General features: G+C 67.0%; 27 protein-coding genes and 2 pseudogenes. 19 read left to right on the plus strand and 10 right to left on the minus strand.

Going from position 1 to position 44,136, the window contains the following annotated elements:
• The 4 genes and pseudogenes from WYO_RS28540 to WYO_RS28555 form a co-directional block, all read left to right on the plus strand.
• Positions 1 to 475, plus strand: a pseudogene (locus WYO_RS28540) (peptide ABC transporter substrate-binding protein); the annotation flags it as partial.
• 16 nt (positions 476 to 491) lie between these two features.
• Entirely contained in the window at positions 492 to 1,451 is a 960-nt protein-coding gene (locus tag WYO_RS28545; protein WP_007569395.1) for an ABC transporter permease, read from the plus strand.
• Positions 1,417 to 2,349, plus strand: a complete 933-nt coding sequence (locus WYO_RS28550) for an ABC transporter permease (protein WP_007569397.1) — start codon at positions 1,417 to 1,419, stop codon at positions 2,347 to 2,349. The genes WYO_RS28545 and WYO_RS28550 overlap by 35 nt, the downstream gene beginning before the upstream one ends.
• 210 nt (positions 2,350 to 2,559) lie before the next feature.
• Complete coding sequence (locus tag WYO_RS28555) at positions 2,560 to 4,410, plus strand: ABC transporter ATP-binding protein (protein WP_007569400.1); 1,851 nt, start codon at positions 2,560 to 2,562, stop codon at positions 4,408 to 4,410.
• 15 nt (positions 4,411 to 4,425) lie between these two features.
• On the opposite strand, the gene WYO_RS28560 is transcribed toward WYO_RS28555, so the two are convergent.
• Together WYO_RS28560 and WYO_RS31880 are read right to left on the minus strand one after the other, a co-directional pair.
• Positions 4,426 to 5,145, minus strand: a complete 720-nt coding sequence (locus WYO_RS28560; RefSeq protein WP_007569401.1) for a hypothetical protein — start codon at positions 5,143 to 5,145, stop codon at positions 4,426 to 4,428.
• Positions 5,146 to 5,312: 167 nt separating this feature from the next.
• The gene (locus tag WYO_RS31880) at positions 5,313 to 5,477 is read right to left on the minus strand and encodes a hypothetical protein (RefSeq protein ID WP_007569403.1); all 165 of its coding nucleotides are present in this window, start codon (positions 5,475 to 5,477) and stop codon (positions 5,313 to 5,315) included.
• Between the two features lie 1,114 nt (positions 5,478 to 6,591).
• Between WYO_RS31880 and WYO_RS28565 the strand changes: the two genes are divergently transcribed.
• From WYO_RS28565 to WYO_RS28590, 6 genes are all read left to right on the plus strand, one after another.
• Positions 6,592 to 7,485, plus strand: coding sequence for a LysR family transcriptional regulator (locus WYO_RS28565; RefSeq protein WP_007569405.1), 894 nt, complete (start codon positions 6,592 to 6,594; stop codon positions 7,483 to 7,485).
• Between the two features lie 160 nt (positions 7,486 to 7,645).
• Positions 7,646 to 8,461: a putative hydro-lyase gene (locus WYO_RS28570; protein WP_007569407.1), complete on the plus strand. Its 816-nt coding sequence runs from the start codon at positions 7,646 to 7,648 to the stop codon at positions 8,459 to 8,461.
• Positions 8,462 to 8,660: 199 nt separating this feature from the next.
• On the plus strand, positions 8,661 to 9,893 hold the full coding sequence (locus WYO_RS28575) for an MFS transporter (protein WP_244424353.1): 1,233 nt from the start codon (positions 8,661 to 8,663) through the stop codon (positions 9,891 to 9,893).
• A gap of 27 nt (positions 9,894 to 9,920) precedes the next feature.
• A complete protein-coding gene (locus WYO_RS28580; RefSeq protein ID WP_007569411.1) occupies positions 9,921 to 10,682 on the plus strand; it encodes a 5-oxoprolinase subunit PxpA in 762 nt (253 codons plus the stop codon).
• Positions 10,679 to 11,422, plus strand: a complete 744-nt coding sequence (locus tag WYO_RS28585) for an allophanate hydrolase subunit 1 (protein WP_007569413.1) — start codon at positions 10,679 to 10,681, stop codon at positions 11,420 to 11,422. Before WYO_RS28580 ends, WYO_RS28585 begins: the two co-directional genes overlap by 4 nt.
• A complete protein-coding gene (locus WYO_RS28590) occupies positions 11,419 to 12,456 on the plus strand; it encodes a biotin-dependent carboxyltransferase family protein (protein WP_007569415.1) in 1,038 nt (345 codons plus the stop codon). Before WYO_RS28585 ends, WYO_RS28590 begins: the two co-directional genes overlap by 4 nt.
• Positions 12,457 to 12,629: 173 nt before the next feature.
• Here WYO_RS28590 and WYO_RS28595 read toward each other — a convergent pair whose 3' ends face one another.
• Genes WYO_RS28595 through WYO_RS28615 form a run of 5 tightly spaced genes read right to left on the minus strand, consistent with a single transcriptional unit; the run spans position 12,630 to position 18,448 of the window.
• Positions 12,630 to 14,087 (minus strand): MmgE/PrpD family protein, encoded by a 1,458-nt coding sequence (locus WYO_RS28595; protein ID WP_007569417.1) that lies wholly within the window; start codon positions 14,085 to 14,087, stop codon positions 12,630 to 12,632.
• 14 nt (positions 14,088 to 14,101) lie between these two features.
• Complete coding sequence (locus WYO_RS28600; RefSeq protein ID WP_007569418.1) at positions 14,102 to 15,031, minus strand: amidohydrolase family protein; 930 nt, start codon at positions 15,029 to 15,031, stop codon at positions 14,102 to 14,104.
• Positions 15,032 to 15,054: 23 nt separating this feature from the next.
• Complete coding sequence (locus tag WYO_RS28605) at positions 15,055 to 16,290, minus strand: CoA transferase (protein ID WP_244424355.1); 1,236 nt, start codon at positions 16,288 to 16,290, stop codon at positions 15,055 to 15,057.
• A gap of 2 nt (positions 16,291 to 16,292) precedes the next feature.
• Positions 16,293 to 17,156, minus strand: a complete 864-nt coding sequence (locus tag WYO_RS28610; protein ID WP_007569423.1) for a CoA ester lyase — start codon at positions 17,154 to 17,156, stop codon at positions 16,293 to 16,295.
• 11 nt (positions 17,157 to 17,167) lie between these two features.
• Entirely contained in the window at positions 17,168 to 18,448 is a 1,281-nt protein-coding gene (locus WYO_RS28615) for a 2-hydroxycarboxylate transporter family protein (RefSeq protein ID WP_007569425.1), read from the minus strand.
• A gap of 215 nt (positions 18,449 to 18,663) precedes the next feature.
• Here WYO_RS28615 and WYO_RS28620 point away from each other — a divergent pair, with 215 nt between their 5' ends.
• Entirely contained in the window at positions 18,664 to 19,608 is a 945-nt protein-coding gene (locus tag WYO_RS28620; protein ID WP_007569427.1) for a LysR family transcriptional regulator, read from the plus strand.
• Between the two features lie 319 nt (positions 19,609 to 19,927).
• Here the strand turns inward: WYO_RS28620 and WYO_RS28625 are convergent, their stop codons facing one another.
• The gene (locus WYO_RS28625; protein ID WP_007569430.1) at positions 19,928 to 23,269 is read right to left on the minus strand and encodes a PAS domain S-box protein; all 3,342 of its coding nucleotides are present in this window, start codon (positions 23,267 to 23,269) and stop codon (positions 19,928 to 19,930) included.
• 1,076 nt (positions 23,270 to 24,345) lie between these two features.
• On the opposite strand from WYO_RS28625, the gene katG reads away from it, so the two are divergent.
• The 3 genes and pseudogenes from katG (at position 24,346) to selB (ending at position 30,563) form a co-directional block, all read left to right on the plus strand.
• Positions 24,346 to 26,667 (plus strand): catalase/peroxidase HPI, encoded by a 2,322-nt coding sequence (gene katG, locus WYO_RS28630; RefSeq protein ID WP_007569432.1) that lies wholly within the window; start codon positions 24,346 to 24,348, stop codon positions 26,665 to 26,667.
• Positions 26,668 to 27,208: 541 nt separating this feature from the next.
• Positions 27,209 to 28,585: pseudogene (locus WYO_RS28640) on the plus strand (ABC transporter substrate-binding protein).
• Between the two features lie 70 nt (positions 28,586 to 28,655).
• Complete coding sequence (gene selB, locus WYO_RS28645; RefSeq protein ID WP_007569437.1) at positions 28,656 to 30,563, plus strand: selenocysteine-specific translation elongation factor; 1,908 nt, start codon at positions 28,656 to 28,658, stop codon at positions 30,561 to 30,563.
• A gap of 306 nt (positions 30,564 to 30,869) precedes the next feature.
• Here selB and WYO_RS28650 read toward each other — a convergent pair whose 3' ends face one another.
• Positions 30,870 to 31,244 (minus strand): response regulator, encoded by a 375-nt coding sequence (locus tag WYO_RS28650; protein ID WP_007569439.1) that lies wholly within the window; start codon positions 31,242 to 31,244, stop codon positions 30,870 to 30,872.
• A 182-nt stretch (positions 31,245 to 31,426) separates the two neighbouring features.
• On the opposite strand from WYO_RS28650, the gene WYO_RS28655 reads away from it, so the two are divergent.
• Both WYO_RS28655 and WYO_RS32485 read left to right on the plus strand, forming a co-directional pair.
• A complete protein-coding gene (locus WYO_RS28655) occupies positions 31,427 to 32,404 on the plus strand; it encodes an HWE histidine kinase domain-containing protein (RefSeq protein WP_007569441.1) in 978 nt (325 codons plus the stop codon).
• Positions 32,405 to 32,648: 244 nt separating this feature from the next.
• A complete protein-coding gene (locus WYO_RS32485) occupies positions 32,649 to 36,482 on the plus strand; it encodes a PAS domain S-box protein (protein ID WP_007569443.1) in 3,834 nt (1,277 codons plus the stop codon).
• Positions 36,483 to 36,743: 261 nt separating this feature from the next.
• Here the strand turns inward: WYO_RS32485 and WYO_RS28665 are convergent, their stop codons facing one another.
• Positions 36,744 to 38,159 carry a PAS domain S-box protein gene (locus WYO_RS28665; RefSeq protein ID WP_280109754.1) on the minus strand — a complete coding sequence of 472 codons (1,416 nt, stop codon included), beginning with the start codon at positions 38,157 to 38,159 and terminating at the stop codon, positions 36,744 to 36,746.
• Positions 38,160 to 38,400: 241 nt separating this feature from the next.
• On the opposite strand from WYO_RS28665, the gene WYO_RS28670 reads away from it, so the two are divergent.
• The 3 genes from WYO_RS28670 to WYO_RS28680 all read left to right on the plus strand — a co-directional run.
• Positions 38,401 to 41,211 (plus strand): MHYT domain-containing protein, encoded by a 2,811-nt coding sequence (locus WYO_RS28670; RefSeq protein ID WP_244424360.1) that lies wholly within the window; start codon positions 38,401 to 38,403, stop codon positions 41,209 to 41,211.
• 813 nt (positions 41,212 to 42,024) lie between these two features.
• Positions 42,025 to 43,143, plus strand: a complete 1,119-nt coding sequence (locus tag WYO_RS28675) for a branched-chain amino acid ABC transporter substrate-binding protein (protein WP_007569449.1) — start codon at positions 42,025 to 42,027, stop codon at positions 43,141 to 43,143.
• A 40-nt stretch (positions 43,144 to 43,183) separates the two neighbouring features.
• A partial coding sequence (locus WYO_RS28680) for an ABC transporter substrate-binding protein (RefSeq protein ID WP_007569451.1) occupies positions 43,184 to 44,136 on the plus strand: 953 nt, incomplete at its 3' end.

Consider the following 44,136-nt stretch of genomic DNA (forward strand, 5'->3'; position numbering starts at 1 on the left):
GACCCAGGCGATCATCAAGCAGGCCGCCGCCAAGGCCGGCATCGAGATCGAGCTGAAATCGATCACCGGCTCGGTGTTCTTCTCCTCCGATACCGCCAACCCGGACACGTTCCCGCATTTCTACGCGGACATGGAGATGTACGCGTTCAGCATGACCCAGGCCGATCCGTCGATCTGGCTGCTCCAGTACGTCTCCTGGGAGGCCGCCACCAAGGAGAACAAGTGGCAGGGCCGCAACATCGCCCGCTGGCGCAATGCCGAGTACGACGCGACCTACAACGCCGCCCAGTCCGAGCTCGACCCGGTCAAGCGCGCCGCCCTGCTGATCAAGGCCAACGACCTCGCGGTCTCGGAGAACATCCTGCCGCTGATCCACCGGGCCGAGGTCTCGGGTGTGTCCGCCAAGCTGGTGGCGCCGCGCAGCGGCTGGGACAACGACCTGTCCTTCCTGCCCGAATGGAGCCGGGAGGCCTGAGCGGGAGTCGCGCACCATGGGCGCCTACATCCTGCGCAGGCTGCTGATCGCGATCCCGAGCCTGCTCGGGATCAGCCTGATCCTGTTCGTCGTCCTGGCGCTCGCGCCGGGCGATCCGTTCGGCGAGCTCGCCGCCAACCCGAACGTGCCCCCGGAGGTGCGCGCGGCCCTGCGGCTGAAGTTCGGCCTCGATGACCCGATCTTCACCCGCTACCTGCGCTGGCTCTGGGCCATGCTGCACGGGGATTGGGGGTTCTCCTTCGCCAGCCGGGTCAACGTCGACACGCTGATCCTGCAGCGGCTGCCCACGACCCTGTTCGTGGTCGGCTCCTCGCAGATCCTGGCCCTGCTGGTGGCGGTCCCGGTCGGCCTCTACGCCGCCCGCCGGCCCTACTCGCTGGCCGACCAGGTCGCCAACACCCTGGCCTTCGTCGGCTTCTCGCTGCCGACCTTCTTCACCGGCCTGCTGTTCATCCTGCTGTTCTCGATCAAGCTCGGCTGGCTGCCCTTCGTCTACCAGGCCGACCTGCCCGGCACCGGCCTGGCCTGGGCCTGGGAGAACGTCCGCCAGGCAATCATGCCGGTGGCGGTTTTGGGCTTCTTCCAGGCCGCCTCCTACACCCGCTACGTGCGCGCCTCGGCGCTGGACGTCGCCCGCCTCGACTACGTCACCACCGCCCGGGCCAAGGGGCTCACCGAGGGCACGGTCACCCGCCGGCACATCGCCCGCAACGCCCTGATCCCGGTGGTGACGCTCGTCGCCCTCCAGATCCCGGCGGTGTTCGGCGGCGCCATCGTCACCGAGCAGATCTTCCGGATCCCCGGCATCGGCTCCCTGCTGATCGACGCGATGCTGGCCAACGACACCCCGGTGGTGATGGCCGTGACCTTCGTGTTCGCCGGCCTCGTCGTCCTGTTCAACCTCGTCGCGGACCTGCTCTATGGCTGGCTCGACCCTCGCATCGCCCTCCGTTGAGGCGCCCCCCCTCGCCCGCGCCCCGGCCTCGCCCGGGCGGGAGACCTGGCGGCGGTTCCGCCGGCATCGGCTGGCGCTGGCGAGCGTCGCCGTGCTGGCGGTGCTGGTCGGCGGCGTGCTGTTCGGCGGCCTGATCTGGCCGCTCGCCATCGACGACATCGACTTCTCGGCGCAGCTTCAGGGGCCGTCCTGGGCGCACCCGTTCGGCACCGACGATCTCGGCCAGGACCTGCTCGCCCGGATGATCTACGGCGGCCGGATCTCGCTGGCGGTGGGCTTCGCCGCCATGGCGGTGGCGAGCCTGATCGGGGTCGTGGTCGGGGCGCTCGCCGGCATGTCGCGCCGGATGCTCGATCCGGCGCTGATGTGGCTGACCGACCTGTTCCTGTCGCTGCCGCAGCTGCCCTTGCTGCTGCTGGTGATCTACCTGTTCCGGGACAGCCTGAAGGCCGTGTTCGGCGTCCAGGGCGGCGTCTTCCTCATGATCGTCGCGGTGATCGGCGGCCTGCGCTGGATGCCGGTCGCCCGACTGGTGCGGGCGCAGTTCCTGACGCTCCGCGAGAAGGAGTTCGTGGAGGCGGCGCGCTCGCAGGGCGCCACCACCGGGCACCTCGTGCGCCGCCACATCCTGCCGAACGCGCTCGGCCCGGTGATCGTGGCAGCCTCCATCGAGGTTTCGGCGGCGATCATCGCGGAATCGACCCTCTCGTTCCTCGGCCTCGGCTTCCCCCCGGACATCCCGACCTGGGGCCGGCTGCTGTTCGACGCCAAGGACCATCTCGACGTCGCCCCGCACTGGGCGCTGTTCCCCGGCGGCGCGATTTTTTTGACGGTCCTGTCGATCAACTTCATCGGCGACGGCCTGCGCGACGCCCTCGACCCGCGGCGGGTTTTTTGACGTGGGGCGGCCTGCCTCGGGATCTCCCATCCAATCCCCTCATCCTGAGGTGCGGCCGCGTAGCGGTCGCCTCGAAGGAGGCCTCCAGCCAGCCGCGCGATCCCTGGAGGGCTCCTTCGAGGTCTCCGCTACGCTTCGGCACCTCAGGATGAGGGTGCGGGTGGGAGGCACGGAGCCGCAAGAAACCAAACCGAGTCAGGAGCTAAGGCCGTGACGGATCCGATCCTGTCGGTGCGCGACCTCACCGCCGCCTTCCGCTCCGACGGGCGCTGGCGCGAGGTCGTGCACGGCGTCTCGTTCGATATCGGCCCCCGGGAGACCGTGGCGCTGGTGGGCGAATCCGGCTCGGGCAAGAGCGTCAGCGCCATGTCGATCATGCGCCTGCTGGCCCGGGACGCGAGCCGCATCGGCGGCAGCGTGCGCTTCGAGGGCCGCGAGCTGCTCGCCGCCCCCGAGGCCGAGATGCGCCGGGTCCGGGGCGATTCCATCGCCATGATCTTCCAGGAGCCGATGACCTCCCTGAACCCGGTCCTGACCGTCGGCTTCCAGATCGCCGAGGCGCTGATCCGGCACCGGGGCCTGTCGCGGGCCGCCGCCGAGGCCGAGGTGGTCCGGCTCCTCGACAAGGTCCGGATCCCGGGCGCCCGGTCGCGGATCCATCAATACCCGCACCTGTTCTCCGGCGGCATGCGCCAGCGGGTGATGATCGCCATGGCGCTGGCCTGCCGGCCCAAGCTCCTGATCGCCGACGAGCCGACCACGGCGCTCGACGTGACCATCCAGGCCCAGATCCTCGACCTGATCAAGAGCCTCCAGGACGAGGAGGGCATGTCGGTCCTGTTCATCACGCACGACATGGGCGTGGTCGCCGAGATCGCCGACCGCACGGTGGTGATGTATCGCGGCCGCGCCGTGGAGACCGGCCCCACCGCCCGGATCTTCTCCGCGCCGGAGGATCCCTACACCCGGGCCCTGCTCGCCGCCGTGCCGCGGCTCGGCGCCATGGCGGGCCGGGCCCGGCCGATGCGCTTTCCCGTGATCGACCGCGCCACCGGGGTCGCCGAGCCGACGCCCGAGACCCCCGACACCGTCCGGGCGGCCGAGCGCCCGGTCCTGGAGGTGCGCGACCTGACCACCCGGTTCGAGATCCGCTCCGGCCTGTTCGGCCGGGTGACCGGCCGGGTCCACGCGGTGGAGCGGGTCTCGTTCAGCCTCGCGGCCGGCGAGACCCTGGCGCTGGTCGGCGAATCCGGCTGCGGCAAGTCCACCACCGGCCGCTCGATCCTGCGCCTGGTCGAGCCCCTCTCCGGCTCGGTCCTGCTCGACGGCGAGGACATCGCCGGCCTCGACGCCAAGGCCCTGCGCACGCGCCGCCAGCGGATGCAGATGATTTTTCAGGACCCCTTCGCCAGCCTCGATCCGCGCATGAGCGTCGGCGCCGCGGTGGCCGAGCCCCTGCTGATCAACCGCCTCGCCACCGCTCGCGAGGCGCGGGAACGGGCCGAGGCGCTGCTGACCCGGGTGGGGCTGCCGGCCGAGGCCGCCGGACGGTTCCCGCACGAATTCTCCGGCGGCCAGCGCCAGCGGATCTGCATCGCCCGGGCGCTGGCTTTACGCCCCCGCCTGATCGTCGCCGACGAGGCGGTCTCGGCGCTCGACGTCTCGGTGAAGGCGCAGGTGGTCAACCTGATGCTCGACCTGCAGGCCGAGATGGGGCTCGCCTACCTGTTCATCTCCCACGACATGGCCGTGGTCGAGCGGGTGAGCCACCGGGTGGCGGTGATGTATCTCGGCGAGATCGTCGAGATCGGTCCGCGCGCGGCGGTGTTCGGCGACCCGCAGCATCCCTACACGAAGAAGCTGCTCGCCGCCGTCCCGGTCCCCGACCCGGCCCGCCGCCGAGACCGGCACGCCCTGCCGGACGACGAGATCCGCAGCCCGATCCGCGCGCCGGATTACGTCCCGCCCGAGCGCCTCTACCGGGAGGTCTCCCCGGGCCACGTGGTGCAGGATTGGGGGTCGGATTGGGAGGCCGCCGCCACGCGGGTCGCGGCGGCGTGAGCTCGGGCCGAGGCCTCAGCGTCGGCGCAGCGCCCGCTTCACCCGGCTGTCCGCGTGCGGGTCGGCGTAGTGCAGCAGCGCGGTGGCGCGGATCGCATCGGCGTCGCATGGCTCGTTCGTGTGCAGCGAGCGGTAGCCCCAGAAGAAATACAGGTTTCCGGGCTTGAGCGAGAGCCGGATCATGCGCCGGCTGCCCCGGCGATAGGCCACGTTCAGCAGCGCCTGCGCGAGCCGGTTGTCGACCAGCACCTTGTCGACGAGGTTGCCGAGATAGGTCCGGCGAAGGCCGCGGGTGCTGGGGAGGATGATCAGCCGTCCGGGACTGCCGCGCTCGGGCACCACGATCGGGATCAGCGCCGTCAGGACGTAGGAATCGTAGTGGAAGCGCATCGAATGCGCCCGGGCGCCGCGGCCTGAGAGGCAGCGCAGGATCTGGTAGAACCCGACCTCCGGCGCGGGCTTGCCCACCGCCCGCGCGTAGATGCCCCGGCACAGGGCCACGAAATCCGGATCCTCGGGCAGGTCGGCCAGGAACGTCCCGCCGAGACGCTCGGTCCCGGTGAATCCGACATACTCGCCGCCATTGGCCGCGATCGCATCGGCGACAAAGGCCCGCGCGCCGCGCAACTCATCCGGCGCGACGTAATCCTCGATCACGGCGTAGCCGTTCGCGTCGATCTGCGCCGCCAGCGCACCGACCAGGGTTCCGGACGGGTCTCGGCTGACGAAGTTCATGGAAGCGCCTCGATCGGACAAAACACTTCACAGTTTATTATGAGTGCAAGTTGTAGATTTACGGTGGTAAATACCACTTATGCGCGAAGGTCAAATGCAAAGAACAGGCAGGCTTGCGCTGTTCGAATGCATGCAGCGCTTGCTGACTGGGCGCATGTGCCGCGCGCCTAGCCCTCGGCCACGCAGACGGTTATCGCGGAGGCTCCGGCGTAGGGGCGGTCGGCCTTGGCGATCGCCTTGGCCGCCGTCTCGCAGACGTCCTTGGTGTTGAACTCCACCGACCCGATCGCGGAGCCGGATCCGGCCAGCATGATGATCAGACTGTAGACCAACGCATCCTCCCCGGTTCGAGGATGTCACCGACGGCCTTGAGCGCCGCCCGCGCATCCCCTACGGGCGGGGTTTCGGTCCCGCGACGAGCAGGACTAGGATGGGCTTCGGCAACCTGCTGATCGGGTTCGATTTTTGGCGGGTCAGATCGCGGAGGGAGCGGGACAATCGTCCGAATTTGCCAACACCAATAAAATCAATGACTTAGAAAAGGCCCCTGCCCTCGCGGGGTAGCAGTCAGGTGTAGCAGAGATCAACCCCGGCCGATGGGTCGACCTATGCGCGGCCTCTGTGAAACCGGTTGCACTGGTCTCTCGATTGGGCGGACCTATTGGGATTCGAACTGGCGTTCGCGACCCGTGTTCGTGGCCGGGAGGACGATGACTGCTGGCCGATAAACTGCCGTCCGCTCGCAACCGCGCGATGCTCAGACAGGGTGCCCTCAAACGGCTGCTTCCGATTCGGCCAGCACTTCGTTGGGCGATCGGAATGGCCGAACCTGGCCGAAAGCTGTCGGTCCGCTTCGGCGAAGAGGCACCGGAATAGCAGACGGGCTTCTACCGACCCAACCAAGACACTGCTTTCATCGGTATGATTGCTCGGAAGCGGACATCGCTGTCGCTAGGCAGTAGAGGCCCGGTAGGCCCCATCCCGACAGGTAACAGGTAGGTTGTATGAGCATCGCGCTCCTCCCGCAGCGATGAGAGCACTTGCCGCCGCGCTCGTTACCCTTCTGAGCACGATCCCGGCCCTTGCGGAGGCATTGCCCCATCACGACCTGGCCACCTACTGCCGATCCATCCTAGCCATCATGGTGCTGCGCAGCAATGGCGAACAGAAATACGAGAGATGCCTCGCTTACCAGCAGAGCTATCTCCGTAACCTAGAGCAAGAGTGGGGCTCACTCAGCGGGAGGGAGCAGCGCCTGTGCGTGACACAAGAAGCTCCTAATCGGGTATCTGCAGGCCATCGGCGTCGTTTGGGAAGACCAGAGCGATGACACGCTCGTGAAGCCCCGGGAAATCGTGGACAGCGTTCAGCTGAAGTAACCCGCCCTGGCGTCGCCCGGTCCGCCGCTTGCTTGACCTTCGGCGGAGCGGGCGGGACTGTAGCGGGATGGCCGATTTTCGAAGCCTGGAAGTCTTCTACTGGGTCGCCACGCTCTCGAGCTTTCGCCGGGCGAGTGAGCAGGTCAACACGACCCAGCCGGCTGTCTCCCAGCGGATCGCCGCCCTGGAGCACGAATACGGCACCCTGTTCGAGCGCCGCAGCCGCGACGTCGCGCTGACGGAGCGCGGGCGCGTCCTCCTCGGTTTCGCGGAGCGGTTCCTCGCGCTCCAGGCGGAGATGGGCGCGGCGCTGGCCGGCACCGGCCGGACCACGGGAACGCTGCGGCTCGGCGTCTCCGAGACCCTCGTTCACCTCTGGCTGTCGCGGTTCATCGAGCGGATGCGCGCGGAGCATCCGGGGATCAGCGTCGATATCACCGTCGATATCTCGCCGAACATGCAGGCCGCCCTGGTGGCCAACGAGCTCGACCTCGCCTTTCTCGTCGGCCCGATCACCCTGCCGAGCCTCACGAATCACCCGCTGCTCAGCGTGCCGGTCGCCTTCGTCGCCGCACCCGGTTTGGTGACGGAAGAGGAGCCGCTCAGCCTCGGCTGCCTTCTGCGCCACCCCCTCGTGACCTACCCCCGGAACACCAGCCCCTACGTGGAACTGAGGGATCTGGTGCTGCGAGCAAACCTGCTTCCGAGCCAGATCCACACCAGCGCGTCGCTCGCCACCATCGTGCGCATGGGGATCGAGCGGCTCGGCATCTGCGTGATCCCGCCCGCCGTCGTCCGGGATGAGCTCGCCTCCGGCACCCTGCGGATCCTGTCCGCCGAGCCGACCCTATCGGATCTCACCTTCACCGCCACCTACGCCAATCGCTTGGACAGCCACTTCGTGGCCGATGCGGCGCGGATCGCCCAAGCTGTCGCCCGGACTTGGGCCGAGGCCCGATAAGGCCGGGTTATCGGCGGCCATTCGCAATGACGATTGGCGCCTAAAGCGGCACGATGGGAACCTGTCACTTAAGACGGCAAATCGCTTCGGGGATTGAGGCCACATTGCGGCGCAACACACGCCGGTTGCGCTGCGTGTGCACGAACCCAGGAGACATACGGTGACCCTCCACGTCGAGCCCCCCCACGCTGCGGGCGCCTTCGCCGATGCCCGGCAAGCCCGGCGCGCCATCCGCTCCGGCGATTGGCGCGGCCACACCTCCGGCCTCGCCCCGGCCCATGTGCAGGGCAACCTGATGATCCTGCCGCAGGCCCTGGCCTCGGATTTCCAGCGCTTCTGCCAGTTGAACCCGAAACCCTGCCCGGTGCTGGGCGTCTCCGAGCCCGGTGTCCGGACGCTCCCGGCCCTGGGCGAGGATCTCGACCTCGCCACCGACGTGCCGGGCTACCGCATCTACGAGAACGGAGAGATGGTCTCGGAGGTGGGCGACCTCACGAAAGTCTGGCAGGATGACCTCGTCACCTTCGTATTGGGCTGCTCCTTCTCCTTCGAGGATGCCCTGATCGAGGCGGGCATTCCCCTCCGGCACGTGGCGCAGGGGCGCAACGTGGCGATGTACCGGACCTCGATCCCGACCCAGCCCGCCGGCCCGTTCCACGGCCCCCTCGTCGTCTCGATGCGGCCGATGAAGGCCGCCGACGCGATCAAGGCGGTGCAGGTGACGGCCCGGATGCCTGCCGTCCACGGCGCCCCGATCCATCTCGGCGATCCGAGCCTGATCGGCATCCGTGACATCGGCAAGCCGGATTTCGGCGACGCGGTCGCCATCGAGCCCGACGAGATCCCTGTCTTCTGGGCCTGCGGGGTCACGCCCCAATCCGTGGCGATGGCCGCCCGCCTGCCGCTCTGCATCACCCACGCACCGGGCTTCATGCTGATCACGGACCTGTTGAATCGGGACGTGCCGTACCGCTAGCCGCGTCATTGGAAGCGCCCGCGAAGCAGTTCAGGGGCGGCGTGACGTCTCCAAACATGGCGTATCCCTAGATTGCTTCGCTGTGCTCGCAATGACGGCGAGAGGCGAACAAGCATATTTGAAAAATTACCCGATCACCGATCTAACCCGAGTGATAAAGACCATGTGGTTAAAAGACACGAGCCCACCTGAGCGCCGGGTGTTGGGCGCCGCCTTCGCCGGTTACGGTGTCGATGCGTTCGATTACATGGTCTATACCTTCCTCATCCCCACTTTGGTGATCGTGTGGGGTCTCACCAAGGTCGAGGCCGGCAATATCGCTACGGCGGCGCTGGTCACATCCGCCATTGGCGGCTGGGCGGCGGGCATCCTGGCCGACAAGTACGGACGGGTAGTGGTGCTGCAGGGGACGGTGTTGTGGTTCACCGTCTTCACGGTGTTGTCCGGTTTCACCCAGTCCTATGAGCAGTTGCTCTTCACCCGCGCCATGCAGGGCTTCGGCTTCGGCGGCGAGTGGTCGGTGGGGTCGGTGCTGATCGCGGAGACGATTCAGGCGCGCTACCGGGGCAAGGCCGTGGGCCTCGTCCAATCGAGCTGGGCCGTCGGCTGGGCTGTGGCCGCCATCGCCTTCTGGGCGGTCTTCGCCCTGGCCGAACCGGCGGTGGCGTGGCGCATCCTGTTCTGGCTCGGCGCCCTGCCGTCGGTGCTGATCTTCTGGATCCGCCGCAACATCGAGGACCCGGAGGTCTACCGCGAGACCCGCTCGGCCATGCTGAAGGCCGGCGACACGGGCAACTTCCTCGACATTTTCTCCCGTGACCTGATCGGCCGGACGGTGCTCGCGAGCCTCCTCGCGACTGGGATGCAGGGCGGCTACTACGCCGTGACCACCTGGCTGCCGACCTACCTAAAGACCGAGCGCCAACTCTCGGTGCTTAACACCAGCGGCTACCTGCTGATGCTGATCTTCGGCTCGTTTCTCGGCTACCTCACCAGCGCCTACCTGTCAGACCGGATCGGCCGCCGCAAGGGCTTCATCTTGTTCGGTTTTTGCGCTGGAGGCCTCGTGCTCGGCTACACCCTGGTGCCGATCACCGACACTGCCATGTTGTTCCTCGGTTTCCCGCTGGGCTTTTTCCTATCGGGCGTCTTCTCCGGGATGGGCGCCTTCCTGAGCGAGCTGTTCCCGAGCCGGGTGCGTGGGTCAGCGCAAGGGTTCTGCTACAACTTCGGCCGGGCCACCGGCGCCGTCTGCCCGGCCCTGGTTGGTTACCTCAGCGGATCGCTCACGCTATGCGTCGCCATCGGCCTGGTGGCAGCCAGTGCCTATTGCCTCGTGATCGTCGCGGCGCTTCTTTTGCCAGAAACGGCGGGGCGGGAACTCGACTCGAGCGGCGAACCCGTCGCCTCGGCTGCGACCGCGACGGCCTGACCCCGGCGGGAGACGAGGAGAACGGCCATGGCGAGCGTCGATCTGAACGCGGATCTCGGGGAAGGTTTCGGAGCCTATGCCTGCGGTGACGACGGGGCGATGCTCTCCGTCGTGACCTCGGCCAACGTCGCCTGCGGCCTCCATGCCGGCGATCCCGAGATCATGGCGGCCACCTTCCGCTTGGCGAAGGAGAAGGGCGTGGCGGTGGGAGCCCATCCGGGCTTCCCCGACCTCTGGGGCTTCGGCCGTCGGCGGATGCCCTTCACACCCGCCGAGATCGAGCGGCTCGTCGCCTATCAGGTCGGCGCGGCGGCGGCGATGGCCGCCTATGCCGGGCACCGCATCACCTACGTGAAGGCGCATGGGGCGCTCGCCAACGTCGCCGCCGAGGACCACGCCGTCGCTGACGCGATCGCCGGGGCGGTCCGCGCGGTGGACCGGAGCCTCGCGCTGCTGGCCATCGCCCTCACCGCGCAGGTCCCGGCTGGGGAGGCGGCGGGCCTCGAGGTCTATCAGGAGATCTTTGCGGACCGAGGCTACACCGAGGAAGGACAACTGATTGCTCGCAGCCAGCCCGGTGCGCTCATCACTGATCAGGACGAGGCAGCGAGCCGGGTCCTGACCATGGTCAGCGAGGGCGCGATCCTGACGAGTTCCGGCCGCCTGCTGCCGACGCCGATCCGCTCGATCTGCGTCCACGGCGATTCCGCCCATGCGGTCGGCACGGCCCGCGCGGTGCGAGCTCGTTTGGAAGGGGCGGGGGTAACGCTCGCCCCGTTCCGGCCATGAGCACCCTCGCCGAGAGCTCCCCGCCGCGCATTCTTGACGCGGGAGAGGCGGCCCTGGTGGTGGAGTTCGGCGCGACCGTCGATCCGGCGATCAGCAACCGCGTGCTGGCCCTCGACGACGCGCTGGCCGCTGACCGGCCGCGCGGCATCGCCGAGACGGTGCCCACCTACCGCTCGCTGATGATCCACTACGACCCGCTGGTGCTCGACCGCGAGACGCTGGCGGACCACGTGCGCACCCTGGCTGGCCACGCCGCGGAGCGTGCCAGCGATCCGGCCCGCTGGGTTCTGCCCTGCTGCTACGATGCTCCCCACGGGGAGGATATCGTGGAGGTGGCGGGCCTGATCGGCCGGACATCCGAGGCGGTCGTGGCCATCCATTCCGAGGCGACCTACCAAGTCTACATGTACGGGTTCGCCCCCGGCTTTGCCTATTGCGGCGGTCTGCCCGATGTCTTGGCCGTCCGCCGGCGCGCGAGCCCGCGACCACCCCATCCCACCAACGCCATCATGATCGGCGGCGGGCTCGCGGCGGTGGCGACGGTCTCGATGCCCACCGGCTGGTATGTGGTCGGTGCGACGCCGTGCAAGCTCTACGCGCCGGAGCGGGCGGAGAGCTTCTTCGTGCGGGCCGGCGACAGTCTTCGTTTCGAGGCCGTGGACGCCACGACCTTCGCCGGCATCGCGGCCCGTGAGGCGGCCGGGGAGCGGACGGCCCGGCGTGATGAGGGGTCGGCGTGAGCGCGCTTGCCATCGAGGCCGCGGGGCCGGGCGTGACCGTGCAGGACGGCGGGCGGAAGGGCTACCTCCGGTTCGGCATCACGGCGGCGGGCCCCATGGACCCGCTGCTCTTCGCCACCGCCAACCGCGCGCTGGGCAACGCCCTGGACGCGACGGCCATCGAAATCTCGACCGGCGGCCTCACCGTCAGCGCCCCCGAAGGACCGCTCGGCCTCGCCCTTGTCTCCGCCGGTTTCCGCGCAATGCTCGACGGCGAGACCCTGCCTCAGGCCTGCGCCTTCACCTTGGTGCCAAGCCAGACCCTTACCGTCCGCGCGGGCAGCATCGGGGCCTGGGGCTATCTCGCTATCGCCGGCACCATCGACCTGCCGCCCGTTCTCGGGTCCACGGCCACCCACACGCGCTCAGCGCTGGGTGGCCTCGATGGGCGCGGCCTGTGGGCCGGGGACCGGCTTGCCGTCTCCGCGCCCCGCTCAGGAGACGGCGCGCCGCAGCGTCTGCTGGCCCCGTGGCTGGAGCGCGATCCGGCGACGATCCGCGTGGTGCTCGGACCGCAGGACGACTTCTTCGCCCCGGACCAGATCGCCGCCTTTCTGGAGCGGCCCTGGACCGTCTCGCCACGGGGAGACCGGATGGCCTGCTTCGTCGATGGCACCCCGCTGACCCACGCCAAGGGTCACGACATCGTTTCCGACGGGGTGGCCATGGGGGCGATCCAGGTGCCAGGCAACGGTCTGCCCATCGTACTGATGGCCGATCGGCAATCGACGGGTGGCTATCCGAAAATCGCGACCGTGATCGGCCCGGATCTAGGCCGGCTGGCGCAGGTGCAGGGCGGCGCGACGATCCGCTTTGCCGCCGTCAGCGTCGGCGAGGCCGTCGCCGCCCGCAAGGCAGAGGCCGACACGCTGAAGCCCGATGTGGCTCGCGAGCCGGTGCTGCGGAGGGAATTCCCGGCGGAATTCCTGCTCGGCCTCAACCTCGTGAGTGGGGTGACGGACGGGCGCGAGAGTTTCGCGAAGGTGCAGCCATAACGAACTCACATATTAGGTTGGTCAGGAGCTGAACAACGAGATCGTCAAACAACGCTCAGCGTCCGCTCTGCATCTTCCTGACCAAAAAAGCCGCCGGACCGCTCTCCACCCAACCCAGCCATTCACCCGCGCCCGCCAACGCGACTGGTACCGGCCGAAAGCAGAATTCCTGCTCATGACAGAAACGCGAGCAGACCGGTCAAGTCGGGTCTGTCCTCGATCGTCCAGAAGGCGTCGAGGACGCGACGCACCTTGAGCGCATCGAGACGCTGGCCGGCATTCATACGGAACTTGCGCTCGACATCGTCCCGGGTCATCGGCCGCACCACGAAGCCCGGGACGTCATCGACTTGTCGGACGATCTCGCGTCCATCCGTCAGGGTCGCGGTCAGACGATTCGGCACCGCTCTCGGCTGCAGGGCCGTGAGGGCAGGATCCTCGACGATGGTGATTCGGTCGATCAGGGCGAGCAGAGCCGGTTCGCGAAGCTTGTCGGACGTGTAGCTCTCGTTGGTGATGGCGCCGTCGAGCATCGCCCGCGCTGTGATGTAGGGCAGGCTGTGGTCGGCGGTGTCCTTCGTCGTCGGGCGCCACTTCTCGTGGTCGCGGCCGGCGGTGATGTAGCCGAGATGCGTCGTGTCGATGCGCAGGTTGCGGATGGCGTCTACGCCACCGGCTTCAGCGGCGACGGCGATGCCCGCCGGGATCGCGGTCAGACAGTAGACCTGCGCCGGGAATGGCTTGATCCCGCATTGCGAGATCCGGAACGGGCGTCCCTCACCGCCGAACGCTGCGACATCGACGGTGAAGAGACCCGAAACTTGTCTGAAGAACCCGGCGCGGCCTTCAAAGATGGGGGCCGGGCCCGTGAGGCCGGCACGGGCGAGGCGCGCGGCGAACACGCCCGCCCGGGTCGCCTCGGCATCGGCCACGCCCTTCCAGTCCGAAAGCGTCTGAACGCGGGTCTGGTTCATGGCGATGTGGCCGTTGATCGCGAGATTGACGGCCTGGGTCAGGGCCTCCGGCGCGAGTCGCATCAGCCGGCCCGCCGCCAGCGCCGAGGCGGGAAGGCTGTAGACGGGATGGTCCCAGCCGCGCCCCGTCACCTCGGCGGCATCGAGCAGGCGGCAATCGATCTCGTAGGCGAGTGCGATGGAAGCGATCAAATCGCGGCCCGTGCCCCCCTCCGCCTCGGCCACGGCGAGGCAGGCGGCGATGGTGTCGCTGGGGTGGCCGGGCTCGCGCCCGACATAGACGTCGTTGAAATCCTCGTAGCGGATGGCGACGCCGTTGGCGAAGGCGGCTAGCTCCGGGCTGGTCCGCCGGTCGGTGCCGAGGACCGTCGCGGAGCCCGCCCCGTCACTGAGCGCGATCTCCCGGCAGATCCGCACGGGCCCGGCATCGAGGGCGGCGAGCCCGCATCCCAGCGCGTCGATGAGATGGATCTTCACCGTCTCGACGGTGGCCGGATCGAGATCCTCAAACCGCAGACCATGGGTATAGGCGGCGAGCCTATCGGCGATGGGAGGTTCCCCGTCGGGAGCGGCCCTCGCCTGTCTGGCGGCCAGGGCGGCGCCCGCGGTCAGCCACGCCGTGACCTGGCGGCGGGAGGGCGAGGGCGTCATCCGCATAAGCCGCTCTCCCATCAGGCGAAGCCGTAAAGCTTGGCCGGGTTGTCGACTAGGATCTTATCCCGCACCGCCTCGTTGCCGGCCCAGTCGGAGAGCAGGTCGAACAGCACCGCGTCGTCGGGCTTGTGCGTCTCGGTAACGTGCGGCCAGTCGCTGCCCCAGACGAGGCGCTCGGGGGCGAGTTTCACGAACGCCCGGGCGGTGCGCGTTGCGTCCGGGTAGCCGGGCGGGCCGACCTTGGTGTTCAGGTATGCACCCGCGAGCTTCACCCAGGCCCGGTCCTTCTCGACCAAGCCGGCGATGGTGGCGAAGCCGGCATCGTCGGGGCCCTTGGCGGGGTCGAGGCGGCCCATATGATCGAACACGATGGGGCACGGCAGCCGGTTCAACAGCGCCGCGTTCTCACGGATCTGCTCCCCGGACATGTGCACTTGCACGTGCCAGCCGAGATCGGCGATGCGCTTGGCCAGCGGCTCGATCGTCGCGATGGGGGCCACCGTGTCCTTGGGATTCCAGACGCTGAAGCGCAGGCCGCGCATATAGCCGGCATCGAGGCGTTTTAGCTCGGCGTCCGTCACGTCCGGACGAAGGACGGCGATGCCGCGCCCGTTCCCGCCGAAGCGCGCGAGGGAGTCGAGGAGGCAGGTCGGGTCGGTGCCGTGGTTCTTCGGCTGGACCGGCACGGCGCGGGTCGTACCGAGGCGCGCCTGGAGCAGGCGGTAATCGTCGAATGTCATGCCCGGGGGCTTCGGCGTGTCCGGGGGCGGAAAGCGCGCATCGATGATGTGGAAGTGGGAATCGCAGGCCTTGGCCGGCGCCCGATGGCGCGGCCGTTCGGTGCCAGCGGAGTTCGGGACCGCTCCGTCGGTGGCGAGCGCTGCATCGGCCACCGCCAGTCCGGCCATGGCGGTCGCGACGAAGCCGCGGCGTGTCAGCGTAGGCATTCCCATCCTCCCTGTCCTTGTCGTCAGCGAGCGTCGCCGCTGCGGACCACGCCTGCGGCGACGAGGTCGTCAAAGGCATCGCCCGCAATGCCGATCTGCCCCAGCAGCTCCCGATTGTGCTGGCCGAGGGCCGGCGCGGGGGTGCGGATCGAGCCCGGCCGATCGTGCAGGCGCGGTACGACGGCGTGCATGGGGAGCATCCCCATGTCGGCGTCGGGATAATCGGCGATGAGTTCGCGCTCGACCACGTGCGGATCGGCGACGAGCTTGGCCGCATCGTTGATCGGGCCGATCGTCACCTCGGCCGCCTCGAAGAAGGCGACGTTCTCGTCCTGCGTCCGCTGCCCGATGAAGGCACCGATGATCGCGTCGAGCTCGTCCACGTTGCGCAGCCGGTCGGCGTTGGTGCGAAAGTGCGGGTCGTCCACGAGGTCCGGGCGTCCGATCGCCCGGAACAGGCGTTCCGCCATCTTCTGGATCGAGCCCGACAGACCGACATAGAGCCCATCGCTGCACCGGTAGGCGTTGCGCGGCGCAGAGTTCGTCGAGCGCGATCCGGTCCGCGGCTTTCCCTTGCCGGTGAGGCGGTAATTGGCGGCCTGCGGGCTGAGGATCGCGAAGAGCGGATCGAGGAGCGGCAGGTCGATGATCTGCCCCCGGCCCCCGTTCACCTCGACCTCGCGGAGCGCGATCATCGCGGCCGAGGCACCGGTCAGCCCGGCGACGCCGTCCGCGAGGTACATCGGCGGCAGCACCGGCTCCCGGTCGGCAAAGCCGTTCATGGCGGCAAAGCCCGAGAAGCCCTCGATCACCGTGCCGAAGCCGGGCCGCTGCGCGTAGGGCCCGTCCTGCCCCCAGCCGGAAATGCGGATGATCGTCAGTCTGGGATTGAGGGCATGCAGCGCCTCGGGCGAGAGGCCCATTGCTTCCAGGATTCCCGGGCGGAAGCTCTCCACCAGCATCTGGCAGGAGGGTACGAGTGCGCGGAGCACCTCGACGGCGCGGGGATCGCGCAGCGACAGGCACAGGCTCTTCTTGTTGCGGGCGTAGATCTTCCAATGGGTCTCGACCCCCTCGGTCTTCCAGGCGCGCAGAGTGTCGCCCTCGGGGGGCTCGACCTTGATTACCTCGGCGCCGAAATCGCCGAGCATCTGCGTCAGCACATTGCCGGCGAAGAGCCGGGAGAGATCGAGAATGCGCACGCCGTCGAGGATGCCCCTGGCCTCGGGCCGGTAATCGCGTCGGTGCAGGTCGCTCATGGTCATTGGGTTTCCGTCCCGGCGTGGAGGTCGGACAACGCCACGACGGCGCGGGCGCGGGTCAGGAAGGGCGGATCGATCATCCGGCCGTCCACGAGGATCGCGCCGAGCCCCCGGGCCTCGGCCTCTGCGGCCGCCGCCAGGATGCGTCGCGACCACGCCACCTCGTCCGGGCGCGGTAGAAAGGCGGCGTTGGCGATCCCGACCTGGCTCGGGTGGATGCAGGTCTTGCCCGCGAAGCCTTGGCGGCGGGCGGCCTCGCACTCGGCGCGGAACGCCTCGGGCTCCTTCACCGCCGCGAAAGCCCCGTCATACGCCGGCACATCGGCCTCGGCAGCGGCGAGGCGGACGGCGACGCGGATATGGGCGAGGGCGGCGGCATCGTCCCGGTCGATGCCGCAGGGCTCCAGAAGATCGGCGTAGCCGACCTGCAGGCCGGCGACGCGGGGATGGGCGCAGGCGAGGTCCGCCGCCCGGCGGAGGGAGCGTGGCGTCTCAATGTTGACGAGGAGGCGGATGCGGCCTGCCGGATCCAGGCGATCGAGGCGGGTGGCCGCCTCGGTGATGGCGGCCGGATCCTCGACCATTGGCAGGTTGATGAGATCGGTGCGCGGCAAGGCTACCGCGTCCAGATCGGCGGCGAAGTGCACCGTGCCCGGGGCGTTGACCCGCACCACGACGGTCTGGCGCAGACCGGAGGGCGCCGCCCGCAGATACGCCGCGAGATTGTCCCGCGCCTCGCCCTTGCGGGCTTCTGGGACCGCATCCTCAAGGTCAAAGGAGAGGGCATCGGCGAGGCCGGAGGTGGCCTTCGCGAACAATTCGGGCCGGGAGGCTGGGACGAACAGCTTCGAGCGCATCAGCATGGAGCGCCTCCTCAAACGATCTTGAATTGGGCCATCGCGATGATGGCGGCGGTGACGGTGAGGGCCCCGCCGATCCGCGTCGCGACCTGAGCGAAGGGCATCAGCTCCATCCGCTCGGCGGCGGTCAGGATCATCACGTCGCCCGTGCCGCCGAGGCCGCTGTGGCAGGCGTTCACGATCGCGGTCTCTATCGGATACATCGCGAGCCAGCGCCCGACGACGTAGCCTGTGCTGATCAGCGCGAGCACGGTCGCCACGATGGTGACGAGGTTGGCCGGGTGGAACGCCTCTACCAGCTCGTGCCAGGGTGTCAGCGCCACCGCCGTGCTGAACAGGAGCGGGTAGGTCACCGCCACCACGAAGAAGCGGAAGACCACGCGGGCTCCCTCCTCCAGCGAGGCTGGCACCGCCCGCAGCAGCTTGGCGATCACCACTAGGAACAGCATCGCCACCGGCGCGGGCAGGCCGATCAGCGCATGGATCAGCGTGCCGAAGACGTAGATGGCGATGCCGGTGATGCCGCCCGCCGCGACGGTGGCGACATCGATGCCGGAGGTGTCGCGGTGGATGGAGCCATGGCCCGGGTCCGCCTCGCCGTCCGCGGTCGGTTGCAGCCGACCATTACCGGTGAGATCGGGGCGGCGCTTGCCCAGCGTGTTCAGGGCGCCGCAGCAGATGATGGCGACGAGGTTGCCGAAAAAGACTAGCGGCAGGATCTGTCCCAGCATCCCGCCGTGGTCGACGCCGAGCGCCTCCGCGTAGCCGACCGAAAGGGGGATCGCACCCTCACCGACGCCCCCGGCCATCACGGGCACCACGACATAGAGGATCGACCGCCAGAAGCCGATGCCGACGAGCCAGCCGACGCTTCCACCGACGAGAAGACCGGCGAGCGAACCCAGCGCGAGCGGCACGAAGATCTTGGCGAACCCCTGGATCAGCACCCGCCGGTCCATGCTCAGGATCGAGCCGACGACCACGGCGGTGATGAACAGGTAGATGAAGTTCGTCGACTTCGTGAAAGTCGTCACCGCCTGCGCGAGCGGCGCCGGCAGGAGCTGATGGGCGACGAGGAACGAGGGCAGGAAGATCGTCACCAGGGACGATCCGCCGACCGCCCGCAGCCACGGGATGCGCCGGCCGATCTCCGCACAGGTGAAGCCACCCACGACCAAGACAGCGATCATCACCGTCACCTCGCCCGAGATCTTTCCCCTGACGGCAAAGGCGACGACCAGGGCGAGGAGGAGAAGATAGACGGGCAGCGGAATGATGCCGACCCGGACCTCCATGGCCCGCGTCCAGATGGATCCTGGCGACGTCGCCGGACGGGTTGAGGTCGCGACCGGCGACCCGGCAGCGGCATCCGCACTCATTGTTTCCTCCGCCTCGCTCCGTTTCAGCCGGAGTCGCTTTGTGTCGGGCGGGCGTCGCCCCGACGTCTCTTGTCCTGCGCCGCCATCATCGAGTAAAATGAATTGATCTCATCGATTCATGATTTTCTGGCATGAAGCTCCCCGTAGACGGCGTCCAAGCCTTCGTGCTGATCGCGGAACTCGGCAGCTATCGTCGGGCATCAGAGACCCTTGGGCTGACACAGACGGCTCTGACGCGACGGATCCAGAAGCTCGAAGGGTTCCTGGGCGCCGTCCTGCTCGACCGCACGACGCGGACGCTGCGCCTCAGCCCAGTGGGCCGCGAGTTCCTGCCGCTGGCGGCCCGGCTCATCAGCGATTTCACCCACGGGGTCGAACGCCTGCGCACGACGTCGCGGCTCGGCATCGGCGACGTAACGGTTGCCACCGTCCAATCGATCGCCTTCCGCCGGATACCGACGGTCTTGCAAGGCTATGCCCGCGAGCACCCACAGAACCGGGTTCAGATTCTCGAGCGGTCCGGAGCGCTGGTGACCGAAGCCGTGCGTAAGGGGGAAGCGGATTTCGGGATCCACATCCAGCAGGAGGCGGATCCCGATCTCATCGAGGATCAGTTGGTGCGGGATCCGTTCGTGCTGATCTGCCACAACAGCCATCCCTTGGCCGGGCAACGCCAAATCCGGTGGAGCGACCTATCTGGTGTGGATCTCGTCACCCTAGGCGGCGCCAGCGGCAACCGGGCCCGCGTCGAGGCTCAACTGGCCGCCGCGGACCTGTCACCACGCGGCCGGTTCGTGGTCGAGAGCACGCCGACCGCCCTGGCGCTGGTGTCGGCGGGCATCGCCGCCGCAATTCTCCCGGCAGCCCTGAAGGGCGCCTCCCACCGCGACAATCTCGTGGAGATCCTGCTGACCGAGCCCGTAATCCACCGCACGATCAGCCTGGTGCGTCGTCGCAATACATCACTGACGCCTGCTGCATCAATGTTCTACCAGGCCCTGAAATCCGAACTATCGACGGGCTTCGGCGAGCTTGCAACACAAGCAGATTCGCTTGGCGCCGCGATATTGCGGTGACGGAGGGATTCTACGCTTAAGACCCGCTTTCAGAATCCGCCGGCCGCGCCATACATGACCGGGACGGCGCCAAGCCGCACGTCTGGTTTTGCCGCCGATGACAATTCGGCATGACGTGGTCTGGCCGAAAGCCGCCGGTCCGCTTCGGAGGACGTCTGCTGAGAAAGCGGACAGGCCTCGCTTGAATGTCTCGTATCATCACTCTTAAGACAGGTGTCGGCCCTCACGAACAAGGGATAACTGGTCAGTCTGGCGTAAAGGCTCGACACCGATTTAGCCACTAGAACATCGAATTCATTTGCGGCCGGAGTCCGCGCCTTTATGCTGATCTTGAGCGCATGACCGTGATCTCGCTGATCGTTTCGGACGAGCGGGCTTGCAAGACTTTGAATAGCATTGTGTAATCCTCATTCGAACGACATGCAGCTTCGACCTTTCGGCATAGAGTAGCCAGCGATTCAAAACCGACCATGCTCGTTGCCGAGACCATCGCGTGCGCATCCTCAGCGATCTGCTTCCGATCGTGAGAGTTGGAAGACGGTCCGAACCGATGGGTAAGTTCGTCTGCCAACATCGAAAGCAAGCCGACCATGCGCTCGTGGCCGACCAAAACTTGGATCTCCTCGTAAGCTGCGTGGTCCAGGCTGGAAGCCGGGGTGCTTTCAGTCCCACCCGAGGACCATCGATCTATCGCCGATAGCAGTGCTTCTTGCCGGAACGGTTTGCCGACGTGATCATCCATGCCTGCGGCACGAAACTCCGTAAGCTGCTCCGGCAAGACGTTAGCGGTCATAGCCACGATCGGCACGCGAGCGGCAACGCCGTCCAAGGCTCGGATGCGCCGTGTTGCGCTCATGCCGTCCATGCCCGGCATCTGAATGTCCATCAGCACGAGGTCGTAGGTCTTCACCTGCACCGCGGTTACCGCCGCGGCACCGTCGCCGACCACGTCGACGCTGTGCCCGGCGCGCTCGAGGATTGCGCGGGCGAGATCCTGGTTAAGCGGCACATCCTCAGCCAACAGCAGTCGCCGGCCTAAGCGGATGCCCGCGCTTGATGAAGGCTCGAAGCCAATAGCTGGTTCGGCCGCGATAGGCAGGTCGAGTGCGAACCAGAAGATCGAGCCCTGCCCGATCTCGCTCTTCGCATCGATCGCACCGCCCATACGCTCGACGAGCGCCTTCGAGATCGCCAGCCCCAGCCCGCTGCCGCCGTAGTCGCGTCCGATCGAGCCGTCGACCTGGCTGAAACGCTGGAACAGCCTGTCACGCTTGTCCGCCGGTATGCCGATGCCGGTATCTTGCACCGAGCAGAGTAGACGGACAGCGTCTTCAGACACGGCATCCACGGCCACGTTCAGATCGATCCGGCCTCGTGCGGTGAACTTCACGGCGTTGTTGAGCAGGTTCAGCAGCACCTGCCGCAGTCGATCCTCGTCGCCCAACAGCCACGCAGGAACCATAGGATCGAAGCTGACGCCAAGCGTCAGTCCCTTCGCCTCAGCCGAGCCGCGAACGATCGACACCGTGTTGTCGATCAGTGTGACGGGTGCGAACGGCTGCGGGACGATCTCGACCTGTCCGGCCTCCAGCTTCGAGAAATCGAGCACGTCGTTGACCACGGTCAGGAGTGCCGCGCCGGCCGTGCGGATGCGTTCGGCGTGCTGACGTGCGCGCAAACTGAGGTTTGGTTCCTCGCATAGGAGATCGGCGTAGCCGATCACTCCGTTCAGGGGGGTCCGGATCTCGTGACTCATTGAGGCCAGGAACTCAGACTTTGCATGGCTCGCGGCTTCGGCCAGAGCCCGGGCCGTCTCCGCTTCGTGCGTCCGCTCAGCTACGCGCTGGGCCAACGTCGCGTTCAGATCGCGTAGGGCCGTCTCGGCTGCATCTCGCGCGGTGTCGTCGCGCACCGTGAGCACGGCGCCGATTTGTGCGCCATCTTGCCCAAGGAGCGGCTGAGCGTTGCCGATAGCAACAACCTCGGTGCCATCCGTCCGTCGAACTCGCCAACGCGCGTCCCGCACTATCTGTCCCGCTACAGCTCGGGCGAGCGGCAGATCGCGCGGCGGGTGAGGTCGGCCATCCTCGGTGAATAGGTGATAGGTGTCGCTGTAGGCATCAGGCTCTATGTCGAGCCGAGCCACGCCGTGGATCTCGGCTGCCGCCTTGTTGACAAGCGTGATCCTCCCTGCGGCGTCAGTGACGATAACGCCCTCTGCAAGCTGCGCCAGAATTGCCGCGCTCGTGGCCGTGGTAAAGTCGGCGCGTGCTCGTGCCTCCTGCAACTGCGCCTCGGTCACGGAGCGGTAACGCGCGTCGCTCTCGCGAAGCGCATCCTCCATGGCCTTGCGCTGAGTGATGTCACGCAACGTCGCGACGTACCCGTCCGCCCGGCCCGTCGCCGCGTCATGCGTCAGATTGAGCGAGATCTCCAGCCAGACCCAGTGCCCCTGCTGGTGAAGATAGCGATGGCAGGTCGTGGTGCGCCCGACGCGCCCGGTCGTCAGGTCGACGAGGGTTTCCGCATAGCCGGTCGCTTCATCGGGATGAACCAAGTCGAGGGTGTGGGTGCCGATTAATTGCTCGGGGGCGTAGCCGAGCACGGCGGTGACGGCGGGCGAGACGTACTGCCGGGTCGTATCCAGGTCGCACCAGATGATGATGTCGGTGGCATTCTCCGCCAGTAGCCGGTGACGCGCTTCACTCTCTCGGATGAGCGCATCCGCCGCCTCGCGCCGTTCGATCTCGCGGCCGAGCAGAAGCAGGGCGCCAACGAGCACGAGCGTCAGCCCTCCAGCCACCGCCCCTTGTACGAGCGCAGACCGACGCCAATCGGCCAACATATCGTCCCGCGCGAACGCGGCGCCGACGTACAAGGGATACTCGGCGAGGAAGCTCAGGGCGACGACGCGCTCGACTCCATCCGTCATGGTGGCCGACCAGTACGGCTTCGTGTCCCGAGCCGGAACGTGCTGCCGATAGTTCTCGCCCTCGGCGAAATTCTTGCCGATGACAGAGGGGAGCGGTGGCGAGCGTACCAGCAGGGTGCCGTCAGATCGCCAAAGGGTAAGCCCCGCGCCCGGCCCGTTATGAATGGCCCCGTACACGCTTTCGAAGGTCTGCGGGTCGACGGTCGCCTGCACGACGCCGAGAAACGTTCCGTCCGGCCCCTCGATGCGCCGAGCGACGGGGATCAGCACCTTACCGGTCAGGCGCCCGGTGATCGGGTTGCCGATCACCACATTAGAATTCGGTCGATCACGCAGTGCCTGAAAGTAGTCGCGATCCTGGATATCGAGCGGACGCGCAGGGAAGGCATCCGCTTCGACTGTCGCCCGGCCGTTCCGGTCGATAATGATGATGTTGTTCAGTCGCGAGTGCTGCATCTGATCGCGCAACGCGGTGTGGATTGCTTCCGATGGCAAGTCGACCGCCCGAGGCCCGACCAGGGGCGCTACGGCTCGCAGATAGGTGTCGATGGTCTCGAAGGTGCGAGCGGCATGCTGTTCGAGAGCGTGGGCGGTATTGGCCGCGCGAATCTCGGCGTCGGCGATATCCTGCGCACGCTGATTGAAAACGGCAAAGCCGACGAGTGCGGGCACGCCGAGGCCGACCGCGAGCGCGGCAGTCCGCGCGAGTGTCCCGAGCCTCATCTTCATCGTCGTACGGGCCGCTGCTCAGATCACGTCGGCCACGTCGCCTTCAAGGCCGCCGACCGGAGGAGGCTAAACCACAGGCTGGTGAACAGGCTGTGAGCATACTGGGGGTGTCACGACAGCGTGACTTCACTGGTGGGTCTCTGCCGTGTCCTCAACCAATGCGATGGACTAGGTAATGTGGGGGCGATCAGGATCACGGTCATGTGTTCGATCACCGTCATATGGCGCAACGACCTCTTTGGGACAGCGTGCGGCGCGGGCTGCAGCTTTACAAGCGGTCTTCCTTGGTCCGCCGGGAATTCCAGATAACCCAGCGTCGACGAGATCATCTATAAGTTGCATCGCGCTGCCCCTGATTTGGCTTCCCTGTCTACCGCAGTGAAGGCAGCAACGGGCTTTTACCAGCTCACAAGGGTGAGTTCAGTCAACCGACAGTAGCTAAACGAGGGTAATAGGCCTGCGTAGGAGCAGATGGAACTGCGAGGCGGACATTCGGATCCCGTGCGAGGCTGCTGAGTGCGGACAGCCCAGGCACCACACCACCATCATAACAAATCGAGGCCCCCAGCTCTGAAACAGAGGGGCCAGTTCGCCGCGGAGTCCGCACGCTCTCCTGCGCAACGGCGCAACGGCGCGATCGGGTGCTGAGCCACAGCTGCGCCGTGCCGCGTCGCACTGGGTAGCCTCCGTCACGGCTGCGCGCTGTGAAGAGCTTGTCCCGGAGCGCATCATTCACAGTGCAGTGACCGACCGTATGACCCACCGACAGATCCAGCATCGAGACCCGCGAGTGATGTGGTTTGACGTCTAACCTTCCGTTTCCTTTCCAGTTCGCGCTCTAGGGACTCGCGCAAATGTGAGGCGGTTCGCCTTTCGCGTGGTCGGCTGCGGTCTGGCCTTCAAGAGAGGCGACAACATCTTGATTTTAGAGATGGGCGCCTGATTTCGCGCTCAGGGTCAGATCACCCATGGCGCTACTCTGGCAAAGACGTGACGCACACAACGCGCCACCGTCGGCGAAAGCTTAGTGGCACAATCCGCTTGATGATACCGGTCCTACGCCTAAGGGGATGTTGATGAACGAGATGACGATCGACAAGACCAATACAAGATCATACCCTATGCAAGGGAAATGCCCGTTCGGAGGCGACCGTATCGGCGGAGTTCTGGGGAGCCGCCCGGCGCTGGAGAATTGGTATCCCCACCGCCTGAGGGTCGAGCTCTTGCACCAGAACGGGGTCGCTGCCGATCCGCTGGGGCCTGATTTCGACTATGCCGCCGCATTCAATACAATCGACCTCGACGCGCTGAAGAGCGACATCAAGCAGTTCCTGACCTCGTCCGTGGCTTGGTGGCCGTCGGACTACAAGAATTATGGCCCGCAGATGATCCGGATGGCCTGGCACTCGGCCGGCACGTACCGCATCGCGGATGGGCGGGGCGGCGCCGGCACGGGCATGCAGCGGTTCGCACCGATCTCGAGTTGGTGGGACAACGGCAACACCGACAAGTCGCGCCGCCTCCTGCAGCCGATCAAGCACAAATACGGCAACGCCCTCTCCTGGGCTGACCTGATGGTACTGACCGGCAACTGCGCCCTCGAGATCATGGGGCTGCCGACCTACGGCTTCGCCGGCGGGCGCCTCGACGCCTGGGAGGCGGATAACGCCACCTACTGGGGTCCGGAAGTCGTCGAGATGGGCTCTGTGTCGAGCTTCGACGACATGGTGAACCGCGACAAGCGCTGGCGGGGCAAGAACGGCGACACCGATTACGACCTGGAGAACCCGCTCGCGGCCTCCCACCAGGCGCTGATCTACGTGAACCCCGAGGGGCCCTACGCGAATGGTGATCCGCAGAGCTCGGCCAACGACATTCGCGTGACGTTCACCCGCATGGCCATGAACGACGAGGAGACGGTGGCGCTGATCGCCGGCGGCCACGCCTTCGGCAAGAGCCACGGCATGACGCCCGCCAAGGAGATCGGACCGCCGCCGGAAATGGCGCCCATGGAGGCGATGGGGCTCGGCTGGCACAACCCGAAGGGCACCGGCTCGGGCAAGGACACGATGACCAACGGCATCGAGGGGAGCTGGACCCCCGATCCGACCAAGTGGGACAACGCCTACCTGGAAAACCTCTTCAAGTTCGAGTGGGAGCAGACCAAGAGCCCCGCCGGCGCCCTGCAGTGGACGCCGAAGGACCCGAACGCGCCCAAGACGCCGGACGCCCATGTCGCGGGTCAGATGCATCCGCTCATGATGATGACCTCCGACATCGCCCTGAAGGTCGACCCGGAGTACCGCAAGGTCTGCGAGAAGTTCCTCAGCGACTTCGACGCCTTCACCCAGGCCTTCTCCAAGGCGTGGTACAAGCTCACCCACCGCGACATGGGCCCCAAGCACCGCTACCTCGGCCCGGAGGTCACGATCGAGGACGGCCTGCTGTGGCAGGACCCGATCCCGGATGCCGCCTACGCCCCGGTGGGCGAGGCAGAGGTTGCCGCCCTCAAGCAGGCCATCATGGCGAAAGGCATCTCGGTCTCGGACCTCGCCTTCACCGCCTTCTCGGCGGCCGCGACCTACCGCGACAGTGACAAGCGCGGGGGTGCCAATGGCGGCCGTCTCGCCCTCGCACCGCAGAAGGATTGGGCCGTCAATCGTCGGGCCGCCCCCGTGATCGAGGCGCTCCGGGCGGTGATGGCCGCGTTCAACGGCGGGCGCAGCGACGGCAAGCAGGTCTCGCTGGCCGACCTCATCGTGCTCGGTGGCTGTGCCGCCGTGGAGAAGGCCGCCCTGGACGCGGGCATCGAGACCCACGTGCCCTTCACGCCTGGCCGGGTCGACACCACGCAGGACCTGACGGACATCGAGATGTTCGAGTGGCTGAAGCCCGTTGTGGACGGCTTCCGCAACTACGTCGATGACGGGTTCGGAGCGATCGCGCCAAGCCTGTCGCCGGAGGAGATGTTCCTCGACAAGGCCAACCTGCTGACGCTGACCGCGCCGGAATGGGTGGTGCTGACCGGTGGCCTGCGCGCCCTCAACGCCAACCACGACGGGTCGAACACGGGCATCTTCACCGACCGGGTGGGCGTGCTGACGACCGACTTCTTCCGCAACCTGACCGACACGGATCTGGTTTGGGAGAAGGCCGACGCGGCCGGGACGACCTTCACGCTCAAGGACCGCAACAGTGGGCAGGCGAAATTCGAAGCCACCCGCAACGATCTCGTCTTCGGGTCGAACGCGCAGCTGCGCAACATCGCCGATGCCTATGCCGGCAGCGATGGCCAGACTCGGTTTGTGGCCGATTTCGTGCGGGTCTGGGACAAGGTGATGATGCTCGACCGTTACGACGTGAAGGGGCATCGGCGCTCCGGGCCCATGGCGGCCTGATCCGCCGCCGTCGCGTCAGCCGACACCCCCGTCCCATCGCTCTGTGGGACGGGGGGCAAATAGCGAGGGTCGTCATGGGTCTGGAATCGCGTATCGCCAACGCGTTTTCCTTTCCGTCGCTTTGTTTGTGTGAGCACAGACCGCTGATGACACGACGTGATCTGCGCGATCACAGACCGAGATTCCGGAAATCGAGCGCGCATCGACGGCATCTGCTTCTCACGTCGCCTCAGGCGCTGCGGCCTCGCAGCAAGCGTCCTTTCGGTTCGGGCGCGGCCGGCGATCCGGCCCGGCATCGGCATGGTCGCTAGATCGTCACCGGGGATCGATTGAGAGCAAAGCGCTTGTGCACTAGCTTCTTTCTGCTGGCCCCTATCCGAGGTGGCCGCCCCTGCACGCCATGCAGGTTGAAACAGGAGGACAGCGCATGACGGCACATGCGACCGGGGATCCGGGGCGAGCGCAGCCCTGGGGGCCCCACAATACGGTGACGGTGGTCGATCCGTCGCCGGTGAATTGGCTTTCCATCACCTGGAATACGATGGAGGAGGCCAACCGCGTCGACCATGACGGGATCGGCCAGCCGAGCCTCGCACAAGCCTGGCGCTGGCTCGACGGCGAAACCCTTGAACTGACGATGCGCGACGCGGTCTATCAGGACGGCGAGCCGTTCAACGCCGCGATGTTCAAGCTCGGCTTCGACAAGGTGCAGGAATGGACCAACCCGCATCCGCCGGGCGCCTTCCTGAACTTCGCCCGGGACGTCACCTGCGAGGCGGTGGATGACCGCACGATCCGGATGCGCTTCCCCGGCGGCGATTCCGCGGCGCTGATGAAGCTGCGGGGCATGCACCTGCCCTCGACGCGCTTCTGGAACGAGTGGGGATTCGTCGACCCGAAGACGGGATCGGCCGAAGGCCATTGGTGAGTGATTGACGCGCCTGGTCCGTGGGGGACTGGCCCGTTCGTGCTCACCGAAGGCGTTTCGCTGATCGATTCGCGCTCCGACCGCGTGGTCATGGAGCCCAACGAGACCTACTGGAATCCCGACCGCAAGCCGACGGTCCGGATCATCTACGACAACGTGATCGGCAAGACCGAGGGCATCAAGTCGGTGGCGGCCGGTGACGGCCGGGTCGACGTGGTCTTCGACCTGACACCGGACGAGGCCAAGGCCTTCCCGGCGAGCGAGCATGGCAAAATCCAGACGCAGAAGGCGAAGACGATCCTCACGGGGGTCTTCAACGAGAACCGTCCGGACTCGCCCTGGCGCAACCCGGAGGCCCGCCGGGCGCTAAATCTCGCCATCGACCGGCAGGTCGTGCTCGATCAGGGCGCATACGGCTACGGCACGGTGATCCCGGCCTTCATCCAGCCCGGTCGCTACGGCGCCGACCCTGGCATGAAGCCGTTCCCCTACGACCCCGAGGCCGCCAAACGGGCGCTCGCGGCGGCGGGGATCGGCGGGCGGGACCTGGTGTTCGTCGCCTCACCCGCCTGGAAGGGCGTCGTCGAGGCGATCGGGCACTGCCTCTCGAAGGTCGGCCTTGGCTGCCGCTTCGTCAGTGCCAAGGAGGAGCCCCCGGAGGATTTCGACGTCAAGCTCGAATGGTATTTCGACTGGACGCCGCAATATCCGGTGGCCTGCGTGCATCGGGAGTTCTTCGGGAAGGATGCGACCCTTCGCCAGGGACCGGAGGATCCGGAGTTCGACGCACTCTACGACAAGCTCCTGCACACGTCGCAGGAGCCGGACACGGAGGCGGTCGTGCGTGAGGTCGAACGCTACCTCCAGGACAAGGCCAAGGCCCTGTTCCTGTATTCGCCCTACACGCTGTTCGCCGTGTCGGACCGCGTGGCGTTCACGCCCTACGACACCTGCATGTCGGAACTGGCCGAGACCCGGATCAAGGGTTGAGGCGGCAGGCGGCGCGGGGGCTCCCCGTGCCGCCCGTCTTAGGTGCAAGGCCGACAGGAGCGAGGACACGATGATCGTCGCCACCGCCGGCCATATCGATCACGGCAAGACGACCCTGGTGAAGGCGCTCACCGGGATCGATGCCGACCGGCTGCCGGAGGAGAAGGCCCGCGGCATCACCGTCGATTTAGGCTTCGCCTATACGGCCCTCGGCGGCCGCACGATCGGCTTCGTCGATGTCCCCGGCCACGAGCGCCTGGTCCGCACGATGGTCGCCGGCGCCACCGGGGTGAATTTCGCCCTCATCGTCGTGGCGGCCGACGATGGTGTGATGCCCCAGACCCGCGAACACATCGCGATCCTGGACGTGCTCGGTCTCCGCCGCGGCCTCGTGGCCATCACCAAGAGCGATGCGGTCGATGCGCGACGCCTGTCCGAGGTCGAGGCGCAGATTCGGTCCGTGCTCTCCGAGACCGCGCTCGTGCAGACGCCCGTCATCGCCTGCTCGGCTTTGAACGGCGCCGGGATCCCGGACCTGGCCCGGCGTCTCGAAGCGGCCGCAGCCGACCTATCCCCCGCGGCCGCCGAAGGCGATTTTCGCCTCGCCGTCGATCGCTGCTTCACCGTCGTCGGCGCTGGCCTCGTCGTCACGGGGGCCGTCCATTCCGGCAGCGTCCGACCGGGCGACACGCTCCTCGTATCCCCGAGCGGGGTCGAAGCACGGGTGCGGGGCCTGCGCGTCGGTCACGACGCCTGCGCCGTGGCCGCGGCCGGGCAGCGATGTGCCCTCAACCTGACGGGTCCGCGACTCTCGCGGGCCGGCATCCACCGGGGCGATTGGATCCTGGCACCACACCTGCACGGGCCGGCACGCCGCCTCGACGTGTCCCTGCGGGTGCTGCCGAGCGAAACTCGTCCCCTGCGCCATCGAACGCCCGTCCACCTTCATCACGGCGCTGCTTCCGCGACCGGCCGGGTTCTGCTGCCGCAAGGCTCCAGCGTCGAACCCGGTGCGGCGGCGATCGCGCAGATCGTCCTCGATGCCAGCCTGGGTGCGCTGCATGGCGACCGTTTCGTGTTGCGCGATGTCTCAGCCGTGCGCACCCTGGGCGGCGGGCGGATCATCGATATCGAGGGACCCCGCCGGGGAGCATGGTCGCCAGGGCGGCGCATGATCGTCGAGGCTCTGAACACGGCGGACCACGGCGCGGCGCTCACCCACCTCCTCGCTCACAGCGAGGAGGGTCTCGATCTCGAGCACTTCGCGCGCTCGCGCAACGTCCCGGCCGCGAGGATGAAAGCTCTGTCGCGCGAGGTCGATCTCATAGCGGTCGACACGCCGCGCGAGCGTTTGGGCTTTGCAAAAGGGCGGATGACAGCGCTCGGAGAGTCGGTCGCCGCGATCCTCGACGACGCACACAGGTTCGAGCCGGACAATCCGGGCCTGACGGTCGAGGAGTTGAGCGAACGCGTGGCCAGTGCGGACCGCCCCGCCTTGCGGGCGGCCCTCGACCCGCTTCTCGGCGCGGGCCGCATCGAACGGCGGGGGGCGCTCTACCACTTGGCCGGGCACACGGTCCGTCTCGCTGCGCCCGAGGCAGCGCTCTATGAAGCCGTCCGCGCCGTTCTTGAGGAAGCGGGGCTCGACCAGCCGCGCCTCGCGGATCTCGCCGCACGGGTCGACCGGGAGCCCGAGACCCTGCGGCCCCATCTCGATAAGTTCGGACGACTCGGATGGCTGAGGCGCGTGTCGGGGCACTACTACGTCTTGCCCGATGTCTTGGCCGAGTTGGCTGACAGGGCGCGCGCGGTCGCGGCCGAGCATCCCCAGGCACTCCTCACGGTCGGCCGTTTTCGCGAGACCACCGGCATCAGTCGGAACATGACCATGCCGCTACTGGCCTACTTCGACGCGCGGGGCCTCACGACGCGTATCGATGATGGTCGCGTGGTTCATCCAGACAATCGCGACTTGTGACATTGATTTGCCCCGCGCGGATGGACGAGATCTTTTTCGCCTGGATCATGATTTGAGGCGAACTGGACGGATGAAGGCTTGGCCATTCAAGACTTTCACGCAGGCTATCAGGAACGCCAGGATTTGGAGGAATGCCCCCGGTCCACCTTCTGCCGGCTTTCATCGTGCCGCGCATACCCTGCTCCTGACCCAGCTTGCGCGCAGGCTATGTAAGGTAGCTTTTATAGTCGGACGCATCGCTCGGGCCGTGAAACAAAGCGTGGAGAAGACGTGGGCCCTAATCTCACGAGTGATCCTTCTCGTCCGTCAATCCGCGTTGTGGATGGCCGAGACGACCTGCGCTTGGCTGTAGGGTTTCGGCACGAACTGACCGTGGTCGGGCACCTCCCGGTCGGAGAACCGGTGCCGCCCGGATGTCAGCACCAGCCGAATGTCGGGCCATGCATGGTAGACACGCTCAGAGAGGGTTACGCCGCACATCGACCCCGGCATGTCGACATCGGTGAACAGCACGCCGATATCCGACCGGTCATGCAGGATGAACCACGCCTCGTCCGCGTGGCGCGCCTCGATCACGGCAAATCCCGCATCCTCGAGCAATTCGACGGCATTCATCCGCACGAGATCATCGTCCTCCACGACGAGGATGATGGAAGCTTCCGGGGCGCGTTTCAGCGACATGGCCGGTCAACAAGCGATGTCGGCATCGGTTGCAAGCCGCTACGACGATTGCACATCTGTCGCGTCGGTCTTCGTCCGTGACGGCACGAAGGGCGAGGAATGGAGCAATTCCGCCGCCGACGGGTTTCCAGTCCCGGCGGTTAAACCCTTAACCTCCTGCCCCCTCGCCGAACAGAACGCGCATGGTTGACGACCCTGTCCTCACGGGTGACGAGTGGACCCTCGCCAGCTTCACCGGCGCGATCCACAGGGGCGGCGTCGGCCTGTGGGCCTGGTCCCCGGAACGGCGTTTGGCGCAGCTCGATGGCCTGTGCCGGACGTTCTGGGGGACATCCCAGTCGGTGGTGGACATCGACACGCTCTTCGCCAAGGTCAACGACACGGATCGCGATCGGATGACGCTCGACTGGGCGGCGAGCGCGAACGATCCGCAGCCCTACAGCTTTGACTTTCGCATCGGCGAGGGGATCGAGGCCCGCTGGATCTCCGCGCGGGGTGCCGGCGGGGAAGCCGGCCGTGTCGGCGAATGGGTCCAGGCCATCTTTCTCGATATCACCGACCGGAAGCGCGCGGAGGAGGCTGAACACCTGCTCACCGCCGAACTCGCCCATCGCGTCTCGAACATGTTCACCGTCGCCCGCGCGCTCACCGCCCTCGTCGCCCGTGAGGCAAAGTCGACCCCGCAATTCGCCGAGGACCTGTCCCGGCGGTTCGGTGTCCTGCATGAGGCGACGACCCTGGCAACTCGGTCGCACACGCTTGACCAGGGTAACGTCAGGCTACGCGATCTCGCCGAGCGCGTCCTGGCCCCTTACCGGGACGGCACCAACATCACGGTTGACGTTGAGGACGCCGCTGCGGCGACCCCTGACAGAATCAACGACTACGCGATGATCTTTCACGAACTTGCGACAAACTCCGCGAAATACGGGGCGCTTTCGGGCTCGGGTACGCTCACGCTGACCGGTCGCATCGACGGCGAGGCGTTGAGGCTCATCTGGCAGGAAAAAGCCGTATCGGCAGCGGCGACGAAATCGGATGGCACCGGCTTCGGGTCACGCCTCCTGAAGCAGACGATCGAGCGCAGCCTGAGGGGCAACTTCCGGCGCACCATCGACGACCGGGGACTGCGCTTCGAGATGGTCGTCCCGGGCCAATAGAGCTGACAGGGCCGCTGTGGCGGCATTTCAAGGATCGTGGGTTGATCGTAAACCCGGGATCTCCGTGAAGATTGATCGATCCGCATCGCCGTGCGAAGGCACCCCATGTCCGCTACGCCCCCTCGCAGCATCGCCTTGACCACGACCCAGGAGGGCTTTGTCCGGGCTGAGGGCGCCGCTTTCGAGCCCGGATCAGCGACGGTGTGGCCCGGGATCATGCGTCGTTCGGCCTGACGCCGTGTCCATGATCGCCGATACCGTCCGCGACCCGGACCGGCTCGCCGCACTCGCGGCCTACGACATCCTCGATACCCAGCCCGAGGTCGGTTTCGACGACATCGTGCAACTGGCCACCCAACTGTGCCAGACTCCCGTCGCGCTCGTCAGCCTCGTGGCGGCCGACCGGCAGTGGTTCAAGTCCCGCGTCGGGTTCCCGTTGTGTGAGACCGAGATCGACAGCTCTGTATGCGCCTACACCCTCAATGAGCCCGACCTTCTCGTCATCCCGGACCTCACCGGCGACCCGCGCACCGAGGCGAACCCGCTCGTCACCGGCGTGCCCTTCATCCGCTTCTATGCGGGTGCACCGCTGCGCACGACTGAGGGGCAGGTCATCGGGAGCCTGTGCGTCATCGATACCGAGCCGCGCGCGGACGGCCTGACGGAGGCCCAGGCCAGTAACCTGAAGGCGCTGGCGCGGCAGGTTATGAGCCAACTCGACCTCCGGCGTTCGTTGGCCGCACGCGATGCGCTGATGGCTGAGCAGGCAGCGATCTACCACGCCCGCGAAGTCCTGCACCGCACCCACGCGGCCATCTCGGACGCTGGGGGCGACCTCGACAGGATCCTGGATATCCTCGTCGATGGCGCCATGCAGGCCGCGCCCGAAGCCGACGGCGGGGTCGTCGAGCTGGCCGACGGAAAGGACCTGGAATACCGCGCCGTTGCCGGCACCCTGAAAGCCTTCCGGGGACGGCGCGTCCCGGTGGAAGGCAGCTTGTCCGGGGCATGCTTCAAATCCCGCAAACCGTTGCTGGTGCCCGACATCCGGGTCGACATGCGCGTCAACCAGCTTCTTGCCGAGCGGATGCGGATGCACTCATGCGTCGCCGTCCCGGTCTTTCGGGGACACACCAGCATTGGCGTCCTCAGGCTTCAATCGAGCCGGCCGGATGCGTTCACGGACCGCCACTTGCAGGTCGTTCGACTGTTTGCCGATGCCGCTTCGGCAGGCCTGGTTGAAGCGCGGGAGGTTGCTGCTCAGCGCTCCTTCCAGGCGACCGAGAGCCGCTACCGGGCGATCTTCGAGAGCGCCGTCGATTACGCCATCATCGTGATGGACCTCGATGGGACCGTAACGAACTGGAGTGAGGGGGCGGCCCGCATCCTGGGCTGGACGCCCGAGGAGATCAGGGGACATTCCGGCGACGCAATCTTCACGATGGAAGACTGCGCCGCCGGCATACCGGTGCAGGAGATGCGGCGAGCCCTCACCGAGGGGCGTGCGGTCGACGAACGCTGGCATCTCCGCAAGACCGGTGAGCTGTTCTGGGCCAGCGGCGAGATGTCGGCCCTCCGGGACCAGGCCGGCTCCGCCACCGGCTTCGTCAAGATCCTCCGCGACCGAACCGACGAGCACCTCGCGGGAAAGGCGCTCGCGGACGCCGAGGCGCGCCTGCGCCAGGCCCAGACGGCCGGCGGAGTTGGCCTCTTCACCATCGACTTGGCCGACAACGTCCTCAAGCCGACCCCGGAGTTCTGCCGCCTCTACGGATTGCCCGAACGGACGGAGTACCCGTCGACGGCGTTCGAGAGACTGATCATCCCTGATGACGCGCATCTCGTCTCGACGGCGGAGACGCGCAAGCAGGGCGCGCCGCCCCGGGATGTCGAGTACCGCATCCGCCGCCCCGACACCGGCGAGATCCGATGGATCGCCCGCAAGGGGGAGATCGAGCGCGATTCCTCCAGGCGTCCCGTTCGGTTCGCGGGCATAGCGCGCGATGTCACCGAGCAGCGGATCGCACGCGACGCGCTCGCCCTCAGTGAGGGGCGTTACCGCACGCTGTTCGACAGCATGAACGAGGGCTTCTGCATCATCCGCTTCGTGGACGGACCGCATGGACCATTCGGCGACTACGTTCATGTCGAGGCCAATTTCGCCTTCGAGCATCACCTCGGCATCCCGCACGTGGCCGGCCAGACGCTGCGCGACATCGCCCCTGATTTCGAGACTGAGCACTGGCTCCAGCGCTACGGCGATGTCCTCCGCACCGGCCAGCCTGTCCGATTCGACCGTATGTTCGGTCCGACCGGCCGGCACCTGGAGGTGTCCGCGCATCGGATCGAACCGGCCAGCCGGCGCGAAGTCGCGGTTCTGTTCACCGACATCACCGCCCGCAAGAAGGCGGAGGCGGAACTGCGCGCCAGCGAGGCCCTGGCCCGCGAGAACGTGCAGCGCGTCCAGCTCGCACTCGCGGCCGGTGCGATCATCGGCACTTGGTTCTGGGATCTGCCGAAGGACCGCTTCACGGTGGACGAGGCCTTTGCCCGCGCCTTCGGCCTCGATCCGGCGCACGGTCGGGAGGGCATTCCCCTCGCCAAGATCGTCGAGACCGTCCACCCCGACGACCAAGCGGGACTGGCCCGGGCCATCAACGATGCCGTCAACCGCGGCGGCGCCTACGCCCACCAGTATCGCGTGCGCCGCGCCGATGGGCGGTACTACTGGTTGGAGGCGAACGGCCGGGTCGAGCATGCCCCGGACGGCACACCCCTGAGCTTTCCCGGCGTCCTCATCGACGTGGATGGGCGGCGCGCGGTCGAGGCCGAGCGCGACCGCGTCGCCGCCGAGCTTCGCGCCCTCAACGAGAGCCTGGAGCAGCACGTCGCCGAGCGGACGGCGGAGCTCATGCAGGCCGAGGAGCAGCTCCGCCAAGCGCAGAAGATGGAGGCGGTGGGCCAGCTCACAGGGGGGCTGGCCCACGATTTCAACAACCTGCTCGCCGGCATCTCCGGCTCACTCGAGCTCATGCAGACGCGCATGGGCCAGGGACGTTTCGGCGATCTCGACCGCTACATGACCGTGGCCCAGGGCGCGACCAAGCGGGCGGCGGCCCTGACGCACCGCTTGCTCGCCTTCTCCCGTCGCCAGACCCTCGACCCGAAGCCCACCGACGTGAACCGCCTGGTCGCCGGCATGGAGGAGCTCATCCGGCGCACCATCGGCCCGCAGGTCGCGCTGGAGGTGGTCGGTACGACAGGATTGTGGCCGACGCTGATCGACCCGGGCCAGCTCGAGAATGCACTTCTCAACCTGTGCATCAACGCCCGGGATGCGATGGCGGAGGGGGGGCGCATCACCATCGAGACAGCCAACAAGTGGCTGGATCGACCGGCCGCCATCAAACATGAGATCCCGGAGGGGCAGTACCTTTCGCTCTGCGTGACGGACACCGGCATCGGCATGCCGCCTGAGGTGATCGCCCGGGTCTTCGAACCGTTCTTCACCACCAAACCCATCGGCGAGGGGACCGGGCTTGGCCTATCGATGATCTATGGCTTCGCTCGACAATCGGGCGGTCAGGTGCGGATCTATTCCGAGGTCGGTCAGGGCACGACCGTGTGCCTGTACCTGCCGCGCCATTACGGGGAGACCGACGAGGACGACGTCGTCGGGCGACTGTCCGAGGTGGCGCGTGCCGCACAGGGCGAGACCGTGCTCATCGTCGACGACGAGCCGTCCGTCCGCATGCTGGTGACCGAGGTGCTGGAGGATCTCGGCTACACCGCCATCGAGGCGGCCGACAGCGTCGCGGGGCTGAAAGTCCTGCAATCCGACGTGCGCATCGACCTGCTCGTCACCGACGTTGGCCTACCCGGCGGCATGAACGGCCGGCAGATGGCGGATGCGGGCCGGGAACGGCGTCCCACCCTCAAGGTCCTGTTCATCACGGGCTACGCGGAGAATGCGTTCCTCGGAAACGGGCATCTGGAGCCCGGGATGCAGATGCTGACCAAGCCGTTCGCGATGGAAGCGCTCGCCTCCCGGATCAAGGACCTCATCCACGCTCGATAAGCGCGGCGGGGAGGATCCCGTTGAACCGCCACTCACTGACCGTGGAGACGTCTCGGCGGTGGGGTGTGGGCGCCGATGACGCGGCCCGTGGAGCATTCCCGGCCTTGAAGCTCGTCAGGGAACGGCGCCTCTCACCCGTTGCGTTCACCGAGGGCGATAGGCCTGGTTCGACGTGCGGCGTACCCCTGGCCGAGCGCGCCCGCCCAGTCCGGCGCGGCTCCCGGCGGTTCGGGACTTCCAGCGGCGGCCGCCATGGGGCCTTCAGTCTCGGGTGATCTCCGGAAGTGGAGCCTCGGCCGTGAACACGACGCCGCGCGGCCGATAATCGATCTCGGCCGTCCCTCCGATCTCCTGGGCCAGGGCCCGCTCGATCATCCGCGAGCCGAAGCCGGTTCGCGTCGGCCGCGAGACCCGAGGTCCGCCCACCTCCTGCCACTGGAACCAGAGCCGGTCGGGGCTAGACCCGTCCACGACATCCCAGCTCACGATCACCCGGCCATCGTCCACCGAGAGGGAACCGTACTTGACGGAGTTCGTCGCGAGTTCGTGGATCGCGAGGGCGAACGCCAGTGCGATGCGCGGCGCGAGGCGCAGGATCGGACCGCCGATCTTGAAGCGCTGATCCTGCTCGACGCCGAACGGGTGCAGCGCTGCGATGACCACCTCCGTCAGGGTCGCCCAATCGCCGCTACCCCGGGCCAGCATCTCCGTCGCGGCGGACAGCGATTGCAGGCGCGATTCCATCGCGACCTGCGCCTCCTCCAAGGAGGCTGCCCCCCGCAGCGTCTGCCGGGCGATGGACTGCACGGTCGCGAGGGTGTTCTGGATGCGATGGTTCAGTTCGCCCGCCAGGAGGTCCCGGTGTTCTTCGGCCCTCTTGCGGTCGGTGATGTCCAGGCTGATCCCGGCAATGCTCAGCGGCGTGCCATCCGCGCGGTACGATGCCCGGCCGCGAAACTGCAGCCAGCGGATCTCGCCCCGCGGTGTGATGATACGGATCTCGATGTCGTAATCCGAGTGCCCCGCAATCGCCGCATCCCGTGCCGCCAGCTTCCTATGTCGGTCGTCTGGGTGGATGGCCGCAATCATCTCTTCGTAGCTGAGGGGGGCGTGCGGCGAGCGGCCGAGGTTCTCCCTGAGCCCGTCCGACGAGATCAGGCGCATGACACCGAGGTCGAGCGTCCACGCCCCGAGGCGCCCGGCCTTCAGCGTGAAGCGCAGGCGCTCCTCGCTCTGGATGAGCTCGAGGGAACGGCGCGCGGACTCCGCTTCCAGGGCATCCCGGTCCCTCTGAAGGATGACGAGGCGTTCCTTCTCAAGGGTCACATCGTACTGCGAGGCGAAGAAGTAGGTCAGTTCACCGTCGGATGCGAAGACGGGCGAGACGAGAAGCCGGTTCCAGAAGACGGTTCCATCCTTGCGCCGGTTCTTCAGGTCGATCTCGATGGTGACGCGTCGCTCGATGGCATCCCGGACCCGCGCGACATCCTTGAGGCTCGTCTCAGGCCCCTGGAGAAAGCGACAGTTCCGGCCGATAATCTCCTCGCGAGCGTAGCCGGTCAGTCTCACGAAGGCGTCGTTGACGTACACGATGGGGTTGTCGGGCAACCGCGGATCGGTGATCACCATCGGCATCCGCGTCGCCCGTACGGCGGCGGCGAAGGGATCGGAGCCCACGACGGTGCTGGTGATCTCGGCGTCGATCCGCGCGCCGTCTGAGAAGCCGTTCAAGCTTGAGAGATCCCGTTAATCGCTCTCGTTCTAGAGAACGACTCCGCCTATACCAGGGGCGCGGATGTCACACCGCTCATCGACGGCCTATGCCTGGGAACAGGGTCTTTACAGTTAGCCGTCCTCACTAAATCCGATCCGTTATCGGCCGCCCAAACCGGGCTGCTTGCGGGATCGACCGTCATGCATGAGCGTGTGGTCACACGTCCGTGATGGCGGACGGGGCGCGCTGCTACGTCTGTCGCAGGCCCAAAGCCTTCCTACCAAGACTCACCTCTGCCAAGCCTGCTTCCTGCAGTGGTCCGACACGACCAGCGGCTTCTCCGGATTGCTTATGGTCCACACCGGCTACGACCCCTCCCTCGTTGCCCTCTCCATCGCCATCGCGGTGTTCGCCTCCTATACGGCACTCGACCTAGGCGGGCGCGTCAGAGGTGCGGCCGCGGGGGTGCGCTGGGCCTGGGTGGCGCTCGCGGCGGTGGCGATGGGCGGCGGCATCTGGGCGATGCACTTCGTCGGCATGCTCGCCTTCGAGATGGGCATGCCTGCCGCCTACGATCTCGGGATCACGGTCGCGTCGCTGCTCATCGCCGTCGCCGCCACCGGCGCCGCGTTCGCCTGGGTCAGTCGCAAGGGTGCGGACACGCGGGATGTCCTCGTCAGCGGCCCGCTGATGGGCCTCGGCGTCGCGGGGATGCACTATACCGGCATGGCCGCGATGCGGGTGGCGGGCAACCTCGCCTACAGCCTGCCCATCGTCGCCATCTCTGTCGCCATCGCGGTGACCGCCGCGACCGCCGCGCTCTGGTTGACCTTCCGGCAGAACAGCGTCTGGCAGAAGCTCGCTGCAGCCGCGGTCATGGGGCTCGCCGTCGCCGGGATGCACTACACCGGCATGGCGGCGGCGACCTTCACCGCCGAGGAGGCCGGCGCACACGCCGCCCATGCCACCGGCGTCGGCGTGAGCCAGCAGTACCTCGCGCTTTCCGTGGCCGGGGCGACGTTCCTGATCCTGTTCATCGCCATGCTGGCGTCCGCATTCGAACAGCAGCGGGTACAGCGGAATCTTCATATCAGCGAGGGGCGTTTCAGGGCCGCCGCCGAGGCGGTCGGCGACATCATCTGGACCACCGACGCCCGCGGGGCGATGGTCGGACCGCAGCCGTACTGGCAGGCCTTTACCGGGCAATCCGAGGCCGAGTGCCAGGGAACCGGTTGGGCGGAGGCCGTGCATCCCGACGATGTCGGGCCTACGAAGGCCGCGTGGCGGGACGCCGTGGCGGCGAACCGGGGCTACGAACTCCAGCATCGCGTGCGCAACCGCAGCGGCGGCTACCGGCTGTTCGCCGTGAAGGGCCGGCCGGTCCGCAATCCCGACGGGACGATCCGGGAATGGGTCGGCATCCATGCCGACATCACCGAGCGCGAGGCGTTCGAGATCGCCCTGAAAGAGGCCCGCGACGCAGCCGAGGAGCACAGCCGGGCCAAGAGCCGCTTCCTGGCCAACATGAGTCACGAGCTGCGCACGCCGCTATCCGCGGTGATCGGCTACTCGGAGATGCTGGAGGAGGAGGCCGAGGAACTCGGCCAGGAGAGCCTCCTGAAGGATCTCGGCAAGATCAAGTCGAACGCGCAGCACCTGCTCGGTCTGATCAACGACGTGCTCGACCTGTCCAAGGTCGAGGCCGAGAAGATGGAGCTCGACCTTGAGGACATCGACGTCGCCGCCTTTACCCGGGACGCCGCCGGCACGGTCGAAGCGTTGGTCCGAAAGAAGGGCAACGTCCTCGTGCTCGACATTGCCGACGATGCAGGTCGCGCCCGAACGGACGCGGTGAAGTTACGCCAGTGCCTGTTCAACCTGCTCTCGAACGCGGCGAAGTTCACCGAGGGCGGCACCATCACCCTGCGGGCCCGTCGCGACACGGATGGCGCCGGTGATTGGCTTCGGTTCACGGTCGAGGATACCGGGATCGGGATGAGCACCGAACAGGTCGGACGTTTGTTCGAGCGCTTCACCCAAGCCGACGAGACGACCACGCGCCGGTTCGGCGGAACTGGCCTCGGCCTGGCGCTCAGCCGCGCCTTCGCCCAGCTCCTCGGCGGCGACATCACGGTCGTGAGCCGCGCGGGTCAGGGCACGTGCTTCACCTTGCGGGTGCCGGCGATGCCATCGGACCAAGCTGTGCAGATGCCGGCAGTTGCGGGTTCGGAAGGCGCGGCCCTCACAGGCGACCTCGTGCTGGTGATCGACGACGAGGCGTCCCAGCGCGAGGTGATGACCCGGTTTCTGGAACGCCAGCGCTTCGCCGTGCGCACCGCGGGCGACGGCCGCACCGGCCTGGAGTTGGCAAAGTCGCTGAAACCGCGGGCGATCCTGCTGGACGTGATGATGCCCGAGATGGACGGATGGTCGGTCCTGGCGGCCCTCAAGGCTGACCAGGAGACCGCCGATATCCCGGTGGTCATGGTCAGCTTCGTCGCCGATGCGGCGCTCGGCGCCTCGCTCGGCGCGGTCGAGGCCGTGCCGAAGCCCGTGGACTGGACGCGCCTCCGCACGATCCTGGACCAGTTCCGGGCCGCCGACGGCGACGTGCTCGTGATCGACGACGATGCCGACATGCGCCAACGCCTTCGGACCGTGCTGGAGCGCAACGGCTGGACTGTCCGCGAGGCCGGCGACGGCCGAGAGGCGCTCGACCAAGTCGGGCACGGCGTGCCGCGCCTCGTCCTGCTCGACCTGACCATGCCCGTGATGGACGGATTCTTGTTCCTCGACAGGCTCCGGATTCTGCCCGGCTGCGCCGAGGTTCCGGTGGTGGTGCTGAGCGCTCGGAACATCACGGCAGCGGAGCGCGACCGCCTGTCCGAGGCAGACCGCATTCTGCGCAAGGGCGACGCCAGCCTGCAGGACATCGCTTCGGAGCTGCGTAAGCTCGACAATCGCCAGGCGCATACCGAAGAGACAGCATCCGTCGAGGCGTCCTCCCAAGATTGAGGGCCCCGCACGTATGTCGGAGGTACTAAGGCAGCGTGGGACGGGCAGGCTGCCAGCTACTTCCTTCAAGTGATTGAGTGAACAATGGGTGCGCGGAGACATCGGCCACGCCTATGAGGCTGACCTTGCCAGCAACCGTGACAAAACACTGGAGGCGAAGTGGTTTTGTAACCGACACCCTATGCAAATAGCTACGGCCGAAGACGTCACGCGAATGTCTGCAATGGAGCAACATTCAGAGCGCTTGGAACGGCCGCCATGGGCGCAGAGCCGAACGTCCGGTTCTGCGCGCGACTGCGATCCGGCGTGACGTAGTTTGGCCGAAAGCCGCTGGTCCGCTTCGGAGAAATTCCGCCGGAAAAGCGGACGGCCCCAACCGACCGATATCGGCTACGCGGACGGGACTATCTCACGGGCCTACTTGCGGTCGCAGTCGGAATTCCAACCACGCCGGGCGCGCACTGAGGCATGAGCTAAGCCCTACCCGCTACGGCTGATAAGTGCGCCCGTGAGCGACGGGCATCGATCAGGTTGAGTCCGCAGTCTTCAGCGGTGCCCGTGTAGGAACACCTTGAGGGATGATCGAGATCGTACCCGTTTTGGCGTCCCGTGGCCGCGCATGGGGCGCGGCTGGAGCCATGCACTGGCGGGATCTACGGCGCAGGCAGAACCTCATAGGGTCGCTGGACGCTGGTAACGGGCACATGAGAAGAACGGCTCAGCCATTTGATCGGTGTAAGCTCCGCTCTGGACGGCCACGATCTTGCAGGCAGGCACGGGTGACGCCTGAGAGCGGTAGCCTGAGAGATCAACATGCGCGCTTCTGTGTTGGCCGGCATTCTCGGCCTCCTGATGGCCGGCTCAGCGCAGGCTCAGGTCAAGATCGGTATCGTCGGCGCGATTACTGGGCCTAACGCAGCGTTCGGCGCTCAGATCAAGAACGGCGCCAGCCAAGCGGTGGACGACATCAACATAGCTGGCGGGATCAACGGCCAGAAGCTTGTGGCCGTCATCGGTGACGATGCAGGCGATCCCAAGCAAGGCGTCTCAGTGGCCAACAAGTTCGCCAGCGAGGGCGTCAAGATGGTCGTCGGTCACTTCAACTCCGGTGTGTCGATCCCGGCCTCCGACGTCTACCTCGACGCTGGCATCGTTCAAATCACGCCCGCCTCCACGAACGTGAAGTTCACCGAGCGCGGCATGTGGAACACGTTTCGCACCTGCGGCCGCGACGACCAGCAGGGCGCGGTGGCGGGCACCTACCTGGCCGAGCACTTCAAGGGTAAGAAGATCGCCTTCGTCCACGATAAGACGCCCTACGGCAAGGGACTCGCCGACGAGACTCTGAAGGTTCTCAAGGCCAAAGGAGGCAAGGAGGTGATGTTCGAGGGCATCAATCCTGGTGAGAAGGACTACTCGGCGCTCGCCTCCAAGCTAAAGTCGGCCGACATCGATGTCGTCTACTTTGGCGGCCTGCACACCGAAGCAGGGCTGATCATCCGTCAGATGCGCGACCAGGGCCTGAAAGCGCCGATGATGAGCGGTGATGGCATCACCGACAAGGAGTTCGTCCAGATCGCCGGCCCGGGCGCAGCGGGGACGCTGATGACCTTCTCGCCGGACGCGCGCAAGAACCTGAACGCCAAGGATGTGGTGGCGGCCTTCAAGGCTAGGGGCATCGATCCCGAGGCCTACACGCTCTACTCGTACGCGGCCGTGCAGGTTCTGGCCAAGGCCATGGCGGAGACCGGCTCCAGCGACGGCAAGAAGCTTGCGGACTGGCTGCACCAAGGCAGGCCGACGCAGACGGTGATCGGCGAGATCTCCTACGACAAGAAGGGTGACATCACCCGACCCGACTACATCATGTATGAGTGGGCGAAGGGCGCCGACGGCAGGATCGACTACACAGGGCACGAATTGACTCAATGATCACACTGCGCGCAGCGCGGCGGAGATCGAGGGCAAACTCATGGATGAGCGGAATCTGCGTGGCTTCATCGAGCAGGTGAAGGACGGCCGCTTGTCGCGGCGCAGCTTCGTACAGCGTATGCTGGCGGTCGGGCTCTCCGCGCCGCTGGCCGGGCTGATGCTGGCCGAGAACGGGGTGGCGATGGCCGCCGATCTCCGGGCCGCCTACAAGCCGGCCAAGGCCGGCGGCGGCGGGGCGCTGCGCCTGCTCTGGTGGCAGGCGCCGACCCTGATCAACCCGCATTTCGCCATCGGCACCAAGGACCAGGAGGCCTCCCGGATCTTCTACGAGCCTCTGGCGGCCTGGGACCCGGACGGCAACCTCGTGCCGGTGCTCGCCGCCGAGATCCCGTCCAAGGAGAACGGGGCGTTCGCCGCGGACGGCCGCTCGGTGGTCTGGAAGATCAAGCCGGGCGTGGCGTGGCACGACGGCAAGCCGCTCACCGCCGACGACCTCGTCTTCACCTGGGCCTATGCCCGCGACCCGGCCACCGCCGCGGTGACGATCGGCTCCTACAAGGATTGCACCGTCGAGAAGATCGACGACCTCAGCGTCCGGGTCCTGTTCGACAAACCGACGCCGTACTGGTGCGACGCCTTCGTGGGCATCGTCGGCATGGTGATCCCCAAGCACCTGTTCGCTGCCTATGCCGGCGCCAAGTCGCGGGAGGCGCCCCAGAATCTCGCCCCCGTGGGCACCGGGCCGTACCGGTTCCTCGAATTCCGGCCCGGCGACATCGTCCGCGGCGAGCGCAACCCGACCTACCACCTGCCGAACCGGCCGTATTTCGACAGCATCGAGATGAAGGGCGGCGGCGACGCCGTCTCGGCGGCGCGCGCGGTGCTCCAGACCGGCGAGTATGACTACGCCTGGAACCTACAAGTCGAGGACGAGGTGCTCAAGCGCCTGGAGACCGGCGGCAAGGGCCGGGTCGACGTCGTCTACGGCGGCAA

Origin of the sequence: Methylobacterium sp. GXF4 (assembly GCF_000272495.1) — a bacterium.
Lineage (GTDB): Bacteria > Pseudomonadota > Alphaproteobacteria > Rhizobiales > Beijerinckiaceae > Methylobacterium > Methylobacterium brachiatum.

Coding starts and splice junctions, on each gene's coding strand:
- WYO_RS28545 (WP_007569395.1), top strand. CDS start 492: ATGGGCGCCTACATCCTGCGCAGGCTGCTGATCGCGATCCCGAGCCTG.
- WYO_RS28550 (WP_007569397.1), top strand. CDS start 1,417: ATGGCTGGCTCGACCCTCGCATCGCCCTCCGTTGAGGCGCCCCCCCTC.
- WYO_RS28560 (WP_007569401.1), bottom strand. CDS start 5,145: ATGAACTTCGTCAGCCGAGACCCGTCCGGAACCCTGGTCGGTGCGCTG.
- WYO_RS28565 (WP_007569405.1), top strand. CDS start 6,592: ATGGCCGATTTTCGAAGCCTGGAAGTCTTCTACTGGGTCGCCACGCTC.
- WYO_RS28580 (WP_007569411.1), top strand. CDS start 9,921: ATGGCGAGCGTCGATCTGAACGCGGATCTCGGGGAAGGTTTCGGAGCC.
- WYO_RS28585 (WP_007569413.1), top strand. CDS start 10,679: ATGAGCACCCTCGCCGAGAGCTCCCCGCCGCGCATTCTTGACGCGGGA.
- WYO_RS28595 (WP_007569417.1), bottom strand. CDS start 14,087: ATGCGGATGACGCCCTCGCCCTCCCGCCGCCAGGTCACGGCGTGGCTG.
- WYO_RS28600 (WP_007569418.1), bottom strand. CDS start 15,031: ATGCCTACGCTGACACGCCGCGGCTTCGTCGCGACCGCCATGGCCGGA.
- WYO_RS28605 (WP_244424355.1), bottom strand. CDS start 16,290: ATGAGCGACCTGCACCGACGCGATTACCGGCCCGAGGCCAGGGGCATC.
- WYO_RS28610 (WP_007569423.1), bottom strand. CDS start 17,156: ATGCTGATGCGCTCGAAGCTGTTCGTCCCAGCCTCCCGGCCCGAATTG.
- WYO_RS28615 (WP_007569425.1), bottom strand. CDS start 18,448: ATGGAGGTCCGGGTCGGCATCATTCCGCTGCCCGTCTATCTTCTCCTC.
- WYO_RS28620 (WP_007569427.1), top strand. CDS start 18,664: ATGAAGCTCCCCGTAGACGGCGTCCAAGCCTTCGTGCTGATCGCGGAA.
- WYO_RS28625 (WP_007569430.1), bottom strand. CDS start 23,269: ATGAAGATGAGGCTCGGGACACTCGCGCGGACTGCCGCGCTCGCGGTC.
- katG (WP_007569432.1), top strand. CDS start 24,346: ATGAACGAGATGACGATCGACAAGACCAATACAAGATCATACCCTATG.
- selB (WP_007569437.1), top strand. CDS start 28,656: ATGATCGTCGCCACCGCCGGCCATATCGATCACGGCAAGACGACCCTG.
- WYO_RS28650 (WP_007569439.1), bottom strand. CDS start 31,244: ATGTCGCTGAAACGCGCCCCGGAAGCTTCCATCATCCTCGTCGTGGAG.
- WYO_RS28655 (WP_007569441.1), top strand. CDS start 31,427: ATGGTTGACGACCCTGTCCTCACGGGTGACGAGTGGACCCTCGCCAGC.
- WYO_RS32485 (WP_007569443.1), top strand. CDS start 32,649: ATGATCGCCGATACCGTCCGCGACCCGGACCGGCTCGCCGCACTCGCG.
- WYO_RS28670 (WP_244424360.1), top strand. CDS start 38,401: ATGAGCGTGTGGTCACACGTCCGTGATGGCGGACGGGGCGCGCTGCTA.
- WYO_RS28675 (WP_007569449.1), top strand. CDS start 42,025: ATGCGCGCTTCTGTGTTGGCCGGCATTCTCGGCCTCCTGATGGCCGGC.